This is a genomic window from Bergeyella cardium (assembly GCF_009914665.1).
Taxonomy (GTDB): domain Bacteria; phylum Bacteroidota; class Bacteroidia; order Flavobacteriales; family Weeksellaceae; genus Bergeyella_A; species Bergeyella_A cardium.
Genome location: NZ_CP029149.1, coordinates 1 through 57671, shown reverse-complemented (window position 1 = coordinate 57671; position 57671 = coordinate 1). Strand labels below are relative to the sequence as shown.

Sequence of the window (57671 nt, the reverse complement as noted above, 5' to 3'; positions counted from 1 at the left end):
TGGAAAGCATTCCTTGGTACCCAAAGTTAAGGAGATAGGCAGCCTCTTTTTGGACAAATTCTGCCAATTCTCTTTCCAATTGAAGGTGGGCATCGGTCTCGCCAGACATTGCGCGCGCACCCATTGGGTAAAACATACCGTACTCAGCCGCTGCTTTGGCATCTGCTTCCTTTACTTCTGGGTGGTTGCAGAGACCTAAATAGTCGTTAGCCGACCAGAATACTACTTCTTTCCCTTGGAATTTCATTCTCGGACCGATAGGTCCTTCTAATCTTGGGAAAATAAAATACCCCTCACCATAGTCTGCAAACTGACCTAATGGACCAGGGTTTTCTTTAATTCTATCAAAAATATCTACCATTTTATGATACTGATTTTATTATTTAATGGTTGCAAATGTAATTAAAATAATAGAACCTCCTGCATAAAACAGGAGGCTATCTCAATATATCTTTATTCTTTATGAGATGGGAGGAAGCCTTGCTCTTGCATCCACTGGTCGCTATAGACTTTGGAGATGTACCGAGAGCCGTGGTCTGGGAAGATGAGCACCGCTAAGTCATCCTTGCTGAGAGGGTTCTTTTCTACATATTGTAAAAAGCCTTGCATTACTGCACCTGTGGTATATCCGCCGAAAATAGCTTCGCTCAGAGCTATATCCCTCACCCTTAGGGCTGCATCTTTGTCATTCACTCGCTCGTATTCATCTATCAGGTCAAAGAGCAAAGCGGAGGGGATTAAATTCTTACCCATCCCCTCAATCTGATAAGGGTGGATGTCTTCTTTATTGATTTTTCCTGTATCAAAATAGCCTTTGAGAATGGAGCCATCGGCATCTACACCTATAACTTTGATGTTTGGATTTTTCTCTTTGAGGAACTTCGCTGTGCCAGAAATCGTACCTCCAGTTCCTGTACAGGCAAACAGATGGGTAATCTTTCCTTCGGTTTGTTCCCAGATTTCCCTGCCTGTGCTTTGGTAATGAGCATCGATGTTCAGTTCATTAAAATACTGATTGATGTATATGGCATTAGGGGTTTCTTGGGCTATTCGTTTTGCGGTTTCGTAGTAGGACCTTGGGTCGTCTGGCTCTACATTGGCAGGGCATATATGCACTTCTGCACCGAGAGCTTTTAGGTAAGACATTTTCTCTGGCTTGGTTTTATCGCTAACGGCAAGTATGCACTTATAGCCCTTAATAATGGCAACCATTGCAAGCGCAAAACCCGTATTCCCAGAGGTGGTTTCTACGATAACGGAATCTGGGTTCAGGAGCCCTTTCTTCTCTGCATTCTCTACAATGTGCAGCGCGATTCTGTCTTTTGCGGAATGACCAGGGTTAAAGCATTCTAACTTGGCATATACCTTTGCAGGAGTGTTTCCTACCGTTTTATTGAGCTTTACAAGGGGAGTATTCCCTATAAGTTCAAGAATATTATCGTGAACATTCTTCATTTCTATATCGTTTTATGGTTTGCAAATATATTATATTATCTAAGGAGCGTTTTAGTTCAGCTGGCTCCCCAAGTATTCCCATTCTTGAAGGGCTAAATCCAGTTCCTCTTTTTTGGCGTTATAGGTTTCTAATGCCTCTTCTGAGGGGTTAGACTTGGAGAAATCCACTTCAAAAGCTTCTATTTCGAGTTCGAGCTGGGAGATTTTCTCTTCCACTTTTTTTATCTTGTTCTGCAAAGCCTTTTGCTTTTTGCTTACGAAGGTGTTTTTTGTAGTTGTAACCTCTGTTTTAGCTGAAGTCTCAGAGCTTTTATCTCTATTTTGATGAGTGTGTTCCTGCTTTGGGGAGGTTCTGGAGCTTTCCAGTTTTGCTTTCTCCATAGAGACTTCACGGAGGCTTTCTTTTTGTCTGTATTCGAGGTATTCATCTATATTGCCGAGGAATTCTTTCATCTTTCCGTTTCGGAATTCAAAGATTTTATCAGCAAGCCCTTGGAGGAATTCCCTGTCGTGCGAGATAACGATGAGCGTACCCTCAAACTTATTTAATGCGAGCTTGATAATCTCCTTAGACTGTATGTCTAAGTGGTTGGTAGGCTCGTCCATAATCAGCGTATTGAATGGTCGCAGGAGGAGTTTGCAGAGGGCTAATCGGTTTCTCTCGCCTCCCGAGAGTACTTTGGTCTTTTTATCTACATCTTCACCAGAGAAGAGGAAGCTCCCGAGCAGGTCTCTTACTCTTGGTCTGGTTTCTTCGGTGGCAGCATCTTCGGCTTCTTGGAGTACGGTTTTATTCGGGTCTAATACCTCTTCTTGGTTCTGTGCAAAGTAGCCGATATTTACATTATGACCGAGCGACCAGCTTCCTGTATAATCGGTGATTACACCTGACAGAATCTTTGCAAGGGTAGTTTTCCCCTGACCGTTTTGCCCGAGAAGAGCTATCCTGTCGCCTCTTTCCACGAAGAAATTTACACCATCAAAGACTTTTTTATCTCCGTAGGATTTACCGAGGTTCTCGGCTTCAAAAATAACTTTACCTGGTATGATGGATTGCTCAAATCGGATATTAAACTTGGAGACATCTTCATTATCTATCTCTATCCGCTCAATCTTTTCCAACTTCTTGATGAGCGACTGTGCAAAGCTCGCCTTAGTAGCAGATGCACGGAATTTATTGATGTTATCTTCCATTTGCTTTATCTCTGCATCCTGATTTTTCTTTGCCTGCATCAGTTTTTCTCGTCTTTCTTTCCTTAGCTCAAGGTATTTTGAGTAGTTGGCTTTGTAGTCATCAATCTTTTTATTATTCACATCAAAGGTTCTGTTGCACACGGAGGTCATAAACTGCTTGTCGTGGCTTACGAGGACAATTGCCCCTGTGTAGTCCTTTAAAAAGTTTTCTAACCAGATGATGGACTCCATATCCAAGTGGTTGGTAGGCTCGTCCAGCAGCAGAAGGTCATTATTTTGGAGGAGGAGTTTTGCGAGTTCTATCCTCATCCGCCAGCCTCCAGAGAAGGTATCGGTGATTTTATTAAAGTCATCTGCCTTGAATCCGAGCCCGAGAAGGACTTTTTCCACATCGCCTTCCAGATTATAGGCATCGTGGTGCTGGAGTATATCATTGAGGTCGGTCATTCTTTGGATGAGGTTGGCATAGTCGTCAGACTCGTAATCTGTACGCGTAGTGAGCTGCTCATTAACCGCTTCCAGCTCGGTTTTCCATTGATTAATCTGCTCAAAAGCCTGTAGAGTTTCCTCCCAGACTGTTCGCCCTTTTACAAAATCAAGGTCTTGTTTTAGAATTCCGATGGTGATATTCCCTTCTGGAACTACATTTCCCTCATAGAAATTAATTTCATTAGAGAGGATTTTCAGCAGTGTAGATTTCCCTGCTCCATTTTTACCGACTAAACCGATTTTATCTGCTCTTTTTATGGTGAAATTTACATCTCGGAATAAATAATTCCCCGAATGGTGCAGACCTAAACCCTGAACTGATAGCATTTCCTTAATAAAAGATTAAAATTAAGCCCACAAAGATAATGTTTTTAGCGGTTAGCACTATAGTTGGTGAGTACAGTATAGCTTGTGAGGCTCTTATCCACAGCACTGCAGGTATTTATCACTAAAAGCCATTAGCCAGCTGCCAAAAGCTAAAAGCTAATAGCCCTATATTTGCACCTATGAATTCCGAGCTTGAATTACAACTTAAGACTTTGCCCACAGAGCCTGGGGTGTATAGATATTACGATAAAAACAATCAGCTACTGTATGTAGGAAAAGCAAAAAACCTGAAAAAAAGGGTGATGTCCTATTTCAATAAAAAACTCTCAGGGTACAAGACCAAGATTATGGTAGGCAAGATTCATCATTTGGAAACCACCATTGTACCCAGTGAATACGATGCACTCATCCTTGAAAATAACCTGATAAAAGAATACCAGCCCTTCTACAATGTAATGATGAAGGACGATAAATCTTACCCCTGGCTGTGTATTAAAAATGAGCATTTCCCAAGAATCTTCCTCACCCGAAAGAGAATAAAGGACGGCTCCGAATACTATGGACCTTATGCCAAGATAAAACCCGCGAGAGTACTCTTAGAGACCATTAAACAGATTTATAAAATCCGCTCCTGTGGTCTTAATTTATCCCCAGAAAGGATTGCCGAAGGCAAGTACAGAGTATGTTTGGAATATCATATAAAGAATTGCGAAGGACCTTGTGAAGGCTTGGAACTTGAAGAGGAGTATAATAAAAAAATAGATGCCATCAGGGGAATCGTAAAAGGGGATTTCAGGCTGGCAAAAAAGTACCTGACCGAGCAAATGCTCCACTACGCAGGGAGATTAGAATTTGAAAAAGCACAAGCCGAAAAAGAAAAACTCACCCTCCTCGAAGATTACCAAGCAAAGCACACCGTAACCAATCCGAATATAGACGATGTAGATGTCTTTGGAATGACAAGCGATGAGGCAGCAGTCTATATCAACTTCTTTAAAATTCGAAATGGAAACATCATACAGAGCTACACCACTGAGATAAAACGAATTTTAGAGGAAACCGATGAGGAAATATTAGAGGAGGCATTGATAGAAATCCGCCAGAAGTTCAGATCGGATTCTAAGGAAATCCTCCTCCCTTTCCACCTTAGTGTAGAAATCCCCAACACTAAGATCTTTGTGCCCAGAGCTGGAGATAAGAAACGAATCGTAGAGCTCTCCGAAAAGAATGCAAAAGAATACCGCATAGAAAAGCTGAAACAAACCCAGATTTTAGACCCTGAAAGGCATACCAACCGCATAATGGCAGAGATGAAAACCCTCCTCAGAATGCCCGTAGAGCCCCGCCATATAGAGGGATTCGATAATTCTAACATACAAGGGACAAACCCCGTATCTGCCTGTGTAGTCTTTAAAAATGGCAAGCCCAGCAAGGAGGATTACCGCATCTTCCATCCCAAAACAGTGCAGGGGGCAAATGATTTTGCCACAATGGAAGAAGTCATCTACCGCCGTTATAAGCGGATTTTAGATGAAGACCGAGAACTCCCACAATTGATATTAATAGATGGTGGAAAGGGCCAACTCTCATCGGCGGTAAAAAGCCTGAAACTTCTCGGTTTGTATGGTAAAATCACCATCATCGGGATTGCCAAAAGATTGGAAGAACTCTACTTCCCCGAAGATTCTATCCCGCTTTATTTAGACAAAAAATCTGAGACGCTGAAAATCCTCCAACAGGTGAGGGACGAGTCTCACCGCTTTGGAGTGAGGCACCACAGAATCCGCAGGAAAAATACCACTATCAAGTCCGAGCTTCAAGAAATACCGGGCATTGGTGAGAAAAGCATCACCCTCCTTCTCTCCAAACTCAAATCGGTAAAACGAATAAAAGATTCCTCTCTCGAAACCCTCGAAGAAATCCTCGGCAAAGCCAAAGCAAAACTCATCTGGGAGTATTTTCACCGTACTCAATAAACCAGCCATTTAGTCAAAAGGTCTAAAGTTGACCCCTACAGGATCTGAAATTGACCCCATTGGGTATTAAAACAGACCCTACAGGGTATTAAGAGAGCCAGAATTCATCATTGTAGGGGATTTCCTCATCGTTGTGGATGGAGTCTAATTGAGCTCCGACTTCCAAAAGCTGTTCGGGGGTGAGGGCTTGCTCCAAATAAGGGAAAAGGATGCGCTCCTCGAAGCGGATATGTGCCGTTACTTTATCAGCAAAGAGGGTAAGGAGTTGCTCTTCCTCTACTTGGTTAATCGCTTGAATGATTTCTCTAATCTCCTCGTGCTCACGGATGGCCTGCTGGGTATGCTCATTATCGGAATAAGGGAAGAGGATGCGCTCTTCTTCGTCAAAATGCTGCTTTTGGTGAGTCTCCCAATGGAAATTCACAAATCGGCGAATCCTGTCGTAGGAGATTCCTTTTTTCAATCCTTGGCGAATCTTCCAGCCTGCGAGCAGACCGAAGTGGTGGTCTCTGGAGAGGGGCACTATATTTTTATCTCTTTTCATAATTCGTGGACTTTTTTTGCAGACGAAGTTAAGGCTTTTTCATCATTCCGCCTTATTGGTAAGCCTTGTGAGGAAAGAATATTCTTCTTGTGCTATTTTCTCAACCTTGAAACCATTGTTCTCAGCTGCTTTTCTCAGGGTTTCATAGTCCAGATAGAGCCATTTGAGGGGTTGCTCGGTATCCTGCTTATAGTGGATGAAGTAATCTACCTCGCCGTAGTACCGCCCTGCGGGGATATAGATACCACCATCTACATCCCGGTCATACATATAGATAATATCGGTACTGTCGATAAGGATTTGTCCGCCACTTGCCAGCAGGGTTCTCAGCTTTTGGAGATAGATATCTAGGGTATTTAAGCTCTGAAAAATCCCCGTACCATTCATCAGGAGGAGGAGGGTATCAAATTTCTCTGTGGGGAGGTTGAGGATATCTGCGCAGATGGTATTCTTAATGCCTCTTAGCTTGCAGACCTCTATGGAAAGAGGGGAAAAATCCAATGCACAAACGCTGAGCCCGCGATTATTTTGGAGGAAAAGGCTATGAGAGCCCGCTCCTGCCCCTATATCTAATACCTTTCCGAAGGACAGCTGGAGGGCTTTCTGCTCTAAGGTATTCATCTCATCAAAATCTCGGAAGAGATAGGCTACAGGGAGCTCATCTATATCTGAAATAGAGGTTTCTGTGAGGATATCCGCAGGTTTTTGGGTGTGGTAATAGTCCCAAATTGCCATTCCCATTAAGTCTTTCATAAGAGTTTTGGTTTAAATTAAAAAGTACAATGCAAAAATACATTGTACTTTTATCTATTATGGTTAATAAACAATTATTTATTCAGAAGTTTGAATACTTCGCCCAACTGATGTATTAAATCTGATGGGAGGAAGGATTCTTTTGAATGTGCTTCTGCTGCGAAATCTCCTGCTTTACCGTGCATCCACACACCGAGGAGTGCTGCTTGCAGGCTGGTGTAGCCCTGCGCAAGGAGGGAAGTGATAATCCCTGTAAGGACATCACCACTGCCGCCTTTTGCCATTCCTGAGTTGCCCGTAATATTATAATATACCTTGCCTTCTGGGGTTATAATCTGGGTTCTGTGATCTTTCAGTACAATATAAATCTTGAGCTCTTCGGCGAGTTTTTTAGCTTCATCCAATCGCTCAAAAGAGTTTTTAAACTGTCCGAACAATCTCTCAAACTCACCAATATGCGGTGTGATGATACTCCCTTCTGGGATATGTTTTAGCAGCTTATGATTCTGAGCAATGATATTCAGCGCATCGGCATCCATCACCAAGGGCTTGTTGTAGGATTTCAGGAAGTTTGCAAAAGCCTCCTGCGTCTGAGGCTCGGTACCCAAACCAGGACCAATGCCTATGGTATATTCATCATCAGTAATGGTAATGGTATCGATGAAGTCATTACCTCCTTTTCTGAACATCGCCTCGGGGTTGTTGGTCTGCATAATGTGGTAGCCGGAATCCACAGACACCGAATAGACCAGGCCGCTACCCGTCCTAAGCGCAGCAGCAACGGAGAGCACCGCAGCCCCCATTTTACCATAGCTCCCGGCAATGAGTGCCGACTTCCCGAAGCGCCCCTTATGAGTAAATGCCTCTCTTCTTCGGAAGAAGCTGTTGATTTTTGCATCATCACTGATGAAATGCTCCACCTCTACCTCATCGATATAATTCTTATTAAGCCCGATATCCAAAATATGGACTTGACCGCAATACATACCGCTCTCTGGGTGCAGGAAAGCCTTCTTCCAGAACTGATAGCTGAGGGTATGGTCTGCCTTGAAAATAGCTGTGCCCTCTGGATACATATCATTAATATAGAGCCCGGACGGGATGTCTAACGATACTTTGTGGACATTCTCCAAACCATTGAGAAAATCGATGATTTTAATGAAGTCTGGGTCGTCTATCTTGCCTTTAAGCCCCATACCGAAGAGGGCGTCTATTACGCAGGAGTTTTCCTCAAACTTGAGTTCATAGGCTTTCTCAAAGCTAAGGAGCTCGATATCTCCCAGCTCACGAAGTCTCTTATGATTTTTCGCAGCCTCTGGTGGCAGCTCTTTCGGATTAAAGCTGAAAACTTTTACATAAAAGCCCTTTGCTTTCAAGATTCTTGCAATGGCATATCCATCACCAGCATTATTGCCCTTTCCACAGAAGATATTAAACCTTTTTACCTGGTAGAGATTTTTGGTAATCCACTCCGCACAGGCATTGGCAGCTCTCTCCATCAGGTTTACAGAAGGCATATCTTCCTCCTTAATGGTGAGTTCTTCACATTTTCTAATTTGTTCTAATGCTAATATTTTCATAACGATTTCCTAAAAATATCCCGCAAATATAATCAATTTGTAAATATTTTTACGGTATGAAGAATATTTAGTTCTAATATGAAAAGTACTTATTTAAAATTTTTCTTTTATTTTAAATCCTATTAAGACGCCTAAGAAGTTTAGGAGGATATCATCTACATCAAAAATTCCGAGACGAGTGAAATATTGGCAGGCTTCTATTATGAATATTGCAGTGAGAAAGTCCAGTACTAATCTATGCAGTTGATTATATCGTGAGGACCACCAACCGAGAAATCCGAAAGGTATAAACATTACTATATTGCCAATGAGATTAATTGCTATACTGAGATAATTATGGTTGAGAAACTACTCTTTTACAAATAAGCCAGTGGAAACAATGGGTATAACTCGCACGATATGGAAATCCATTGGCTTTCTGCTAAATCCGAGAAACATTAAGTAGAGTATCAGGAGGGTATAGGGTAGAAGAAGAGTTTTGTAAAGTTTTTTTTATTAGCATTGTGCAAAGGTATCATAATAAAGAGAGGGACTAATAAAAAAAACGCAAAGTTTGGGAGCAATTATTTTTAAGCGCCTCACTGGCTACGGTGTGGCTAAGTCCGTCAGCTGGTGGCTGTGCCCGCCACGCTGTGGCTGCTTCACCGGCTACGGTGTGTTTGGGCGGTTATTATTACATTTGCAGGCATCTTGTGGTATAATTGTCGCAGGTGGGTTTATATGAAGTATATTTTTTTGTCCTTAATATCGGCATTATTGTTATCGGTTTCGTGGCCAGTGTATGGAGTGCCGTTTTTTATTTTTATAGCGCTTGTTCCGCTTTTGGTATTGGAGCACGATATCATAAAATTTAGTAAGATAAAGCACAAAGGCTGGGCAGTATTTGGGCTTTCATACTTGTGTTTTGTGGTGTGGAATATCATTAGTACAGGTTGGCTCTATGGTTCTAAGAACCCTGATGGCTCACAGTCTTTGCAGGCGGTGGCTTTTCCAGTTTTGGTTAATTCCCTGCTTTATGCCATCGTATTTCAGCTGTATTCTGTTTATAAAAAGGTGCAGGGGACTTATTGGGGATTGGCTTTCTTTGTAGCGATATGGCTGAGTTTTGAGAAATTCCACCTCAGTTGGGAGCTTAGCTGGCCTTGGCTGAATTTGGGAAATGTATTCTCGGAATATCCAAAACTCATACAGTGGTACGATACCGTTGGTGCTACGGGGGGGAGTTTATGGATACTGAAGGTAAATGTCCTTGTATTCTATGCCCTCAGGATTTGGGAAGCAGGGCGAAGCAGGAAGGCACTCGTAAAGCATCTTGCAATCTTGGGGGTACTGATAAGTGTGCCTGTGGTAGTGTCTTTATTCAAGTATTATTCATTTGATGAAAAGCCCGTTGGTGAGGTAAAGGTAGTGATGATACAGCCCGCCCTTGACCCTTATACTGAGAAATACACGAAGGATAGCCTTAGTATTCTAAAAGATATAATGGAACTCGCCCATACGGCGGATGCTGCTAAGGTGGATTATTACCTTGCACCAGAGACGGCAGTGCCAGGTTATGGCTCGCTTTCGGAGAAGGGGTTTCATCAATCAAGGCTCATAGGTGAGATTAAAGGCTTCTTGGAGACTCACTCACATTCGGCTTTTGTGAGCGGAGCATCTACTCATCAATTCTTCTTTTCTAATGAAAATTTGCCACCCTCTGCTTATCAAATACAGGCTCAGCCCGAAGTTTGGGTGGAGAATTATAATACTGCACTTCAAATTATCCCAAAGGAAGAGGTGCAGACTTATCACAAAGCTAAACTGGTGCCTGGTGTTGAGATTTTTCCTTATATGAAAACCCTTAAACCCCTGCTGGGCGATGCTATGCTGAATCTCGGAGGAACTGTAGCCTCTCTGGGAACAGATGAAAAGCGAAAGGTCTTCCGAAACCCATATAATAAAGGTGCAATAGCCCCTGTTATCTGCTATGAGAGCATTTATGGAGAGTTTGTAACGGATTATGTGAAAAACGGAGCTAACTTCCTCGGAATACTGACCAATGACTCTTGGTGGGGCGAAACACAAGGGTATAAGCAACTCCTTTCCTATGCAAGGCTGAGAGCTATAGAAACCCGTAGAGAGATTGCAAGAGCGGCTAATTCTGGTGTATCTGCGCATATCAATGCCCTTGGTGAAATTGAGGAAAGTACTTTCTATGGGGATAAAACGGCTTTGTATTCTGCTATTAAATTGTATCAGGGAGAGACTTTCTATACTCGTGCTGGAGATTTTATTTCCAGAATAGCGATATTCAGTATTGGCTTTCTTGTGTTCTATACGCTATTAGATAAGTATCAGAACAGGAAAAAGAAGAAGTAATGAATAAGTGATAATAATATTAGGAATAAGAAAAGAGGGCAGTTAAGCTCTCTTTCTGGCTTTGGCGAGCATTGGTATAGAGATGATGCCCATTACGAGCATTATAACCAATTGTACAGAATGAGAAAGAAAGGCATAAGACAGCCCAATTCTTGCACCTTCATCTGCATCTCTACCCATAGAGAGGAAAAGAGCCGATATACCGAGTTTCAATGCGAAGTGATAAGCACCTATCCCCCCCGAAGCAGGAATCATCATCCCCAGAGTACCCACTACTACGATAAAGAATCCATCGGTAATGCTAAAATCAGCAGTCTCTGGCAAAGCAAAACACGCCATATAAGTAGCCATATAATAGCATAACCATATCCCAAGACTCTCAATGATGAATAGCACCTTTTTTTTGAGCCTGAATATGGAGAGAAGTCCATCAAATATTCCCTCTATAAAGCCGATGATTTTACCGATAAACCTAAGTTTTTTAAGCCTTTCTTTCAAGATGAAAAATAGAATACTCCCGATAAGACCCATTAAAACTATTCCTATAATAAGTGCAGGGTTGATACTGATGCCCGACTGAGCGTAGAAACTGTAAATAGCACCAGCTTTAAAGACCAGACTAAGCCCCAGAAACAGGAGCATACATACTAAATCTACAACCCGTTCTAATACAATCGTACCAAAAGATTTATCTACGGGTACTTTTTCTACACTGTAAAGTGCTGTGGAGCGGGCAATCTCCCCACTGCGGGGAATGGTAAGGTTCATTAAATATCCAAATGACAGAGACCATAAAGAATTTGCAGATGAAATGCTGTATCCCAAAGGCTCGAGCAATAGATTCCAGCGGATGGCTCTTATCCAGTATGCCATTAGCCCAAATACTACAGAAATGAATATCCACCAGTAATTCGCCTGCGAGAGACTCTCTCTAATGGCTTTAAACTCCAGCCCACGCAAAGCCAGCCACATAAATACAGCAGCAAAGCAAAGTGAAATAATGATGATAAGTGTATTTTTAAGAATAGAAGATTGAGTATTCTGGCTCATAGATTAGCGTGCTGACTGCTTAGAGCAGGTTGGTCTTTTCATTTGGGAAAACTATTTTCGGTTGGAAGCCCTCTGCTTCCTCAGGAGTCATCTGTGCATACGCAATAATAATAATGATATCTCCTTTCTGAACCTTTCTTGCTGCGGGACCATTTAGGCAGACTTCTCCAGATTTTCTTTTGCCTTTTATTACATAGGTATCAAAGCGCTCACCGTTATTTACATTTACAATATAGACTCTTTCACCTACAATTAAGCCAGCAGCATCCATCAGATCTTCATCAATTGTGATACTTCCTATATAATTAAGGTCGGATTCTGTAACACTTACCCGATGGATTTTAGATTTAAATACTTCAATAAACATGGCGGCAAATGTAAGTATTAATTTTAATGTGATAAATTTTCGTATAATTTCAGATGCTTTGAAAGAAGTATAGTGTGTTGCTAATCAATGATAACTACTACATCTCTCTCTATTATTAAGCATTAAAATGCCAAAAAAAATTCATTAATCTTATAAAATGGTATTACAATTGCTAATATCCTTATTAGGTACAGATTATATGATTTTTGACAGGTTTACTTGCGTGTGTAGAAAAACTTTATATATTTGTTACCCAATAAATCAAAGCGTAAGAATCTTAACTTTTTAAATAAATTAAATTATGAACAAAACAGAGTTAATTGAAGCTATGGCTAAGGATGCAGGGATTTCCAAAGTAGCAGCAAAAGCAGCTTTGGAATCTTTTCTTTCTAATGTAACCACTACACTTACAAAGAAAGATGGCAGAGTGTCTCTTATCGGATTTGGGACATTTTTTGTGGCAGAGAGATCTGCAAGATCAGGTATAAACCCTGCCACTAAGAAACCAATTAAAATTGCTGCTAAGAAAGTAGCGAGATTTAAACCAGGAGCAACACTTGTGAATGCTGTAGCTGGTGTTAAGAAAAAATAATTGTTTTTATTTTCTCATCCATTTAAAGAAGCTAAACCTCGTGTATAGCTTCTTTTTATTTGCGATTATTTTTATACTTTCGCGCTGTTTTTGTTTCCATAGCTATGCAGCATATAGAGAATATCAGTAAACTTTTCAGTAGAGATTTTGTAGAAAATCCAATGATAGAGTCTTTTGAGGCAGGAGTAATCAGTTTGGTGAGTGGTAGGCTGGTAGCTTGCGACCCTTTAATTACTAATGATATGAAACCTTTCAAAGTCTCTTTCCCAAAGGGAGATTTTACTGTTATCGTTCATAAGGAGAGAGAAACGGGTTGTATTGCTTATGTGGAGATTATTTTCGGTAAAGAGACCGTCACTCACTGGGAAATGGCTACTACCGATGGACAAAATATAGCCGATTTAAACGATAATGAAATCTTCGGCTATCCCGTTCAGAGCGGTATGGGCTGTTTTATGGATGTTGATACTCAGGATAAATTAAATCTTTTAGAACGGGAGATTTATAATAAGAAAGGCGACTTATTTATGGGGATTTATGAAGAGTTTTTTCATCAATATTTCTCTGGAGGCGAGCAATATGCCTTTTTAAATCCCGATGAATCTAATACAGGGAATATTTTTGCTTTTGAAGCTGGCTTTGGAGAAGGTTTTTATGCGAGTTATATCGGGTTTAATGCCGAGTCTAAGCCAGTGAAAATCATTACAGAATTTATAGAGGTAGCAGGATAAGGCGTTTAGATGATGGAAATCATACAAAATACCATTCAGTTTGTAAAGGAAATGCTTAAAGATGCCGAAGCGGGGCACGATTGGTTCCATACCGAGAGGGTCTGGAAGCTCGCACAGAAAATCGCCCTTAAAGAGGGGGGAGATTCACTGATTATTCAGCTCGGAGCACTCCTCCACGATATAGCAGACCCCAAATTCCATAATGGTGATGAAACCCTTGCCCTCCGTATAGCAAATGATTTCCTCCAAACTCAGAATTTAGATTCTCAGCAGATTGAGCAGGTGCTTTTCATCATTAAAAATATCTCTTTCAAGAACCGAAATGAAGCTCCAACTCATAAAAATATTGAACTTCAAATAGTGCAAGATGCCGACAGGTTAGATGCTATCGGTGCTTTGGGAATTGCGCGAACATTCAATTTCGGAGGTTTTAAAAACAATCTGATGTATCACCCTGAAATCCCTCCCAGAATCAATCTCAGCAAGGAGGACTACAAAAAATCCAATGGCACTACCATTAACCATTTCTACGAAAAACTTTTGCTCTTGAGGGACTTGATGAATACTCCCACCGCCTACCAAATGGCAGAGGAGAGGCATAATTTTATGCTTATCTTTTTGGAGCAGTTTTATAAAGAGTGGAATCTAACCGAATAAATCCCCACAATGAGATATTTCATAGAGTTTTCATACAATGGTAAGAACTATTTCGGTTACCAAGTGCAGCCTAATCAGATCTCGGTTCAGGAGGCTTTGGAGACCGCTCTTTCCACGATTCTAAGGGAGAAAATAAAGACCACAGGAGCTGGGCGTACCGATACGGGCGTACACGCCAAAAAGATTTTTGCTCATTTTGATACCGAGAAAAACCTTCCTCCTCAGCTTAGCGAGAGGCTCAATGCCTTCCTCCCTCCTGATATCAGCATCCACCGCATTTTTTCTGTTCCCGATGAGCTCCACGCCCGTTTCAGTGCCATTTATCGCACTTATGAGTACTATATTTATCAAGGGAAAAGCCCTTTTCATACCGATTTTTCGTGGCAACTGAGAAAAAAAAAATTAGATGTAGATAAGATGAACGAAGCCTGCAAAATCCTTCTTGAGTATGAGGACTTCAGTAGCTTTGCTAAGGTCGGGGGTGATAATAAAACCAATCTCTGCAACCTCTATAAAGCAGAGTGGGAGGTAGTGGGCGACCAGCTTAAGTTCACTATTTCTGCCAACCGATTCCTCCGAAATATGGTGCGTGCTATTGTGGGTACTATGGTGGATGTAGGTCTTGGCAAGCTACACCCTACCGACCTCCGAGCCATCATAGAAAACAAAAACCGAAACTCCGCAGGCTCCTCCGCTCCTCCGCAAGGGCTCTTCCTCGTAGATGTAGGCTATCCCCACTTTTAGGCTAATGTCTGTTAGCTAAAACTCCTCAACCTTCTAGGCTTCGCACAAGGCATCATTGATGAAGGCGAATTTCCATCCTTTGGGGGTAAGAACGAAATACAGCCCTACGGGATTGTTAAAATTATCAGGCACATAAACGGCGCGTATTTTGGCTTTAGGATAGGGGAGGACAACGGGCTTCGTCTTGATGTTTTCCACATCGGCATTTACTACGGCTTCGGGCAGTTTTTTGAGTGTTTCGTAAAATACTTCACTGTTGTTTTTAAACTCGAGCTCGCATACGCTCATTTTAGCCGAAAGTTTTGTTAGGATAATTTCGCCAGAAGGCTCTGGGAGGAAGCTAAAATCATCATAGTCCTGGAAGCCATAATGCTCATCGGCCCCTGCCAAATAAGCAAACGCCCCTGGTGCATAGTAGCGCCTCACGCCCATTTTCGGGTCTATATAAGGTTTCAGGCGGGGGTCATTATCACGAATCAGTCGGTTCAGATTATTCTCATAGAAGCATACATCTAAGAAATCAAATACGAAGTCTGTAAAGTCATCTGCTTTTTGCTCATCTTCCCGCTCTAAGTGCGGATGATGAAGGCTCGCCTCTTCATTACTTCCCATTTGTTTTTTATGGTCTATACAAGCGCAAGAAATCATTACGAGACCTATAACTAATAGGGGTGTTTTTATATTCATCTTTTTATATTTATTAGGGTTTATTTTTCTTTTTTCATTCATCAAGCACAAAGATAATGTTTTTCACCGTAGCCGGTGAGGCAACCACGAGCGTGGCGAGCACTTAGACCGTAGTCTATAAGATACTTAGATATATATCCCCGACAGATGTAGGGGCTTCCCCGATAAGTGTCGGAGCCACAGCGTGGCAGGCACTTATATCCTTACAATATGTCGGAACTCTTCCTCCATCGGGAGGAACTCTTCCTTCTGGTGTAGGAAACCCTCCTACGGGTGTAGGAGCCACAGCGTGGCAGGCATTTATCTTCCTACAGGTGTAGGAACTTCTCCTTCAACTTTTTTTTCATTCTCTACTTATTGATTTTAATAGGTTTCTGCCCAAAAATTATTTCAAACCGATAACTGATGAAACCCTACCTGCTACGGAACAAAAAAGAGAGGCTTTTTATCATAAAAACCATCTTTCGGGTTTCTTATTTTTAATTGAAGCGCTCGTCAGGCTCGTGGCTACCTCACCGGCTACGGTGTGTGGAGGAAACTTATTTCTAAGTGCCTCACCGGCTACGGTGAAAAATATTATCTTTGCCGTCTAAATTTAAATCAATGTCATTATCAGAACAGGAAATTATTCGTCGCGAGAAGTTGCAGAGGCTTACGGATATGGGGATTAATGCCTTCCCAGCAGATGAGTACCCACTTACGCATACTACACAATCGATAAAGGAAAACTTCAAGGAGGGGCAGCCAGTTAACATCGCGGGCAGGCTAATGTCGCGAAGGATTCAGGGCAAGGCGAGCTTTGCCGAACTTCAAGACAGCACGGGGAAGATTCAAGTTTATTTTAATAGAGACGAAATCTGTGTGGGGGAGGACAAAACCCTCTACAACGAGGTTTATAAACACCTTTTGGACATCGGGGATATCATCGGAATCGAGGGGGAATTGTTTAAAACCCAAGTGGGGGAAATGACGGTTATGGTGAAGAACTTTACCCTCCTCACAAAGGCGCTTCGCCCGCTCCCACTACCGAAAGTAGATGCTGAGGGCAAGGTCTATGATGGCTTTACCGACCCTGAGCTCAGGTACCGACAGCGCTATGCCGACCTCATCGTAAATCCGCAAGTGAAAGAGACTTTTGTGAAGCGAACAAAACTCTTTAACGCAATGCGCCAGTTCTTCAACGATGCTGGTTACCTCGAGGTGGAGACCCCAATCCTCCAATCCATTCCTGGTGGTGCTGCGGCGCGCCCATTCATCACGCATCATAATGCTTTGGACATCCCTCTTTATCTCAGAATTGCCAATGAGCTTTATCTCAAAAGGCTTATCGTAGGGGGCTTTGATGGCGTTTATGAATTTGCAAAAAACTTCCGTAATGAAGGGATGGACAGAACCCATAACCCTGAGTTTTCGGCAATGGAAATCTATGTGGCGTATAAGGATTATAACTGGATGATGGACTTCACCGAGCGACTCCTCGAACACTGCGCCATCGCTGTAAATGGTAGTACTAAAGCGAAGTTTGGCGAGTATGAAGTAGATTGGAAAGCACCCTATGAAAGGATTTCAATGACCGATGCTATCCTTAAATTCACTGGCTACGATATCACGGGCAAGACTGAAGAAGAATTAAGAGCCTTTGCACAGTCCATCGGCATTGCCGTAGATGAAACAATGGGTAAAGGAAAGCTCATTGACGAGATTTTTGGAGAAAAATGCGAGGGCAATTTTATTCAGCCGACCTTCATTACCGATTACCCCGTTGAGATGTCTCCACTCACCAAGAAGCACAGAAGTAAGGAAGGGCTCACCGAAAGGTTTGAGCTGATGGTTTGCGGTAAAGAGATTGCCAATGCCTATTCCGAGCTCAATGACCCGATAGATCAGCGCGAGAGATTTGAGGAGCAGATGAAGCTTTCCGAAAAGGGCGATGATGAAGCGATGTTCATAGACCAAGATTTCCTCCGCGCATTGGAGTACGGTATGCCGCCAACTTCGGGCTTAGGTATCGGGATGGACAGGCTTATGATGTTCCTTACCGATAATCAATCCATCCAAGAAGTGCTCTTCTTCCCTCAAATGAGACCAGAGAAAAAAGCCCCATCTATAGAACTCGGAGATGACGAGAAGGCAATCCTCTCCCTCCTCTCCGATGAGGCAAAACCTCTGCAAGAAGTGAAAGATAAATCTCAGCTTTCAGGTAAGAAATGGGATAAGGCAACCAAAAACCTTAGCAAACACAACTTGATTAAGGTTGAGAAAATAGATGACCATCTTATCATAAGATTAGCATAAACCAAGTGGGGCACATCAGCTGCCTCACTTTTATTTTTCAATTAGTATCCCAGGCAAGAAATTAAAGATAAAATAACTTAGTTTTGTGCGCATAATTTATTCAATAAGATGAATACTCCTACGAAATATCTCAAACTCTCGGGTCTCGAGCCGCTTGTCATTACTCCAGAATCCAATTTCGTAAATGTTGGTGAGCGAACCAATGTCGCAGGTTCTAAAAAGTTCCTGAGACTTATCAATGAAGGTAAATTTGCAGAAGCCTTAGATATTGCCAGAAATCAAGTAGAGGGCGGTGCACAAATCCTCGATGTAAATATGGACGATGGGCTTTTGGACGGTAGAGAATCAATGATAAAGTTCCTCAACCTTATCGCCTCCGAGCCAGACATCGCCAGAGTACCGATAATGATAGACTCCTCGCGCTGGGAAATCTTAGAAGCAGGTTTGCAGGTTGTGCAGGGGAAGTCCGTCGTTAATTCCATTAGTTTAAAGAATGGGGAAGCGGAGTTCATCGAGCAGGCAAAAATCATTAAGAGATATGGTGCTGCTGTTATCGTAATGGCTTTTGATGAGGTAAGTCAGGCGGATAATTACCAGAGGAGGATAGAGATTGCTGAGCGTTCGTACAGGATTTTGGTGGATAAAGTTGATTTCCCACCAGAAGACATCATTTTTGATTTGAATATCTTCCCCGTGGCTACGGGTATGGAGGAGCACAGGCGAAATGCCATTGATTTTATAGAGGCTACTCGCTGGGTTAGAGAAAACCTCCCTTTCGTTTCGGTGAGTGGTGGGGTTTCCAATGTCTCCTTTTCATTTCGGGGGAATGATACCGTGCGAGAGGCGATGCACTCCGTATTTCTCTACCACGCAATAAAGGCAGGAATGAATATGGGCATCGTAAATCCTACAATGCTCGAAGTCTATGATGAAATCCCCTCTGAACTTTTAGAACTCGTAGAAGATGTTATCCTCGACCGAAGAGATGATGCTACCGAGCGCCTTTTGGACTATTCCGAAAAGGTGAAATCTGTAAAAAAAGAAAAAACAGAAGATCTCTCTTGGCGTGAGCAGCCCCTCCAGGAGCGAATTACTCATTCCCTCGTAAAGGGGATTGATAGGTTTATAGAAGAGGATATGGCTGCGGCATTGCAAGAAGCTACTCGCCCTTTGGATGTGATAGAAATCAACCTGATGACAGGTATGAGTGTAGTGGGAGACCTCTTCGGGAGTGGCAAAATGTTCCTCCCTCAAGTTGTGAAATCCGCAAGGGTAATGAAACGAGCTGTTGCCTACTTAGAACCTTTTATCGAAGCTGAAAAAGATGCTACCAAACCGAGCAATGGTAAAATTTTACTGGCGACCGTGAAAGGAGATGTGCACGATATAGGAAAAAACATTGTGGGCGTAGTCCTTGCCTGCAACAATTACGAGATAATAGACCTTGGCGTAATGGTTCCCTGTGAGAAAATCATACAAACCGCAATAGAAGAGAAAGTGGATATTATAGGGCTTAGCGGGCTCATCACTCCAAGCCTTGATGAGATGGAATATGTAGCTTCCGAGCTGGACAGGCAGAATTTGGATTTCCCACTCCTCATCGGAGGGGCTACCACTTCAAAGGCGCATACCGCAGTAAAAATCGCTCCGAAGTACAAAAACACCGTAGTACACGGTGGAGATGCTTCCCGAACGGTGAATATCGTCAATTCTCTCCTTAGCCCTGATAAATCTTCTGATTATAAAAAGGAGCTCAAAGCCGAGTATGCCGAGTTTAGAGAGAAATTCCTCGCAAGACAAACCGATAAAGAGTATATCTCAATAGAAGAAGCTCGCCAGAAAAGGTTTAAAATCGATTGGAAAAACGAGCGTATCATTCCACCGAAAAAGCTCGGCATTACGGTGATAGAAGATCAGGATTTTAGGGAATTACTTCCGTTTGTGGACTGGTCTCCTTTCTTCCGAAGCTGGGATTTACACGGCAGATTTCCCAATATATTAAATGATGAAAAAGTCGGAGAGCAGGCACGAGAACTCTGGGCAGATGCACAGATCATCCTCAACCGAATTTTAGATGAAAAACTCCTCAAAGCAAAGGCGGTATTTGGGCTCTTCCCTGCAAATTCCAACGATAGAGATGATATTATCGTGGATAAAGATGGCGAAAAGTTTGTGTTTAGAACCCTTCGCCAGCAACTTAAAAAATCTGAGGGTAAGGAATATTTTGCCTTGTCGGACTTCATTGCTCCAGAACAATCAGGGGTGCAGGACTATATCGGGGCTTTTGCTGTTACCGCAGGCATTGGCACAGATGAGCTCGTGAATTATTATAAGCAGAAAAATGATGATTATTCCACCATTATGGCAAAAGCTTTAGCCGACCGATTTGCAGAGGCTTTTGCAGAATATCTCCACTGGAGAGTGAGGAAGGAATACTGGGGCTATGCCTCTGATGAAAATTTGACCAATGATGAGCTGATAGACGAAGAATACAAGGGTATACGGCCAGCTCCAGGCTATCCCGCTTGTCCAGACCATTTGGAACGGGCAACCATCTGGGAACTCCTCAAAGTAAAAGAAAATACAGGCATAGAGCTGATGGATGCAGGTCTTGCGATGTATCCTACGGCTGCCGTATCTGGCTATTATATAGGTAACCCCAATGCGAAATACTTCGGTGTAGGTAAGATTGGGAATGACCAGCTTCGTGATTATGCCGAGAGAAAAGGAGTGGATTTAGATTTTGCTACAAAATGGCTTAGACCTAATTTAATAGGGAGGTAAATTTAACCTCCCTTTCTTGTTTCTAAATATTTTTGCCATTGCCAAGTGGTGCGTAGGGCTTCTTCTAAGGTAGTTTCTGCTTTCCAGCCGAGTTCTTTTTCTGCTTTTTCGGCGTTAGCAAAGGCTATCGTAATATCTCCTGCTCTTCGCTCGCAAATCTGATAAGGTACTGCTACGCTATTCGCCCTCTCGAATGCTTTTACTACTTCCAGCACCGAAGACCCTTTGCCTGTTCCGAGATTATAGATGTCTATCAGACTTTCCTTTTCTTCGGAGAGGAGTTTTTTTAATGCTTGTAAATGCGCTTTGGCAAGATCTGAAACATAAATATAATCCCTTATTGCTGTACCGTCTGGGGTAGGGTAGTCATCACCCCAAATACTAAGCTTCTCCCTTATGCCTGCTGCAGTTTGAGTTACATAAGGCACCAGGTTGTTTGGTATGCCAATCGGTAATTCGCCCAATTTCCCTGATGAATGCGCCCCAATTGGGTTAAAATACCTTAGCAGAGAAATCTTTTTCTTATGTGCTGTAGCAAAATCTCTTAAAATCTCTTCACCCATTTGCTTGGTTCTTCCATAGGCACTTTCCGCAGCTTTTAGTGGAGTAGTTTCGGTTATTGGCATTTCATCTGCCTGCCCATAAACGGTGCAAGATGATGAAAAGATAAAGTTAGAAATACCCCTCTCCTTAAATTCTTGAAGGAGGTTGATAAGCGTAAAAAGGTTGTTTTCGTAATAATCTACGGGCTTTTCTTGGCTTTCACCCACAGCTTTGAAAGCAGCGAAATGGATACACCCATTGATTTGATGAGCATCAAATACCTGAGTGAGTAACTCTCTTCGTTTTAGGTCAAATGGGTAGAAATAAGGTTTTTTACCTGTGATTTCCTCTATATTGTTGAGAATGAATTTTTCGGAATTTGACATATCATCTACGATGACTACCTCAAAACCACCATTTAGGAGTTCTACTACCGTATGAGAGCCTATATACCCGAGCCCACCTGTTACCAGAATTGTTTTCATCAGTTATTTTTTATTTGTCATTAATAATACCCATCATAGCACAGAAAGCAATTGGATTAAGATGCCCTTGCTTCATAGATGTGAAAAAGTTAATAATTGTTAGCTTTTGTTTACAAATTCCAGAACGGATTCTGTAATGTATTTTAGTTGTTCCTCATCCAGCTCGGTGTGCATTGGCAGAGAAATTACTTCGTTCAAGAGCTTATCGGTATTGATGAAGTCTGCATCATTGCTTTCTTGGTAATATGCCTTCTGCTTCCTTAGTGCTACGGGATAGTAAATCATTGCAGGGATTTCCTTCTCTGCAAGGTAGCTTTGGAGTTCATTTCTTTTGCCATTGAGCAGCCTGAGGGTATATTGATGATAGGCATGGGTGGTATATTCGGCTTGTTTTGGGGTGAGGATGAGAGGATGGTTACTAAATGCCTCATTATAATAGTTTGCCGCTTTTGAACGGGCTTCGTTATACGCATTGAGGTGGGGGAGTTTCTTTCTGAGAACGGCAGCTTGTATGCTGTCTAACCTCGAATTTACTCCCACTTCATCGTGGTAATATCGCTCATACATTCCGTGATTTACAATACCTCTCAACCTGTGGGCAAGGTCATCATCATCGGTGAAAATAGCTCCGCCATCACCATAGCAACCTAAGTTTTTAGATGGGAAAAATGAAGTAGTACCCATAGTACCCATAGTGCCAGATTTTTTCACTCTGCCATCGTTAAAAGTGTATTCTGCACCGATTGCCTGTGCATTGTCTTCTATTACAAAGAGGTTGTGTTCTTTGGCAATCTTTAAAATCTCCTCCATATTGGCGCACTGCCCAAAGAGGTGAACGGGGATAATTGCCTTTGTCTTTGGGGTAATCGCTTGCCGAATTCGATCTGGACTGATGGTAAAAGTATCATAATCTACATCTACGAGCACAGCTTTGAGTTTTAATAAATGGATAACCTCCACTGTTGCTGCAAAGGTAAAATCAGCAGTGATGACTTCATCGCCTTCTTCCAAGTCCAATGCCATTAGTGCAATTTGCAGGGCATCTGTACCGTTGGCACAAGGGATTACATTTTTCACTCCGAGGTATTCTTCCAACTCTTTTTGGAAGAATTTTACCTCTTGACCATTAATGAATTGTGCCGACTCCATTACATTGAGTACGGCATTATCTACTTCATTTTTTATTTTGAAATATTGACTTTGCAAGTCAACCATCTGAATCTTTTTCATATAAAAAATTTGCGTAAAATTAAGACTTTCTACCGAATTGGAAGGATTTTTAAGTGAGATTTTAGCAGAAACTAACCTCTCTCTCTTGTGAAGCAGTTGGCTATATGGTCATTTACCATCCCTACAGCCTGCATAAAGGCATAAATAGTCGTAGAGCCTAAAAACTTAAAGCCCCTTTTCTTCAAATCTTTAGAAATTTTATCAGAAATAGCCGTAGTTGCTGGGATATCTTTTAACTCTTTCGGATGATTATCTATCGGCTGCCCACCTGTAAATGCCCAGATATAGTTTGAGAAACTCCCGAAGTCTTTTTGCACCTCTATAAATTTTTGAGCATTATTTATTGTAGCGAAGATTTTGAGTCTGTTTTTTACAATCCGAGAATCATTGAGGAGTTCTTCTACTTTTTGCTCGCTGTATTTCGCGATTTTATGATAATTGAAGTTATCAAAAGCCTCTCGAAAGCCTTCTCTTTTCACGAGGATTGTGTACCAGCTAAGCCCCGCTTGGAAGCTCTCAAGGGTGAGAAACTCGAAGAGGGTTTCATCATTATAAACGGGTTTGCCCCATTCGTTGTCGTGATAGTTTCGGTAGAGATGGTCTTTCTCGCACCATTGGCAGCGTATTTTCTTTTCCAAAGTTTGATTTATTTCGTTAGTATATCTGCTGAAAGTTTTATGGCATCAAGTGCAGTAGAGTGCTGGCTACTCACAAGGTCAAAAACAGCGTCTTCGCTAAGCACTCCACAGGGGAAATCCTGAGGGAAAAGCCCTTCTTCATAAGCCTCATAGTCCGCTTGCCACTGTTCACCTTCGTAATAGTTGAGCAATTTTTCAAAATCAGGTTGGGTGTCTTTCCACTCTTGGTGCAGGGTTTCTAATCGGCTCATCAAGTCATTCATTTTATTGAGAATATTTTCCATTTCTGTAATATTCTCCATCCTTTCGTTAAGGTTTTGCATTTTTTTATTCCTTTAATTATAGACTGTTAGTATATTATTTTCAAAAGTATATCGGTAAGTCTTGGGAGGGACTTGTGTGTTTTTTAATGGTTCGCCAGTCTCTAAAAGCCATTCTGAATTATCTTTTTTGCAATGAATTTTATTAAAACCTGATGAATCTCGAATCACTTCTAATGTGGTATTTTCATCTGGGCAGAGGTGAGGAGCATTGCGGTCATAGATTTTAAACTCTGTACCTTTATTGTAGATAATAACACCTTTTGTACCACTACCATCTATATCTATATAAAGCCAATTCCCCGCGTGCTGAAGGGAATTATAGCTGGGGAAGTTTAAATCCAGATTGAAATTAATATACTGTTTTGGGAAGCAACTCACGGTACCATCTCTGTCTTTGCACGAATGAAGGCTGAAAGCACAAAATATAAGACTTATAAAAAAGAGAATTAGAGAGGAAGGTCTTTTCATATTCAAAAAATATTATATATTTGCATAACGAAAATCATATACAAACATTGTCCGGCAAATGTCGGATTATTTTTTTATATTCATTGTTAAAATTAACTTTATTATGGCAACATATGTAACTAAAGAAGGCTTAGAGAAAATGAAAGCCGAATTGGAACATTTGGAAAGTGTTGAGAGACCTAAAATAACTCAACAGATTGCAGAAGCAAGAGACAAGGGAGACCTCTCTGAAAATGCGGAGTACGATGCTGCAAAGGAGGCACAAGGTATGCTGGAAATGAAAATCTCCAAGCTGAAAGATGCCATTGCAACTTCAAAAGTGATAGATCAGTCTCAGCTGGATACCTCCAAAGTATCTATACTGATGACCGTAAGATTGAAGAATAATGCTACAAAACAGGAGCAGAAATTCACCCTTGTTCCCGATAATGAAAGCGATCTGAAAGCGGGCAAAATATCTGTGAATACTCCTATCGCAAAAGGCTTGCTCGGTAAGGAAGTAGGGGAGACGGCAGAAATTCTCCTCCCTAATGGCAATAAACTCTCCTTTGAGGTATTAGAAATTACACTTTAGTCTGTTTTTTTTGAAAACTTATTGCTAAAAGAATAAGGTTTTCAAGTATTAAAACAAGGTTTTTAAATATTAAAAAGAATCGTTATGAGTTCAATATTCACTAAAATCGTAAGAGGAGAAATACCGTCTTACAAGGTAGCCGAAGATGGCGAATTTCTCTCCTTTTTGGATGCAATGCCTTTGGTAGAGGGGCATACGCTCGTTATTCCGAAGGAGGAAATAGACTTTATCTTTGATTTGGATACCGAAAAGCATCAGAGGCTTTGGGCGTTTGCTCAGCAGGTAGCAAAGAAATTAGAGAAAACCTATCCAGGGAAGCGCATTGCTGTAGCTGTAGTGGGCATAGAAGTGCCACACGCGCATATTCATTTGGTTCCGATAAGCGAGATGGACGACCTTAATTTTAGCAATAAAAGGTTGAATTTCACACCAGAGGAATATACAGCAATTGCCGAAAAGATTAAAAATAATTAGTCAGTAAGTTTATGAATCCAAACCAATGTTCGTTCTGCGGGAGGCATAGAGAGCAGGTGAAAATGCTCATCTCTGGGCAGAATGGTTATATCTGTGAGAATTGTATAGAGCAGGCGCATTCTATCGTGAAGGAAAATGCGGTTCAAAATTCTGCAGAATCAGCGCAAATCCTTGAAAATCTTAAAAAACCTAAGGAAATAAAGGCGTTTTTAGACCAATATGTCATCGGGCAAGACCAAGCAAAGAAGCAGCTCTCAATAGCTGTGTATAATCATTATAAGAGGCTTTTGCACGCTCAGAATGAGGACCGAGAAGTGGAAATTGAAAAGTCTAACATCATAATGATTGGCGAAACGGGAACAGGGAAAACCCTCCTTGCGAAGACGATTGCTCGTGAGCTCAATGTGCCATTCTGTATAGTAGATGCCACTATACTCACAGAGGCAGGGTATGTAGGGGAGGATGTGGAGAGCATACTCTCTCGCCTACTGATGGTTGCGGATTATGATGTGGAAAAAGCAGAAAGGGGAATTGTTTTCATCGATGAGATAGATAAAATAGCCAGAAAGTCTGATAATCCGAGCCTTACCCGAGATGTGTCGGGGGAGGGGGTACAGCAAGGGCTCCTAAAACTATTGGAAGGCAGCATTGTAAATGTGCCACCTCAGGGGGGCAGGAAGCATCCCGACCAGAAGTACATACAGGTAAACACCCAGAACATACTTTTTATAGCTGGAGGCGCGTTTGATGGGATACGAGAAATCATTGAACGAAGGCTTAATAAGCAGGCAATAGGTTTTAGTTCTGAGAAGCTAAATGCAGCAGAGGAGGAAGAGGATATCCTCAGCAAAATCAACGCAATAGATCTGAGGAGCTTTGGGCTTATTCCTGAGCTTTTGGGACGGTTCCCTATTATCACGCACCTCGATAAGCTAACGAGAGAAACGATGGTTAGAATTATGAAAGAACCAAAGAACTCTATTGTAAACCAGTTCGTAGAGCTTTTCAGAATGGATGGTATCAACCTAGTGTTTAGCGATGAAGCGGTAGAATCCATTGTAGATGAAACGATGGAAAAAGGTCTTGGGGCGAGGGGTCTTAGAGGAACGACGGAAAAAGTTTTAGAGGATTATATGTTTAGCATAGGCGAGCAGAAAGAAATTATACTTACGGGCAATAAAGAAAGCAATTAGAAATACTTTAGTTATAAAGTCTGTTTCATTAGTGAACCTCTTCTTGTACAAGAAGAGGTTTTTTATTGCTCTATTTTTCAGGGATTTTAGTAGAATTATTACAATATGATTTCTTTGTGTTACAATATGATTTTTTAGCGTTACAATTCCATTTCTTCGCATTACAATGTCATTTTTTCGCGTTACAATCCCATTTCTTCGCGTTACAATACTGTTTTTTATCGTTACAATCTCGTTTCTTTGCGTTACAATATGATTTTTTCGCGGTACAATAGAGCTAACATTCGCTGTGGAAAGAGTTTTGGGTTTAGAGGTAAAAAATATTACTACTAATGAGGATGCCCGATGGAGAGAAAATAGAAAAAGAAATCCCTCTTATGGTGGGGAGGGATTAGCTTTGGGTGAGCCAGTTTTTAAAGTCATTAATTCTATCGCGGCTTATGGAGAGATGTGGATCGAGGGAGTAGAGCATTTGAACGCTATAAGTAGGCGATGTACAGATGTTTTTAATAAAATGGATATGGATGATAGTCTGCCGATTGATTCTGAAAAAGGATGGTGAGGGGAGGTTGTTTTCAAGCTCATCAAGGGAGAAATCTGTAGGGTAGGAGCGCTCTTTCGTTTGCGCATAGACGATTTTGTTTTCAGAATAGAAAAAAGAGATATCGCTGGTGGGGATTATTTTTAAGTTGGTTCCCGTTTTGGATAAAATCCGTGAGATTTTTGGCGCCTCTGTTGTAATCATTGATGAGAAATTAAGGTTCTCATAGTGCTGTGCTTTAGGCGAAAAGCGATGATATTTTTCTATGGCAGTATGGAGCTCTTCTTTGGTTATCGGTTTGAGGAGATAGTCGACCGAATTGAGTTTGAAGGCTCTTAGGGTGTAATTATCAAACGCCGTAGTGTAGATGATGAAGCTTCGGAGCTCAGTTTTCTCGAAAATATCAAAGGATAGCCCATCTCCAAGCACGATATCGGCAAAGATAAGGTCTGGTTGGCTTTGATTTTTAAGGAAATTGAGACCTTCTTTTACGGAATGTACAATCCCGATGAGTTCTATATCTCCCCGCTCGGAAAGCATTCGCGACAGATGGCGAGCAGCGGGCTTTTCGTCTTCTATAATGAGCGTTTTTGTCTTTTCTTTCATTGTTTTTACCTTTATAAATGTTTTTTGCTCTCCAAAAATAAGGATAAAATGAAATACCGAGCCTTTATGAGCTCAGTATTTCGTTTAATAGGGGAGGAATTAGTGTTTTGGGTGGAGTTTTTCGTCTTCTTTTAGGAATTTTTGCACTTGTTTTTCCTCCCAATTGCTGGTAATATAGAGGGTTTTTACCGCGTGAATGGCTAAACCGAGCCCCCAGCCGATGGCTGGCCATACCGCCCACCAATATTTAGGCAATGTAAGCCAATTGATGAGGAACAATGTGGGGATAATGAGGGCATAGCTGATGAGATTTCCGTAGAAATCAGTGAGAGCGGCGGCTTTTCTCTCTGCTTTTCGTCGCGCTTGGTCTTTGGTTTCAAAATTTTTGTCCATAATCTTATTTTTTAGGGTTAGTATCGGGATTTTTACTTTAAAATGCTGTGTATTTCTTTCGATTTGTACGGGTTTATCGGTGAGGATTGCGTAGCGTTGGATGATGTTTTGTAATCCTATGCCTGTTTTTGATGCATTGGTTTTTCTGGGCTGGAAATTATTCTCTACGACTAAAAAATTATCGGATTCTGAGTAGATTTTTATGTGTAATGGTGATTGCACAGAGGCATAATTGTGTTTGATGGCGTTTTCTAATAGCAGCTGGAGCGATAGTGGGGCGATGAGGTGGTTTTTTAGGCCTTCCTCGAGCTCGAAAGACAGGCTGATGCTCTCTTCAAACCGCATTTTGAGGAGCTGGCAGTAGGTTTCTGCAAAGCTGAGCTCGTCCCCTACGGAGATAAGGTCTTTATCCTTCTGTTCTAAGATGTATCGGTAGGTTTTTGAAAGCAAATGGATGAAGTTTTGCGCTTGGCTTGGGTTTTCTTCTACGAGCGAGCTGAGGACATTGAGGGAATTAAACAGGAAATGGGGGTCTAGCTGGTTTTTAAGGCTTTGATACCTTGCATCGGCGGAGTGTGCAATGATTTTTTGCTGGCTTAGCTTTCGCTCTACCCGATGTTTTAGGCTTTTGAGGTAATCAAATCCGTGATAGAAAAGGGCGATGATGGTGATTCCCCAGATGCAAAGCAGATTGAAGCGGTTAAGGTTGAATATATCCTCCGCGCTACCCCCTTTATAAAGAACGAGATACGAAAAATGAAGGGCATAGGTGATAAAAGTATTGACGAGGATAATGCCGATGAGGCTAAGGAGGAATCTGAATAGAGTACGAGCGCCCCAAGGGTGTTTTTTATCTAAAAAATTGTAGAGGAGGGCGTTTGCAAAGGTATATCCCACAGAATATATCGCGGTAAGATAGAAAGATTCCGAGTGTGGTATGCCTAAAAAGAGGTTCGGGAGCATATAATAGAGGAAAATACTGCTAATGCTAAGGAAAAACAGGGAAAATGAGAGTGTTTTGTTGGGATAAGAGCGGTTCATACGGTTGGTTTTACTAATTTTATGGTTCAAAGATAGAAACTCCCTGTCGCTATTGGAAAAATTATTTACCGAAAGGTAGGTTTTCCTTACCGAAAGGTGGTTTTTGTTGATTGATTAGTGATTTCAAGTGATTTTTAGCTGAATATTTTTATTTTTGCCTATATAAATACGCGATGAAAGACGAAGACTACCTCCGAAGATGTATAGAACTTGCGCAGATTGCCCAAGGAAATACTTACCCAAACCCTTTGGTAGGGAGCGTGATTGTGCATAATGGGAAAATTATCGGTGAGGGTTTCCACGAAAGGGCGGGAGAGCCCCACGCGGAGATTAACGCTATTCGTTCGGTAAGGGATAAGGGGCTGCTTCCAGAATCTACTTTGTATGTGTCCTTAGAACCGTGCTCGCATTTTGGTAGAACGCCGCCTTGTGCTGAGGCAATTAAAGAGATAGGCTTTAAAAGGGTGGTTATTGGTGCGATGGATATTAACGAGCGGGTAAATGGTCGAGGGAAAGCCCTCCTCAAAGCCGCTGGGATAGAGGTTTGTTCCCCCCTTCTCGAGGCGGAGTGTTGGGAGCTCAATAAAAGGTTCTTTACTTACCATTCCAAGAGGCGACCGTTCATTACTTTAAAGTGGGCAAGCAGTGCAGATGGTTTTTTGGATAAGGATTATCAGCCGTTTAGTATTAGCAATGGGCTTTCAAAGCAGTGGGTACATCGGATGAGGAGTGCGGAGCAAGCGATATTGGTGGGAACTCAGACGGCGCTTGGTGATAATCCGAGCCTTACGACTCGCGAGGTTGTTGGGCGTAGTCCGATTCGCCTGCTGATTGACCTTGACCTAAAAGTACCCCGAGACTTTAATATTTTCAACGATGAAGCCGAAACGATGGTCTTTAACTCCCAAAAAGAAGGTAGGGAAGATAATGTTCTCTATGTGCGTATTCAAAATAAAGAGAGGCTCTTAGAGGAGATGATAGAGGCGCTTTATCAGTTGCAAATACAATCTGTACTGGTAGAAGGGGGCGGTTTTACTTTGGGCGAGTTGATCTCCCGAAACCTCTGGGATGAGGCTGTGGTGATTGGTAATCCTTCATTATACCTTGATAATGGGACAAAAGCGCCTGAGTTTAACTTCGTACCGTATAAAGAAGAGCGGTTGAGAGATAATCTCGTACGATTTTATAGAAATCATCATCCGTAGATTGATTTAATTTGTAGATTTGATGCCTTAATTTATGCCTATGTCAGTGATTCAAAATAAAAAAGTTCAGTTTAAAGACTTGGGAATAATGGATTATGCGGAGGCATTCTCCTACCAAGAAAACCTAATGCAGGGGATTATAGACCTGAAAATAAAAAATAGAGATAGAGAAGAGCGCGCTCGTATTCAAACACCGAACTACCTCCTCTTTGTGGAGCACCCCCATATCTATACCCTCGGGAAATCAGGAGATGAGCAGAATATGCTCGCTAATGAGGAGAAACTGAAGGAGATTAACGCTTCCTATGTGAAGACGAACAGAGGCGGAGATATTACTTACCACGGTTATGGGCAGATTGTGGGCTATCCTATCTTGGATTTGGATAATTTTAAGTCAGATATCCATCTTTATATGAGAAATCTGGAGGAAGTTATCATTAAAACCATTGCCGAATACGGTTTGAAAGGGGAGAGGAGCAATGGAGAAACGGGCGTATGGCTAGATGTGGGGAAGCCGTACGCTCGTAAGATTTGCGCAATGGGAGTGAAGGCGTCAAGATGGGTTACAATGCACGGCTTTGCCCTTAATGTGAATACCGATTTGAAGTATTTTGAGTATATTGTCCCGTGTGGGATAAAAGATAAGGCGGTGGCATCGCTCCATCGTGAGCTGGGTGGAATTCTTTCCTCAGAAGAGGTTGCGGGCGTGAAAAATCACATCAAAAGGCATTTTGAAGAGGTCTTTGATGCCGAAATTATCTAAAACTTTTTCTTAAATATGAGCCATTTCGTTTGGTAGTAGTTCGCCGTTTGGTGTTTCCCCCTCCGCTTGATTGTATTTATAGCCTCTACATAGAAAGCAAAGTGCGCCCTTATGACCGCCCAAGTGTGAGAAAAGCCGATTTTAATCCCGAGATAAAGACCCGCAATGCCATCTAAGCAAAGTCTGAGGAAAATGATCCAAAGGAGTTTTGGAAAAGGAAGATTTTTGAGTAAGGTGCTAAGATTATTCCTGAAATTGAGATAAGTTTTGTGCGGATTCTCTTTGGCAAGGGTAGCGCCTCCTATGTGATAGACCACAGATTTATAGGTGTAGAATATCTTTTTCCCAGAGTTGATAATTCTCCAGCAGAGGTCTATTTCTTCTTGGTGAGCGAAGTATCTTTCATCAAAGCCTTGTTGTTGCTCCCAGAATACATCAGCACGGATGAAAAAAGCACAGCCCGATGCCCAAAATATCTCGGAAATATCATCATACTGACCGTTATCTTTCTCTGTTTTGTCAAATATTCGCCCTCGGCAGTAGGGATAGCCAAGGTTATCCATTAAACCACCTGCTCCGCCAGCAAATTCAAAACTGTCTCGCTCGTAATAAGACAGTATTTTAGGCTGTACAACAGCGATATTCTCATCAGATTGAAAAACTTCCAGCACCGAATCTATCCACCCTTCTGTAACCTCCACATCAGAGTTGAGCAGACAGTATATCTCAGCATAAATCTGCTTTAATCCTTCGTTATATCCCTTTGCAAAGCCGTAATTGGCAGCATTGATAATGATTTTCACCTCTGGGAAATGCTTTTTTACGAAATCTACAGAGTTATCATTAGATTGATTGTCTATAACATAGACCTCATACCCGTGCGAGTACTTTATCACAGTGGGTAGGAAGGTTTCCAGCCAGTTTTTTCCATTATAGTTGAGTATTGCTACGGCAGTTTTCATTTTCGGAGGGAGGTTTTAGGGTTAAATAATCCTTTTAATGGCGTGCGCATACTTCCAGCGCTTGTGAGACCAGAGATAATTGTCGGGGTTTTTCTTTATTGTCTCTTCCAATAGGATGTGGAATTTCTTCACGACTTCCAGCTCGGTGAATTTCTCCTCATCAGGGTAGATTCTATAATAATTCACTTGGTAAAAACCTCTCTTTACCTTCTTCATATCGCAGTAGATAAAGGCGAGATTCATTTTTGTGGAGAGCCTGTCGTACCCAATAAATACAGGAGTTTTCTGATGAAGGAAAATCGTTCCTACATCTACATTTGCCACAAAAGGAGATTGGTCGGCAACGAACATATAGGCGGTATTTCCATCATTTGGGGTGCGCAGAATATTTCTCAGCACATCATTCGTTTCTAAGGATTGGTTTCCGAACTTGTTCCTAATCTTCACCATCTGCTCTTCCCAGAAACTATTATTGATTTTCTTATAAACAGGATGGCAATTCTTCTGCGGAATCACCGATGCAAGAGCAATAATCCATTCCCAATTAAAAATATGCCCTGTAAGGAGGATGATGTTTCTCTTCTCATCAAGAGCCTCATAAAATACTTCCTGATTAATGTGCTGTACCCTTACCCTAAGCTCCGTTTCGCTAATGGTCATCGCTTTTAAGGTCTCCACGATATAGTCTGAGAAGTTGCGGAAGAACTGTTTTCGTATCGCTTTTATTTCGGCTTCGGTCTTTTCGGGAAACGAGTTCCTCAGATTGTCCAGCACCACCTTTTTTCTATAACCGATGATATAATAATTCAGAAAAAAGATGATATCCGAAAATACATAAAGCACTCGAAGAGGGAGTCTTGATATCAGTCGTAGAAGTATTAGGATAAGTTTCATTTCGGTGCAAAAGTAAAAATAATATCATCGGCTAAAAACTTTCTTTAGGGTGATTTCTTTATATTTGGCGCAAATTTTAATGAGATGAGTATAAATATTCTTAAAACCTCAGTTACTGCTTTCCTCCTTTTTGCAGGGGCTTCTTTCTCTTTTGCACAGATTAAAGACGGGGCTAAAGACCCATCCACTTCTCAGAAACAGCAGAAGCTCGATAAGCCTTACAATCCTAATGAAAATGCTAAGCAGAAAATCGCAACGCTGGTAAAGAAAGCCAAAACCGAAAACAAGAATATCCTGATGCAGGGTGGTGGCAATTGGTGTATCTGGTGCCTGAGGTTTCATCAATACATACAAAACAATCCCGAGCTGAAAAATATAGTAGATGAAAACTACCTTTACTATCATTTGAACTATTCTCGCGAGAATAAAAATGCTGATATCTTTACTTCCTACGGCAATCCTCAGGATAAATACGGCTTCCCTGTTTTCATTATTTTAGATAAAAACGGCAAGCTAATCCACATTCAAGACAGCTCCGTACTTGAGGATGGTGCCAATAGCTACGATTTCGAGAAGGTAAAAGACTTTCTTTTGCAGTATGCTATAGGCAGTACGCGGTAGGCAATACTACCGCTTTTTCTCCATATAATTGAGCATAAGCTCTCCCCTTAGGTGGTTTTACTAAACTGAGAACACATTGTAGCCGGTGAGGTACCTACTCGCATGGGGAGTACTTACACCGTAGCTGGCGAGGTATTTTTTTCTACAAAAGTCAGATAAGCTGTGCAGAGTTTCGGAGCGGTACAATTGCTTGTCCGAGACCAAAAACACTTCAGTGGAGAATTTTAAACCTTATTTTGAGTACTAAGAGCCTCATCAGCTATGATGCTTATTATTTTTCTGTAATTTTGCAGGGTTTTTATTCCAAATAGAAGGAATAAAGATTTTTTATGAGTCAGGAAAGAGAGATAGATATCAGGAAAGAGATTTTTGTGAAGAATGCACATCTTAACAACTTAAAGAATATAGATGTGAGGATTCCGAAGAATAAATTGGTCGTTATTACGGGCGTTTCGGGGAGTGGCAAGTCTTCATTGGCATTTGATACGGTTTATGCTGAGGGGCAGAGGCGCTATGTGGAGAGCCTTAGCTCCTACGCTCGGCAGTTTCTCGGGAAGCTGGAAAAGCCGAAGGTAGATGATATTAAGGGATTGGCTCCGTCTATCGCCATTCAGCAGAAGGTAATTTCCTCCAATCCGCGTTCTACGGTGGGTACTTCTACTGAGGTGTATGATTACCTCAAGCTCCTCTTTGCGAGGATTGGCAGAACCTACTCGCCAATTTCTGGGGAGGAAGTGAAGAAGGACAGCGTAAGCGATGTGATAGACTTCATAAAAGCCTCTCCTAAAAACACCTCTTTTCTTCTCCGCAGCCCTTTGGAGTACAGTGTTGATGGCTTTAAAGAGATGTTCAACACGCTGAAAATATCGGGATTCACCCGCTTGGAGGTTAGCGGTAATATTGCTGGGATAGAAGATTTGGAGAGCTTTGGATTTATCCCAGAGGAGGGGATGGATATTCAGCTCGTCATCGATAGATTTACTTATGAGGAGGATGAGAGCTTCCTGCAAAGGCTTGCCGATTCGGTGCAGATGGCATTTTACGAAGGTAGGGGCTCCTGTTCATTAAAAAATACCGAGAGTGGAAGCATAAAAGAGTTTTCAAACAAGTTTGAGGCAGATGGTATCAGTTTCTTAGAGCCTAATGTGCATTTTTTCAGCTTTAATAATCCTTACGGCGCTTGCCCTACCTGCGAGGGATACGGGAAAATCATCGGTATAGACGAAGATTTGGTGGTTCCCAACAAGATGCTTTCGGTCTTTGAAGATGCCGTAGCCCCTTGGAAAGGCGAGACAATGAGCGAGTGGAAGCGCGAGTTCATTAAGCAAGTAGCGGATTTCCCTATTCATAAGCCGTATTACCAACTAACGAAGGAGCAAAAGCACCTCCTCTGGAGAGGCAATGGCGAGAGGCGATTCCCCTGCATAGACAACCTCTTCCGAATGCTCGAAGAGAATCTTTACAAGATACAGTACCGAGTAATGCTCGCAAGATATAGAGGGAAAACCCTCTGCCAAGACTGTGGGGGGCTTAGACTGAGAAAAGAAACCGAATGGGTAAAAATTGACGGGCGAAATATACAATCGCTCATAGACCTCCCCCTTGATGAGCTCCTCCCGCTTATTAAGAACCTTAAACTTACCCCATACGAGGAGAGCGTAGCCAAGAGATTGATATACGAAATCACCTCTCGCCTTGAGTTTCTCAATAGAGTAGGGCTCGGATACCTTAGCCTCAACCGAAATTCCAATACCCTTTCGGGCGGAGAGAGCCAGAGGATAAATCTCGCAACGAGTTTGGGGAGCTCGCTCGTGGGTTCCATCTACATTCTCGATGAGCCGTCCATCGGACTGCACTCTCGCGATACCGAAAACCTCATCGGCGTCCTCAAGCAGCTCAGAGATTTGGGAAACACAGTCATCGTCGTAGAGCACGATGAAGATGTAATGAAAGCTGCCGACTACATTATAGACATCGGTCCAGAGGCAGGATACTTGGGGGGAGAATTGGTCTTCGCAGGTGCGTTTGAGGAATTGAAAACGGCAGATACCCTCACCGCGAATTACCTCACAGGAAAGCTACAAATAAAAACTCCAGAGCTAAGGCGCGCTCCAAAAAACTTTATACAAATACGAGGCGCAAGGCAGAACAACCTTAAAAACATCAGTGTAGATATACCGCTCGAGTGCTTGGTGGTAGTCTCTGGGGTGTCGGGCTCTGGGAAATCTACCCTGATGAAAGAAGTCCTAGTAAATGATATACAGATACAGCTCGGGATGGGAGGAAAAAAAGGCGATTACGATAGTGTGGACTTCCCGAAATCCTTAGTTCAGCACATCGAGCTTATAGACCAGAATCCCATCGGGAAGTCCTCCCGCTCCAATCCTGTAACCTACTTAAAGGCATACGATGAGATAAGGGAGCTCTTCTCTCGGCAGAAACTGGCAAAACATCTCAAGCTGCAGCCCAAGCACTTCTCCTTTAATGTAGATGGCGGAAGGTGTAATGAATGCAAAGGCGAAGGCATAACCACCGTATCTATGCAGTTTATGGCAGATATAGAGCTGGTATGCGAAACTTGCCATGGAAGTAGATTCAAAAGCGAGATACTGGAAGTGAAATTTGATGAGAAAAATATTGCCGACATCCTCCATATGACGATAGATGAAGCGATAGATTTCTTTGAGAAAAACAGAGAGGCTAAAATCGTATCTAAGCTCAGACCTTTGCAAGATGTAGGTCTCGGATACTTACAGCTCGGGCAAAGCTCCTCTACGCTCTCTGGTGGTGAGGCACAGCGGATGAAGCTCGCTTCTTTTCTTGTAAAAGGAAGTGCAACTGAAAAGACCCTCTTCGTCTTTGATGAACCTTCCACAGGGCTACACTTCCATGATATTAATAAGTTGATGAAATCCCTACAATCCCTTATAGAGCTCGGGCATTCGGTACTCGTCATCGAGCACCAGCCCGATATTATTAAGTCCGCCGATTGGGTGATAGACATCGGGCCTGAGGCAGGAAAAAATGGCGGAGAAATCATCTTCTGTGGCACTCCTGAGGACTTGGCGACTTGCAGCCTCTCCCACACCGCGAAATATATAGCCGATAAATTATTAGTTTTAAGTAGTAAACTATAAATCTGTAGCAGGTATAAAGTATAGGATTTGCTTTATTAGTTTTACAGGAACTTTAAATTTTTCTCCAGAGAGGTAGATACCGCTGTCGTCTACGGCTATTCCTTCTATTTGACCTACGGTAAGCACTCCTCCAAGGGTATATTTTTCATTTTTCCCTTGGAAGAAGAGTCCATCAGAGTTTTCTTCAAAGATGTAAAGAAAGGCTCGCAGACTTTTGGTATAGCCTACGATATAGAGTCTTCCATTGTAGTAAGCAGCATCGGTTGCTACAAAACCGATAGGAAAGCTCTCCAATTTTTCTGCAGCTTGCTTTTCAGTATTGTTGGGATCTATGGTATAGTGGGTGGTGTTTTTGGATTTCCATTCTTTAGTAAAGATGTGCAGTTTCCCTTTATGGTAGATGATGGATTCGGCATCAAAGTCGGTATTCCTGTTATTGCGGGAAAAGTCTTCTTGCTCGGGGTAGTAAAAAGGGAGTTTTACTATAGGGGACTGCAGGGAATCGCCTTCCATCTTTATTTTGTAGATAGTGAGGTCCTGTCTTGTCCCTAAATTATTCCCAAAATCCGCCATATAGATGTGTTGTCCATCATTGGTTATTGCTTCGCAGTCTTTATTTACAATGTCTGGATGGTAGACTTTGAGTATTTTTCCTGTTTTTGGGGAGATTTTAAACAGCTCTGAGCTATTCCCACTGTCATTAAAGCTAAACAGCTCTCCATTGAAGAAATCAAGCCCTGATGTTTCTTCTAATGAATCGGGCAAGTGGGTTACAAAGTAGTTTTTTAGAGGGAGTTTTTTCTCGGACTGTGCAGAAAGTAGAGCCGAAATTACAAACAGAATAATAGATATGATATTTTTCATCGGTTTTAGGATTAAGTCTGCAAAGATAGGCGCATTTGGGTGGAAATCCTTATCTTGCCTGCCGTAAAAAATTAAAATAATCGTTAATGAAAAAACTAATCTTGGTCGCTTCGGCTTTATGTTTTGGAGGATTGCAGGCGCAGAAGTCTCCGCACTATTATCAGCAGCACGCAAAGTATAAGATGGATATAGAGGTAGATGCAGAGAACTATACCTACACGGGGAAGCAGACGATTCAGTACACAAATAACTCCCCAGATGAGCTCTCTGTGGTTTATTTCCATCTGTATTGGAATGCTTTTAAGCCAGGCTCGATGATGGACGAAAGGGTGAAAAGCCAAGGAAAGAACGCCGATAAGAGATTGCAGGCAAATGGAGTGTCTAGGCTTTCCCTTATCCCAAAGGAGCAGGAAGGGAGGCAGAATATTCATTGGATAAAGCAGAACGGCACACCGCTTCGCTTTGAAGTGCAGGAGACGGTGATGAAAGTCTATCTCGATAAACCGATAAAGCCCAACACTACCACCTCGCTGAGTATGGAGTGGGAGGCTAATATCCCAATGCAAATCCGCCGCAGTGGGAGGAATAATTCCGAAGGTATCGATATGACGATGACGCAGTGGTATCCTAAAATTGCTGAATACGATTATGACGGCTGGGCAGCGTTTGACTATATCGGTAGGGAGTTTCATTCGCCGTTTGCGGATTTTGATGTGAGCATCAGAATAAATAAAGACTATGTGATAGGCGCAGGTGGAGTACTCATTAATCCTAATGAAGTAAAGGGCTATTCTCCTACGGCTGAAATCAAGACTGATACATCGGGCAAGGCGGTATGGCGGTGGTCGGCAAAGAATATCCTCGATTTTGCTTGGTCAGCAGATAGAGACTACACCGTAGAGCAGTTCGATGTGTTGGACGGACCTAAAATCTACTATGTCTATCAGAAATCAGACAAAACGAAATATTGGGAGGAATCCAAACCTTATATCCAACGCTATTTCCAGATTATGAACAACACCTTCGGCAGGTATGCTTACCCAAGCTATGCCTTTATACAAGGGGGAGATGGCGGTATGGAGTACGGTATGTGTACAATGATGCTCGGTGAAGCGCGTAGCTTGGAGGGGCTCGTAGGGCTAATGGCACACGAGGGCGCACATTCTTGGTATCAGCAGATGGTGGCAACCAATGAGGCGATGCGCCCGTGGCTAGACGAAGGCTTTACCAGCTACGCAGAGACCTATACAATGTATAACCTCTTCCCACCGAAAGAGCCTCAGCCCAATCCTTTCTCATCTACCCTAAATTCTTATATCCAATTTACCAAAACGGGGCAGGAAGCGCCAGCATCTTGGCTCGGCGATCATCACGACAGTGGCTCGGCATACAGCTACGCATCGTATGTGAAGGGCGAGCTCTACCTCGTGCAGCTCGGCTATATTATGGGTGAGAAAAACCTGTCTGCCGTGCTGAAAAATTATTTTAATGAATGGAGCCTGAAGCACCCAACCGATAGAGATTTCTTGCACATAGCCCAGAAAACCTCTTCTATGGACTTAAAATGGTTCCACCACTACTGGATTAATACCACCAAAACGATAGATTATGCCATTAAGAATGTAAGTTATTCAAATGAGGGCACCACCATAACCCTCGAGAATAAAGGCGGGATTCCTATGCCGATAGATTTTAGTGTATTGACTAAGGATAAAAAGATACTCAACTACCACATCCCCACCAACCTTACCCGCACTTGGAAAACCAGCGATATCTATGGCAACCATACGAGCTTGGACTATTGGGCTTGGACGAATAAGGAGTACACTTTTACTCTCCCGCTAAAAAAGTCTGAAATCTCCGTGCTCGGTATTGATTTCTCCCAAAGAATGGCCGATGTAAACCCAGAAAACAACTTCTTAGAACTGAAATAGCTCTATTGAGTTTGCTTTTTATACTTACGCCTCCTTTTGGGAGGTGTTTTTTTGTGGAGGGGTAGATGTTTATGGATTATAGTAGCAAAGCTAATAATAGATTTCCGATGAAAAATTTCGCTTATAATATACAAATTTTTATTAAAATATCAAGAATATTAGCAGATGACATTTATCTTGTCATAAAACTTGTTTTGTTACTATAAATAGGCTTATCTTAGTGGCACGAAAAAGATTATTAATTATTAACTATTTAAAATTTTAAAGACTATGAAAAAGTTTTATTCAATTTTGTCAGTGTTTGCTATTGGTGCAATGATGAGTGCTCAACAAATGCCAGCATTTGCAGGAGCAGATTTCGAAGACTGGTCTGCTTTTATAGGAGGGCTTAACAAGTATGGTGTAAAACATGCTGAGCAAGGAGTAGGTAGAGGTGTAGATGGTTCTGCTTCCCTACATATTAATAACTCTGATGGTAAGAAAAATGATTATGTATTTACTGCGAATGCACCGAAAGGGCTTCCTACTAAGGGAGAAGCGATTAGTTTTCAAATAAAAGGTACTTCAAATAAGTCTTTGTCCATAATGGTACATCATGGTGGTGGTAATTCTATCTTCAATCTTGAAAGTTTAATAGATGGTTCTAAAGATGAAGTGGAAATTGAAGCATCTTCAAAAAATGGATATACAGGTACGATTGATACCCAAGGAAAATGGGTGAAAGTTAAACTTAATCTCTCTGGTATTACTGATTTGAATACGGCAGAAGGGACTCAGTTCTTTATTGTTAAATTAGGTAAGGCAGGTACTTTTGATTTAGACTTAGACAACTTCGTCCTCCATAGTACTGAGCTTAGTACAGCAGAGCATAGCTATGCAAAAGTTGATTTTATTAAGAACACAATCGTAAGAGATAACCTATTCTTCTCTACAGATTCAGAGGTGAAAATCTTTAATACTGCTGGTCAATTGGTAAAAACAGCAAAAGTAGCTAAGGACGGTGCGCTTAATCTATCTTCTCTACCAAAAGGTGTTTATATTGTAGCAGGAGTAGTAAATGGTAAATCTGTTTCTCAGAAAATCGTTAAGGAGTAAGTTTGATATTTCATATTTTTAGATTGTTTTGAAACTCGCTATCGGCTTCCTATTAGGAAGCCGATAGCTTTTTTTAGTACTTATCTTTCCATTTTTTGGTGAGTTCATCTTTTATTTTCTTCTCGGTAGAGTTATTCCCTGGCTCGTAGAACCGAGTTCCAGAAATCTCTTCGGGGAGGAACTCCTGCTCGGTAAAGTTACCGTCATAGCTATGTGCATATTTATAATCCTTGCCATAGTTTAGGTCTTTCATCAGTTTGGTTGGTGCGTTTCTCAGGTGTAGGGGTACGGGGAGGTCTCCTGTTTTCTTCACAAAGGCAAGGGCTTCGTTGATCGCCTTATAGGTAGAGTTGCTCTTAGGTGAAACTGCCAAATACACCGCTGTTTCACTCAAAATAATCCGCGCTTCGGGGTTGCCAATAACATTTATCGCCTGGAAACAGTTGTTTGCTATTATCAGCGCATTAGGATTTGCCAGCCCTATATCCTCAGATGCGAGAATCAGCATTCGCCTTGCGATAAACTTAATGTCTTCTCCACCGTTCAGCATTCTCGCGAGCCAATACACCGCTGCATTTGGGTCGCTCCCTCGTATAGACTTTATAAAAGCAGAGATAATATCATAGTGCTGCTCACCATTTTTATCATAAACCGCCATTGTTTCTTGGAGTACGCTCAAAATATCCTCAGTTTTAATCTCCCGTTTGTGGCTGTTTTTGTACTGATTTAAAACCAATTCAATAGAATTGATAAGCTTGCGCGCATCTCCCCCAGAATACTGAATAAACGGCTGTTTATCTACGAGATTAAAGTCCGTTTGGTTGATTTCATTGAATTTTGATAAAGCAATACCTGCCACTTCTTCAAGTTTCTCATAGCTCAGGGCTTTTAGGATATAAACCTGAGAGCGGGAGAGCAGTGCAGAGACCACTTCAAAGCTCGGGTTTTCAGTGGTGGCACCAATGAGAATGAGCCACCCCTTTTCCACAGCGTGGAGCAGGGAATCTTGCTGAGATTTATTAAATCTGTGTATCTCGTCTATGAATAAAATAGGCGATTTCCCAGAAAAGAGGTTCTGTTTTTTTGCTTGCTCTATGACTTCCCTTACTTCCTTCACACCACTGGATACCGCCGAGAGGTTAAAAAACTTCCGCCCAGATTTTTCAGCGATAATTTCAGACAGCGTAGTCTTCCCCGTACCGGGAGGTCCCCAAAAGATAAGCGAGTTCAGTGTATTGTTCTCAATCATCTTTCGGATGGGTGCGTTTTCTCCTGTCAGATGCTCTTGTCCGAGTACATCATCGAGGTTTTTGGGGCGTAAAATCTCAGCTAATGGGGTATTCATTTCGTCGGTTTAATGACTGCAAAAGTAAAGCATTTGCACCAATATGTCATTAAATTAATTACCTTTGCGCGGCTATGAAAAAGGTTTTAAATCATATCATTCTCTTTCCTTTTCTCTTGCTGATTAAGGTATATCAGTGGGGGATTTCTCCTCTTCTGGGGCGTAACTGCCGTTATCAGCCCACCTGCTCGCACTATATGGCGGAGGCGCTTCGTACGCACGGGCTCTTCCGTGGGCTTTCTCTCGGGATTAATAGAATCCTGAGGTGCCACCCTTGGGGAGGCAGTGGCTATGACCCCGTTCCAAAGAAAAAATCAGGCTGCAAGCCGTAAGCAATAGACTATACGCAAGAATCACCTCAAATTCTGGTTTAAAGCGATTTTTTTTGATGAAGCTCTGAATGAATCTCCTTAAATTTAATATTCATTAGTCAAATTCTGACTATAATTTCATTAAAACACCCCTCCATTTATCAAATCATCAAAATTGGATTCTAAAATTACCGTACCGATGAGCTCTTCTGGACTGCCTGACTGGAGAGATTGGTCGGTGATGTACCAAATTTTATCGGTGAAGAACTTCGCGATCCGCCAGTCGTGAGACGAAAAGAGGATGAGCTTGTGATATTCCTTTGCGAGCCTCCTTAGGAGCTTGAGGAGGGCGATTTTATTCTGCTCGTCAAGGTGAGTGGTGGGCTCGTCTAAGAGGATGACGGGGGAGTTTTGCACGATTGCCCTGCCGATAAACGCTTTTTGTAGATTGCCATCCGAGAGGTTTTGCAGCGGGCAGTACTTATACTCATCCAAACCGAGCAGGTGGATGGTTTTTGAGACCTCCGCCCTGTCCTCCTCGCTCAGCCTGATGTAGTAGGGATAATGGATGAACTTGCCGAGCGCAATAAGGTCGGTAGTGGTGTAAAATGCAGGGATTTCGTACTTGGAAAAGACCACTGCGATGTATTCCGCTACTTCCTGTGCTGAAAGCTCGGAGGCATCTCTGCTATCAATTGAGATTTTTCCGCTAAGGAGGGGGAGCTGGCTTAGAATCGTCTTGATGAGGGTGGTTTTCCCCGTGCCGTTATTCCCCATCATCAGGCAGACCTCGCCAAGCTCTAAGTCGGCATTGATGTTCCTAATGAGTGGCTGCCCATAGCCTACTTCTGCATTTTCCAAACTGAGAAATCCCATAGCTTAAACCTGTTCTTTATAGTTTTTTTCTACCACCCTGCGCTGCTCCTTCACTACATCGTAGATGAGGCTGAGGAGGTTCTGCACATTCTCTACTTCGGCGAGGTGTATTTCTTGTGCCTCTGCCTCATCGGGAGCTATTTCCCTCGCTCTCTGCTCTGCGAGGAGGGGGGTGAGCTTATCCTTAGGCTTTATTTTCCCTTGCTCGGGGTATTCTGCCTCTCCGAAGAAGGATAAAACCTTCTGAAACTCGAGTTCTATTTTGAGTTTCCAGTTGGTGATGTCTATTTCTTCGGTAACATCTTTATTCATCTTTGCATATTGAGACAAGGAGGCGATGTATGCGGTACTCAGGTGCGAGGTAGTTACAAATTGGTGGAGGGCTTCCATCTTGCTCTGTTGGTTTTTCGGGTCCGAGAGCATTCGCTGGAAGTTGGCAGAGAGATTGGCAAGGGCTATCATCGCGTCTTTCCTCTCCAGCCTGAATCTTTCATCATCAAATACGAGGGTTTCCAGCGCGCTCATCACTACATCAAAGTAGTTTTTATTGTAGCGCACGGATTTCTTCATCAGGTCTGCATTCTGGGTATGCTCCCAAACGGGCAGCACGAGGTAGGAGACGAGAAATGAGATAACGCCCCCTATAAAGGTATCAAACAGCCTGTCCTTAAAGATGACATCTACATTGCCGGGGTTCACGAAATTAAAGGTGAGGAAGATATAGACAGTCATAAAGAAAACCGCCGTAAAATACTTGCTCCTAAGGAAGGTAAAGCAGATAATCATACTGGAAAGCAGCCACGCTAAAAGCACATTATGGTCATCTACAAAGTACAATAAGCCGTAGGAGAACACGCCACCCGCAATAGTCCCGTATAACCTCAGGAGGTTCCTGCTTTTGGTGATAGAGAATGAAGGTTTCAGAATCGCCAGAATGGTGATGAGTATCCAGTACGAATGCCCAAGGCTAAGCACATCTACAAACGAGAAAGCATAGCCTATCAGCAGGGCTAAGGTAAGCCTGATTGCGTGGCGAAAGTGTTGCGAATCTATTGATATATTATTTTTGAGCACTCTGTAGCTGAGCTTTTCTTCCTTTGGGATAAATTTCCCATAATCTAAGCCGGAAGAAAGGCTCTTCGCGAGCTTCTCGTCTTGGTAGAAGAAGTTATAAATCCCTTTTATATCCTTGGTTATATCATTTACTCTGATGAGAATATGCCTCAGTACGATGAAGTTTTTGTGGCTCCCGGCTTTTAGTTCGCGCTCTCGCATTGCGAAGTATTCTTTATAGAGCTCGGCGTGTTTTTCATCCAAGTTGTGGAGGAGGCTCACCTTATTCCCCCCTTGGAGCGCGATGCCGATATTGGTCATCTCTTGGCAGAGGAGGAGGAGGAAGTCGTGTATCTTTGGGAGAAAGCCCGTCTCCCCAAAATCCTTCTGCATCGTTTCATAATCGCTCTCGGAAGTCATTAGCTTCTCGTGAAGCTCGAAAGAATTGAGGAGCATCAACATCAAGAGGCGGCTCGTGGTGGTAGATTCATTCACCAGCGTTCGGGTTTTAAAAACCGTCTCGCGAGTGCCTTCCTGCAGCTCCTTAATCTGTATCTGCTTATTGATGAGCAGCCCATTAATCTTGGAAAAATTAGGATTTGGGAGGTATAATCTCGCTCGGATGCTAAGGAAATTCGCAAGCTCTATATAATTCTCACCAATCATCTGAGAGGCGAGCTTGTAGGGCTGAATTTTAGACACCACCAAAAAGATGAAAACAAACCAAAGCGAGCCTGCAAGGAAGATGAGAAGGTTCTTCCACAATGGTCCTTGTGCCAAGTGCGGGTCTATAAATATCGCCATTACGATGAGGGCGATGGAGCCTACCGACATCAGCCGCTGACCATACACGCCAATCAAGGTGAAGAACATCCCCAATACAAAAATAAGCAGGAAGACCAGCGGCACTATCTCCTTTACCAAACCCGAGAGTAAGGCGACAAAGAAAAAACTTACCACTGCGAAGAGCTGCGAATTTCTCCTCCTAATGAAAGGTCCGGGCAAGTCCGTAAGCCCCACAAAGCTCGTTGCCAATGGGAAGAGGAAATACTCTTTCAGTACACCGAAGTAGGCAAGGACGATCGCTGGGACTACACACGCAAGCGTAATCCTCACCCCAGCATACACATACTGCCCCGTAGCAAATTTCTGTAACTCTGTCTTGTAATACATCTCATAGAAAATTTCTGCGCCCCAATCTCTCCCCGCCTACTTAAAAGCCTGCCACCTCGGCACCGTTACCAAGAGCACTAACGAAAAGTAGAGGAAGAGGATAAAGACATCAAAATATAAAAACGAGGATAAAAAATAGCTGTTGAGCAAAAAATGCACAGCCACCGCTAATGGAAAAAGAAAAACGCCCAGCTTTCGGTACAGATAAATAAGCACCAGCGAGACTACCCAAAGAATATCCACTGCAAAAATAAGGTAGAAATACCCGCTCGGGATATTGACCTCCCTACGCTGGACAAACTCTACCCCATCGAGGTTAAAAACCACAGTAGAGACCACAAAAGTGAAGACCAATGCCAGTATAAAGCCAGTAGATTTCTTCGTTTCCATTTGGTGAAGCATTTAAAAATCGAACAAAAATACCAACTTCCATAAGATTGACAAAGAATAGGGGCTGTTTCCAATCATATTTTACCTATCTTTGGGTAGATTAAATATTTTTATCCAATTATTAATTAAGAATTTCAAGAAATAGCAATTTAAGGATATGGTTCGTATTATTCAAGGAGATATTACTAAAATAGAGGTAGATGCTATTGTAAATGCTGCCAATATCTCTCTAATTGGGGGAGGGGGAGTAGATGGAGCTATCCACAAAGCAGGAGGGCAGGAAATCCTTGAGGAATGTAAAAAAAATCCGCAATAGGCAAGGAGGCTGTAAAGTAGGAGAAGCAGTGATAACAATCTCTGGAAAGCTTCCTGCAAAATTTGTGATTCATACCGTAGGATCTGTTTGGAATAATGGAAAGGATAATGAGGCACAATTGCTGTATTCTGCGTATTTAAATTGTCTGAATCTCGCTATAGAGAATGATGTTAGAACAATTGCTTTCCCAAATATCAGTACAGGAGTTTATAAATTCCCAAAAGAGCAGGCAGCAAGGATAGCCATTAAAGCAGTAAATGATTTTTAGAGCCCAATAATAGTCTGAAAGAAATTTTCTTCGTCTGCTATGATTCTGAGAACTATTCTATTTACTCTCATCTTTTAAATACAGAATAGGAAACTAAGGTAGGGCTTATTCCTCTTTTGAGGGGAAAAGAGATTGATTATCCTCGACGGTAGTGGTAGATTAGGGTAATCAGACCCAGCAGTAGTATAGGGAGGAGGAGGTTGAGCCATTGCCAGTAGGTTTTTTCATCGTAGATGCGCTGTCTGTCGAGCAGTCGGGCTTCGATATTCCTGTTCCGAAGGGCGATGAGGTTGCTATCGTCAAGGAGGTAGTCAAGGGCATTTCTCAGGAACTGTTCGTTGCCGTAGTACTGGTCATTCATTATATCGTAGCCGAGTGGCATTGGTTGGTCTTTTATCACTTTATTTCGCCCTACATCTCCGTCGGAGATTAGAATCATTTTATTTTCTGAGCTTGTAGAGGCTTTGAAGTTGGGGAAAGATTTTCGCTCGCTTCGGGTAGCGTAGGCGGAGGGGAATTTCCCTTTTAATGAAACGGCGAAGATTTTCGGTGGGGTGGGGCGCTCCATCTGTCCGAGGGAGTCGGTGCGGATGATTTCATTGAGCGAGATAAGGTTGGGAACGGTTTTGAGGAGGGTTCTGTCGCTGGATTCAAAGAGGATTTCTTTTTTTATTCCTGCTCTTTGGAGGGTGTCTATGGCTGTGGGGAGCTCGAATTTCACGGGGTTGATGTTTCGGGTAATGGCGCTGCTCCCTTCCGCTATTCCGAGAGGGAAATACGGCCAGAGGAAGGAGGAGTATTGTGGGTTGCCAGCGATCTGCCCCGTTTGTAGCCTTAGCAGTGCGGATTTTTTTAAGTCTTTTACCAAAGCGGAGTTGATGCGCACCCCGTAGTTAAAGAAAAAGTCGGTCATATTAAGGTCTATCGGGTATGCCATTATCTCTTTGGATTGGAAGAGGGTGTCCATCTCGGCATTCACAGCGTCTATCATCCAGAGGGTTTTCCCGCCGTTCATAATGTATTGGTCGAGGATAACTTTCTCGCCATCGGTAAAGGGTTTTCGAGGTTTTGCAATGACTAATGCCTCTACTTTTTTGAGCGTAGGGAGGTCGTCTAAGGTGAGTTCTTTTTGATTCTTGGGGATGATGGGGCCAGCGTTATAATTCTCGAGCGCCATATCCATAAATCCTTGAAATTCCTTTGGGCTTAGCTCGTCTTGATTAACGAGTATACCGATATTTTTCCTTTTCTCTTGGCTAATGTTCTTCATTGTGGAGATGAGGTTGTACTCGAGGTTCTCAATGGAGCGGTTGAGCTGGTCATCAGCGGAAATCCCCGTCTGCTGTACGATGAGGGGGATGGTAGCGCCTGCGCTTTTGTACTTCGCTACGGCATAGGGGAAGATAACGATTTCGGAGACTTTACCGTCCTTAGAGCTCGGCAAGATGGAGGGCTGCATACCCATTGCCATCAGAGTTTCCTGAGACATTTTCTTCTCTAATGGGTCTATAAACTCAAAATCTATATTCGGATTTATTCTTCGGAATTCTTCCAGCATAAAGCGGGTTTCGCTCTGCAGCTGTTTAAAGGAAGCGGGAAAGTTTCCCTCTAAATATACATCCACTTTCAATGGTTTTTTAATGCTTTTTAAAACCTTTACGGTGGAGGGAGAAAGGGTGTATCTTTTCTCTTGGGTAAGGTCTATCCTAAACTGAAAAATACCGATAGCCCCAAGAAAAATCAGGATGAGAAATATAAAGAATACGATGTTTTTTCTAAGCATTTGAATAAGTATTAATGATTAAAACTTGAGGCATTATTTCTTTTTTTCTACTAATAATACGGATGCACCTATCATCAGTGAGATAATGAAGAGGAAGTAGAAGATATCTCTGCTGTCTATAAGCCCACGAGTAAAGGCGATGTAATGCTTGTAGAACCCTAAACTTTGCAGGAAGTAATCCACATTTCCGAGTAGGCGGTAGCTCGCCAGCTGCTCTACTCCGAAGAAGATGAAGAAGCACATAAATACCCCGAGCAGGTAAGCCATTATCTGGTTCCTCGCGATAGATGAAGCCAAAAGCCCTACGGCGGAGAAAGCCCCTATCAGCATAATGAGCCCGAGATAGCTCCCTAAGGTAGCCCCAGCATCTAAGTTGCCCTCAGGCACGCCGAGTACATATATGGTGTAGAGATAGACGAGAGAGGGGAGCAGGCACATTATCCCAACAGTCCAAACTGAGAGGAATTTCCCGAGCACAATGTCCCTAACCGATACAGGCTGTGCAAAGAGCCAGATTAAGGTGCCTTGCTGCTGCTCTTCGGCTATGGTTTTCATAGACAGAGCGGGGATGGTGAATAGCAATAGCCACGGCGCAAGCACAAAATAAGCCTGCAAGGAAGCCGTACCTATATCAAAAATATTAGAATCATTCTCAAAGAAAAAGAGAAATAGCGCTCCTAATATCCCAAAAACTCCAATGATAATAAAAGCAGTAAAGTTCCCAAAGCTCTCAAACAGCTCTTTCTTATAAATACTCAGCATATTTTTAATTCTTTTTCTTACGATTAACCTGTTTTACAATCATCATTATCACAAAAACTAAAGCGAAAAACCCGAGCAACAACTGCCATCCATAGTCAATTACCTGTTGCTTTAATATCACAGTGAAGACAATTAGAAAGAGTATAAAGGTGGCGATTTCATTGTATTGCCTCAGCTTGATATTCGGTGTTTGCAGGCTTTCCCCCTGAAGGTTTTTCAGTTCTAAAACCTTTCTCCACGCCCAGTAGTGATAGCCAGCGAGGGCAATCAGTCCCGTTAGTTTCAGGTGGAACCAGGGCATTTTCATCAGTGTAGGGTTTAGCATTATCAGTATTAGTCCAAAGACGAGCATCAGTACGCCAGCAGGGGCGAGGATGATGTTCCACAAACGGCGAAGCATATAGATATATTGCTCGCGGAGGATGGTTTTCTTCTCCTGCGGAAAGCCGTCAGTATCTTTATAATAAACGAAAAGCCGAACGAGATAGAAAATCCCTGCGAAATAGCTCACCATAAAGATAATGTGCAATGCCTTGAAAATACTATATGCCATTAATGAAAATTAAGGTTGCAAAGATACCTAAAAAGGTACAAAGCCTCTGAATTTGTATCTTCGCCGAGTAAAAATTTAAAAGCGATGAAGAAAATTAGTTGGTTTGCTTTTGTAATGATATGGGGGAGTTTTACTGCCCAAACACTTGAAAATACAGCGAATCTGCAACCATTTTGGGATAAGCTCAATGCAAGAAAATCGGTGAGCAGAGTGCTCTTTTTGGGTGATTCTCATATACAGTCAGGCTATATCTCTCAGGTTTTGAGGCGAAAGTTTCAGCAGGCGTATGGCAATGCAGGTAGGGGAGTGGTTTTTCCTTATCAGCTGGCAAATTCTAATGGTTCATTGGATTTTGTAGCGAGTTCAAACCAAGCGTGGCAGACTTTCCGTACGGTTTATGAGCAAGATGTATTCCCTCAAGTAGGTGCTCTGGGCTTTGTGATGGGAAATAATGCAGATTCGTTGATAGAAATGGATTTTAAAGACCCAGAAGACGCCTTTGATGAGGTGAGAATCTATAATGATGCGTCTCTAAACGGAGAGGCATTTAGTGTTTATGAAACCGAAAAGAGGCTGAGAAATTTTGTTAAAATTGAGAAAATTTTGCTCAATTATACGGTTCAAGAAGGGGAGACCTATCCCGAACTCGCAGCGAAATTTAATGTGGTAACCACTCGACTGGCTCAGCTCAATGGTGATAAAGTGAAAAACCCAAAGGCAGGAATGCTCATCAAAGCCGAGAGAGCAACGCCTGTGTATAATACAAATTTTGAAGAGGGGCTTAGGAAGATTGCCAGTCATCATTTTACAGGAATTGAAACGAGTTTTCGCTATCCAAAACCTACCCAGCACCTGCTTCTAAGGCTCAATGGCAGTAAAGGAAATATCCTGTATGGTTTTCAGCTCCTCAAAAGCACGGCAAAATCTGGAGTAGTCTTTAATACAGTAGGGGTAAATGGCGCTACTTATGCCGATTTTTTGAAATATCCGCTTCAATTGAAGCAGCTCAAATCTACAATGCCAGATTTGGTAATGATTTCCTTAGGGACGAATGAAGGAATTAGCAGTATTACAAAGGAAGATTTTATAAAGAATGTGGGGAATCTCATTTCAGCACTTAGAGAGGAAAATAAAAACCTCTCAATCTTGCTCATTAGCCCTACCGATAATAATTTAAATCCCAAGAAAACCGCTGAAGTGGTAGATTGGATTAGCGAAGCCAGTATAAAATATAATACAGCATTCCTCAATATGTATAAGGCAACAGGGGGCAGAGGTTACTTTACTAAAGCATTAAGCCAAAAGAAAGCAAGTGCAGATAAAGTTCATTTTTTGCAGGCGGGCTATGAAGAACAGGCAATGAAAATATGGAGAGCACTTGAGGAGTATGATGATAGATACAAGGTGATATGTGTGGATACCAACTAAAAGTTTTTTTTGCTTTTAAACTAAAATTGTATTTTTGCACCTCAAAATAAAAAGAGACAATGCCGAATATTAGCCTTCCAGATGGAAGTATCCGAGAATTTAAAGAAACTGTAACACCTTTAGAAGTAGCGCAATCTATAAGCGAGGGGCTTGCAAGAAATACCATCTCTGCTCTCGTAGATGGCAAGCAAGTGGAGGTAACTACCCCTATTACTGAAGATGCTACCGTACAGCTTCTTACTTGGAATGATGACCTCGGTAAAAAGGCATTTTGGCACTCTTCTGCACACCTTTTGGCACAGGCAATCTTAGCGTTTTATCCCAAAGCTAAACTTACCATAGGACCAGCTATTGACAGTGGTTTCTATTATGATGTAGATTTCGGTGATGAGACCCTCTCTGAGAAAGACTTTGAGAAGATTGAAAAAAAGATGATTGAAAATGCTAAAAAGAATTCTACTTTCAATCTCTATTCGGTTTCAAAGGCAGATGCACTTAAAGAATATGCGGATAATCCTTATAAAACAGAGCTTATACAGAATCTGAATGATGGGGAGATTACTTTCTGCACCCACGATAATTTTACGGATCTTTGTCGCGGTGGGCATATCCCATCTACGGGAATTGTAAAAGCAGTTAAAATACTTAATGCAGCAGGTGCTTACTGGCGAGGAAATGAAAATAATCCGCAACTGACAAGGGTCTATGGTATTTCTTTTCCTAAACAAAAGGAACTTACAGAATATCTTGAGAGATTAGAAGAAGCAAAACGAAGAGACCACAGAAAACTCGGTAAGGAACTCGGGATTTTTGCTTTCTCAGAAAGAGTAGGAGCTGGGCTCCCTCTTTGGCTTCCAAAAGGTACAGCATTGAGAAAGAAACTTGAAAACTTCCTTTCTGCAGCACAGAAAAAAGCAGGTTATGAGTTTGTAATAACTCCACATATTGGGAATATAGAACTCTATAAAACCTCTGGGCATTATGAAAAATATGGAGCAGATAGCTTCCAGTCTATTAAAACTCCACACGAGGGAGAAGAGTTCCTTCTAAAACCGATGAACTGCCCTCACCATTGTGAGATATATAAGACAAGCCAGTGGTCGTACAAAGATTTGCCTAAGCGCTATGCAGAGTTTGGAACCGTGTATCGCTATGAGCAAAGTGGGGAGCTCCACGGGCTTACAAGAGTAAGAGGATTTACCCAAGATGATGCTCACCTTTTCTGTACTCCTGACCAGCTATTAGAAGAGTTTGAAGGAGTGATAGACTTGGTACTTTATGTATTTAGCTCATTAGGTTTTGCAGATTTTACTGCTCAAATCTCACTTAGGGATAAAGAGAACCGAGACAAATATATCGGTTCTGAGGAGAATTGGGAAAAAGCTGAAAGTGCAATTATTACCGCAGCAGCTAATAAAGGCCTGAAAACTGTGGTAGAATATGGCGAAGCTGCTTTCTATGGTCCTAAACTCGACTTTATGGTAAAAGATGCCTTAGGCAGAAGCTGGCAGCTTGGGACTATTCAAGTGGATTATAATCTCCCAGAGCGTTTTGACCTTACTTATGTAGGTAGTGATAATGAAAAGCATAGACCGATTATGATACACCGAGCGCCGTTTGGCTCTATGGAAAGGTTTATTGCAATTCTTATAGAGAATACAGCGGGAGATTTCCCTCTTTGGCTAAGCCCAGAGCAGTATATTGTGCTTCCAATTAGTGAAAAATATGCAGATTATGCTAAAAAAGTTTCTCAATTATTAGAAATTAACGATATTAGCGGCCTCGTAGACGAAAGAAACGAAAAAACAGGCAAGAAAATCCGAGATGCAGAGTTGAGAAAAATTCCTTTTATGCTTGTTGTAGGTGAGAAGGAGGAGCAGGAAGGAAGCGTTTCTGTAAGAAGAAGAGGAGAAGGAGATTTAGGCTCAATGAAGCTCGATGACTTTGTTCAGTACTTTAAAAAAGAAGTAGATACAGGAATAGAGTTCGGGGAAAAAGATTTGAATTAACTTTAAAATTATAATACAATAGCACAGAAATTTAGTGGCAGGGGTAGAGGGCCGATGCGCCGTCCCGTGCAAGAAGATTTACACCAGATAAACGAAAAGATTAAAGCGAAAGAAGTTCGTTTGGTCGGTGATAATGTAGAGCCAGGAGTTTATCCAATTGAGAAAGCAAGGCAGATAGCCCAAGAGCAGGAATTGGATTTGGTTGTAATTTCAGATAAAGCAGAGCCTTTCGTAGCTCGTGTTTTGGATTACAAGAAGTTCCTTTATGAACAAAAGAAAAAACAAAAGGAGCTGAAAGCTAAGCAAGTTAAGGTTGTTGTAAAAGAAATTCGTTTCGGGCCTCAGACGGATGACCACGATTATGAGTTTAAGAAAAAACACGCAGAAAAGTTCCTTGAAGAGGGTTCTAAGCTCAAAACCTATGTGTTTTTTAAAGGGCGTTCTATTATTTTCAAAGACCAAGGGGAGATTCTCTTACTTCGTTTAGCTCAAGATTTAGAGAATGTAGGGAAAGTAGACCAAATGCCTAAACTCGAAGGTAAGAGGATGATAATGATGATGAGCCCAAAGAAAACAAAGTAAAATAAAAAGGATAATCATTTCATTCCTTATTATTTTTTTAAGTATATCGCTATAACAGACATAAAAAGAATATTGATAACAAATATTAAAAGCAAACAAAAATGCCAAAGTTAAAAACTAAATCAGGTGCTAAGAAGCGTTTTGCTCTTACCGGAACAGGAAAGATCAAAAGAAAAAATGCTTTCAAAAGCCACATTTTGACTAAAAAAGAAACCAAGCAAAAGAGAAATCTTACGCAAACTTCTTATGTCGCTTCTGTGGATACAAAGAGCGTTTTAAGACAATTAGCAATTAAGTAGTTTTTATAAATCGGTTCGGTTTATAAGAATTTTTTAAAGTGTAAAATTCAACAAAAGAAAGTTTAACCCTGAAAAGGCGCCCCTAAGAGAATGAAAAAACACAGTTCCGCCCTTTTCAAAAAAACAATTAAATTATGCCAAGATCAGTAAATGCTGTAGCGTCCAGAGCACGCAGAAAAAAAGTTTTGAAGCAAGCCAAAGGTTTCTTCGGTAGAAGAAAAAATGTTTGGACTGTAGCTAAAAACGCCGTAGAAAAAGCAATGCAATATGCTTACCGCGGTAGAAAAGAGAAAAAAAGAAATTTCAGAGCCTTGTGGATTGCAAGAATCAATGCAGGTACAAGAGCACACGGAATCTCCTACTCTCAGTTTATGGGAGCTCTTAAAAAGAACAACATCGAGCTCAATAGAAAGGTTCTTGCAGACCTCGCAATGAATCATCCTGAGGCTTTTAAAGCTGTTGTAGATCAAGTTAAATAATGTAAAACTGTTTTGTTATCAATAGAAAAGCTCAGTTCTCTGGGCTTTTTTTATGCCTTTTTTTCAGTAGATTTGCAACCCTAAAATAAGAAAATGAACCAAGAGCTTACCGAGACCACTACCACTCAGCAGAATCATAAAACCTCCACTTGGGCTATCATCAGGCAGCTGTTTGGGATAGGAATGAAGCTCAGAGCTTGGTTTATTTTAGCCCTCACCCTATCTGTTGCGCTCTCGCTCGTATCCACTTACCGCCCTTATCTCAGTATGAGAATTGTAGATGAAGACATCATCAAGCTACAAGATAAGGAGCTTATGCTTACCCACATCTATCTCTTCGTAGGTTTGGTCTTTTTGGAGACGGTGCTCAACTTTTTCCTCGTCTATTTCTCCAACTTTATCTCCCAAAATGTCATCCGAGATATCAGGGAAAGGCTCTTCAAGAAGCTCATCTATTTCCGTACAGCTTTCTTTGATAAAACCCCAATCGGCCAGCTCGTAACCCGTGCCGTAGGCGATGTAGAGACCATATCCACAGTATATACCGACGGATTTCTAATGGTTTTTGGTGATATCCTCCGCATCATTTTCGTGCTTGTGATGATGTTCGCCGTAAATGCTCATCTCAGCTATATCTCGCTCGCTATCTTGCCTCTAATGGTATTCATCACCCGATTATTCCAGAAAAAATTAAAAAAAGCCTTTGGCGATGAAAGGGGGTGGACGGCCACTCAGAACTCCTTCGTGCAGGAAAGGCTCGCAGGGATGCCCATCATCCAGGTTTTTGGCAGGCAGGAAGCTGAGTTTAAGAAGTTTGATTCCATCAATCAGAGCCTCAAAGCTGCCCTCCTCCGCACCGTCTTCATCTTCTCGTTATTTTTCCCAACGGTCGAGCTCATCTCGTCCCTGTTCATCGGTTTTGTGCTGGTGTATGGCGGTTATATCACGATAACGGCAGGGGAGGTCATCGCCTTCATCCAGTTTATCAATATGCTCATCCGCCCTTTAAGGCAGATAGCCGACAGGTTTAATAACATCCAGCGCGGCATCGTAGGGGCAGAGCGAGTGCTCGGAATAATGGAAGAAAACGAGGTGATAGAGAACCTCGGCACAGTGGTTAAGGACAATTTTGATGGGAAGATAGAGTTTAAGTCCGTGCATTTCTCCTACGATGACAAGCAGGAAGTGCTCAAAGGCATTGATTTTACCGTGAGCCCAGGCGAGACCGTTGCGATTATCGGTGAGACGGGTGCCGGCAAATCTACCATCATCAGCCTGATTCCCAGACTTTATGAAATACAAAAAGGTCAGATTCTCATCGATGATATTGAGGTGAGAAGCTACGAACTCCAGCATTTGAGGCAGAATATCGGGGCGGTTCTCCAAGATGTTTTCCTGTTTCACGGCAGTATTCTCGAGAATATTTGTTTTGGGAATGAGGATATTAGCCTTGAAAAAATAAAAGAAGCGGCAAGAGAAATCGGGATAGACAGTTTTATAGAGCAGCTCCCTGGCGGGTATGATTATGTGGTGAGCGAGCGCGGCTCGTCCCTCTCGCTTGGGCAGCGCCAGCTCATTTCCTTTATGAGGGCATACCTTTCTGACCCGAAAATCCTGATTCTGGACGAGGCAACCTCCTCCATAGACACCGAAAGTGAGCGGCTGATACAGCGGGCAACCGAGAAAATCACGCAGAACCGTACGGCAATCATCATTGCACACCGCCTCTCTACGATAGAGAATGCGGACAAAATTATCGTGATGGAGCAGGGGAGAATCGTGGAAATTCGCTATCCTCGCTCGTGAGCGGCGCTGCTTTTTCAAGGCTGAAATTTAGCCTTTAATACTGCTACTCTTTTGTAGGCTTATGGTAATGAGCTGTGAGAAAGAATCTAAAATTTATTTGTATTTTTTCATTCCTCCTAATGAGTTGGGAAATTTGTGTGTATAATTTTATACGCTCTTAATCGGGAAGAAGGCGAGAAAAAATAAGCACCTTATTAGGTGCTTTTATATTTTAAATTCTGATTATTTTCCAATTTTGGCAGAGAGTTCTTTTACATACTTTTTTACTTGCTTGTCCATCTCTTCAAGGTCTTTTATAGTCTCGCAGGCGTGCATCACGGTGGCATGGTCTCTACCACCTGTCTCGTCGCCAATCCTTTTAAATGTAGCATTGGTTAACTTCTTTGCGAAGTACATAGACAGCTGACGGGGTAGGGCAATTTCTCTTTTTCTCGATTTTGAGATGAGTTTTTCCCTATCGAGCCCGAAGTATTCGCAGACTACATTCTGAATATAAGGGATATTGACGATTTTCTTCTGATTGGTCGTTATTTTATTGATGGTCTCTTTTAGCAGGTCGAGGCTCAGGTCAGATTTATAGACGGTGGAGTGTGCTATGACTGAATTAATCACTCCGATGAGCTCTCTCACATTAGAATTGACTTCACCAGCCAGAAAATCCACCATATCATCAGTGAGGACAATGCCGTCTCTGTTCAGCTTCTCGGTAATGATTTTCCTCCTTGTATCAAAGTCTGGAGATTTAATTTCAGCAGAAAGCCCCCATTTAAAACGGGAAACGATGCGCTCCTGTATGTCCTGTATATCTGCCGGTGCTTTATCTGAGGTGAGGATGATCTGCTTATCATTCTGATGCAGATAGTCAAAAATATGGAAGAAACTCTCCTGTGTAGCCTCTTTCCCAGAGAGGAACTGTATATCATCTATGATGAGTACGTCAATCATCTGGAAGAAGTTGTGGAAAGCTGCCTTATTCTGCTCCTTTGCTGCTTTTACGAACTGCTGGGTAAATTTCTCACAAGACAGATAATGCACCACTTTATCTGGATGAAGGCTCTTTACCTCCAAGCCAATAGCGTGGGCGAGGTGAGTTTTTCCTACCCCTACTCCTCCATAGATGAACATTGGGTTAAAAGCCGTAGAGCCAGGTCTGTGGGAGATGGATTTCGCTACATTGGTTGCGAGTTTATTACTCTCGCCCTCTACATAATTACTGAAAGAAAGGCTCGGGATAAGGTTAGATTCTATATTTACCTTTTTTATTCCTGGTGCTATAAAAGCATTTACGGGATTTTTTACCTTGGGAGAAGCCTGTTGTACCTTGGGCGATTGTACAGAATTTCCTTTCATATTCTGTACTACTGGTTTTTTATTTCCCGAAGGTTTATTCTCCATTACCGAATACCAAAGTTTCACCCCTTTCCCGATGTGCTTTCGGAGTGCCGCCGAGAGTAGTGAGAGGTAATTATCCTCTATATATTCTTTATAGAAGTCACTTGGCACGAGTAGGGTGAGGTTATGGTTTATCAAAGATATAGGTTCTACTTTTTCAAAAAGTAGATTAAAGTTTTTAGCTAATTTTTCAGGATCTTTCCCTTCCATTGCATTCAGATTGTCCTTCATAAATTGGAGACACTTTTCCCATATCAATGACAACTCTTGATTCAT

The 57671-nt window shown here is 42.0% G+C and carries 54 protein-coding genes (1 of these 54 running past the window's edge); 26 read left to right on the top strand and 28 right to left on the bottom strand.

Translation table 11 applies throughout. The features are described from left to right. The 3 genes from DBX24_RS00265 to DBX24_RS00255 all read right to left on the bottom strand — a co-directional run. A protein-coding gene (locus DBX24_RS00265; protein WP_160223601.1) for an aminotransferase class I/II-fold pyridoxal phosphate-dependent enzyme crosses the window boundary here: on the bottom strand, positions 1–361 show its start. It extends 914 nt beyond the left edge of the window; 361 of the gene's 1275 nt are visible here — the first part of the coding sequence; it begins with the start codon at positions 359–361; the stop codon falls past the left edge of the window. Between the two features lie 92 nt (positions 362–453). Continuing rightward, positions 454–1455 carry a PLP-dependent cysteine synthase family protein gene (locus DBX24_RS00260; RefSeq protein WP_160223600.1) on the bottom strand — a complete coding sequence of 334 codons (1002 nt, stop codon included), beginning with the start codon at positions 1453–1455 and terminating at the stop codon, positions 454–456. 51 nt (positions 1456–1506) lie between these two features. Beyond that, positions 1507–3465 carry an ABC-F family ATP-binding cassette domain-containing protein gene (locus DBX24_RS00255; protein WP_160223599.1) on the bottom strand — a complete coding sequence of 653 codons (1959 nt, stop codon included), beginning with the start codon at positions 3463–3465 and terminating at the stop codon, positions 1507–1509. A gap of 179 nt (positions 3466–3644) precedes the next feature. On the opposite strand from DBX24_RS00255, the gene uvrC reads away from it, so the two are divergent. Continuing rightward, positions 3645–5441, top strand: a complete 1797-nt coding sequence (gene uvrC, locus DBX24_RS00250; protein WP_160223598.1) for an excinuclease ABC subunit UvrC — start codon at positions 3645–3647, stop codon at positions 5439–5441. Between the two features lie 88 nt (positions 5442–5529). Here the strand turns inward: uvrC and DBX24_RS00245 are convergent, their stop codons facing one another. The 4 genes from DBX24_RS00245 to DBX24_RS09500 form a co-directional block, all read right to left on the bottom strand. Continuing rightward, complete coding sequence (locus DBX24_RS00245) at positions 5530–5985, bottom strand: hemerythrin domain-containing protein (RefSeq protein ID WP_120488874.1); 456 nt, start codon at positions 5983–5985, stop codon at positions 5530–5532. A 42-nt stretch (positions 5986–6027) separates the two neighbouring features. Next, positions 6028–6738, bottom strand: coding sequence for a class I SAM-dependent methyltransferase (locus tag DBX24_RS00240; protein ID WP_120488875.1), 711 nt, complete (start codon positions 6736–6738; stop codon positions 6028–6030). Positions 6739–6812: 74 nt separating this feature from the next. Further along, positions 6813–8318 carry an NAD(P)H-hydrate dehydratase gene (locus DBX24_RS00235; RefSeq protein ID WP_120488876.1) on the bottom strand — a complete coding sequence of 502 codons (1506 nt, stop codon included), beginning with the start codon at positions 8316–8318 and terminating at the stop codon, positions 6813–6815. A 93-nt stretch (positions 8319–8411) separates the two neighbouring features. Further along, the gene (locus DBX24_RS09500) at positions 8412–8612 is read right to left on the bottom strand and encodes a VanZ family protein (protein ID WP_374210812.1); all 201 of its coding nucleotides are present in this window, start codon (positions 8610–8612) and stop codon (positions 8412–8414) included. A gap of 426 nt (positions 8613–9038) precedes the next feature. On the opposite strand from DBX24_RS09500, the gene lnt reads away from it, so the two are divergent. Next, entirely contained in the window at positions 9039–10679 is a 1641-nt protein-coding gene (lnt, locus tag DBX24_RS00225; RefSeq protein WP_120488877.1) for an apolipoprotein N-acyltransferase, read from the top strand. A gap of 42 nt (positions 10680–10721) precedes the next feature. On the opposite strand, the gene DBX24_RS00220 is transcribed toward lnt, so the two are convergent. Both DBX24_RS00220 and panD read right to left on the bottom strand, forming a co-directional pair. Beyond that, positions 10722–11729 carry a lysylphosphatidylglycerol synthase transmembrane domain-containing protein gene (locus DBX24_RS00220; RefSeq protein ID WP_160223597.1) on the bottom strand — a complete coding sequence of 336 codons (1008 nt, stop codon included), beginning with the start codon at positions 11727–11729 and terminating at the stop codon, positions 10722–10724. 19 nt (positions 11730–11748) lie between these two features. Beyond that, the gene (gene panD / locus DBX24_RS00215; protein ID WP_120488879.1) at positions 11749–12096 is read right to left on the bottom strand and encodes an aspartate 1-decarboxylase; all 348 of its coding nucleotides are present in this window, start codon (positions 12094–12096) and stop codon (positions 11749–11751) included. A 301-nt stretch (positions 12097–12397) separates the two neighbouring features. Between panD and DBX24_RS00210 the strand changes: the two genes are divergently transcribed. The 4 genes from DBX24_RS00210 (at position 12398) to truA (ending at position 14820) form a co-directional block, all read left to right on the top strand. Next, on the top strand, positions 12398–12688 hold the full coding sequence (locus DBX24_RS00210; RefSeq protein ID WP_120488880.1) for an HU family DNA-binding protein: 291 nt from the start codon (positions 12398–12400) through the stop codon (positions 12686–12688). A gap of 104 nt (positions 12689–12792) precedes the next feature. Further along, the gene (locus tag DBX24_RS00205; RefSeq protein WP_120488881.1) at positions 12793–13419 is read left to right on the top strand and encodes a DUF4241 domain-containing protein; all 627 of its coding nucleotides are present in this window, start codon (positions 12793–12795) and stop codon (positions 13417–13419) included. 9 nt (positions 13420–13428) lie between these two features. Further along, positions 13429–14076: an HD domain-containing protein gene (locus DBX24_RS00200; protein ID WP_120488882.1), complete on the top strand. Its 648-nt coding sequence runs from the start codon at positions 13429–13431 to the stop codon at positions 14074–14076. A gap of 9 nt (positions 14077–14085) precedes the next feature. Beyond that, the gene (gene truA, locus DBX24_RS00195; protein WP_120488883.1) at positions 14086–14820 is read left to right on the top strand and encodes a tRNA pseudouridine(38-40) synthase TruA; all 735 of its coding nucleotides are present in this window, start codon (positions 14086–14088) and stop codon (positions 14818–14820) included. 33 nt (positions 14821–14853) lie between these two features. On the opposite strand, the gene DBX24_RS00190 is transcribed toward truA, so the two are convergent. Next, entirely contained in the window at positions 14854–15507 is a 654-nt protein-coding gene (locus DBX24_RS00190; RefSeq protein ID WP_160223596.1) for a hypothetical protein, read from the bottom strand. 603 nt (positions 15508–16110) lie between these two features. Here DBX24_RS00190 and lysS point away from each other — a divergent pair. Both lysS and metH read left to right on the top strand, forming a co-directional pair. After that, positions 16111–17802, top strand: a complete 1692-nt coding sequence (gene lysS / locus DBX24_RS00185; RefSeq protein WP_160223595.1) for a lysine--tRNA ligase — start codon at positions 16111–16113, stop codon at positions 17800–17802. Positions 17803–17910: 108 nt separating this feature from the next. Next, on the top strand, positions 17911–20586 hold the full coding sequence (gene metH, locus DBX24_RS00180) for a methionine synthase (protein ID WP_160223594.1): 2676 nt from the start codon (positions 17911–17913) through the stop codon (positions 20584–20586). Between the two features lie 2 nt (positions 20587–20588). On the opposite strand, the gene galE is transcribed toward metH, so the two are convergent. The 5 genes from galE to DBX24_RS00155 all read right to left on the bottom strand — a co-directional run bounded on the left by galE (position 20589) and on the right by DBX24_RS00155 (position 24273). Further along, a complete protein-coding gene (gene galE, locus DBX24_RS00175; RefSeq protein ID WP_120488887.1) occupies positions 20589–21614 on the bottom strand; it encodes a UDP-glucose 4-epimerase GalE in 1026 nt (341 codons plus the stop codon). 99 nt (positions 21615–21713) lie between these two features. Further along, positions 21714–22844, bottom strand: coding sequence for a DegT/DnrJ/EryC1/StrS family aminotransferase (locus DBX24_RS00170; RefSeq protein ID WP_160223593.1), 1131 nt, complete (start codon positions 22842–22844; stop codon positions 21714–21716). 71 nt (positions 22845–22915) lie between these two features. Continuing rightward, positions 22916–23482, bottom strand: coding sequence for a DNA-3-methyladenine glycosylase I (locus DBX24_RS00165; protein ID WP_160223592.1), 567 nt, complete (start codon positions 23480–23482; stop codon positions 22916–22918). Positions 23483–23490: 8 nt separating this feature from the next. Beyond that, entirely contained in the window at positions 23491–23805 is a 315-nt protein-coding gene (locus DBX24_RS00160; protein WP_160223591.1) for a DUF4298 domain-containing protein, read from the bottom strand. Between the two features lie 12 nt (positions 23806–23817). Continuing rightward, a complete protein-coding gene (locus DBX24_RS00155; RefSeq protein WP_260392817.1) occupies positions 23818–24273 on the bottom strand; it encodes a hypothetical protein in 456 nt (151 codons plus the stop codon). 103 nt (positions 24274–24376) lie between these two features. On the opposite strand from DBX24_RS00155, the gene greA reads away from it, so the two are divergent. The 3 genes from greA (at position 24377) to clpX (ending at position 26514) form a co-directional block, all read left to right on the top strand. Then, positions 24377–24847 carry a transcription elongation factor GreA gene (gene greA, locus DBX24_RS00150; RefSeq protein ID WP_160223590.1) on the top strand — a complete coding sequence of 157 codons (471 nt, stop codon included), beginning with the start codon at positions 24377–24379 and terminating at the stop codon, positions 24845–24847. 84 nt (positions 24848–24931) lie between these two features. Beyond that, complete coding sequence (locus tag DBX24_RS00145; protein WP_160223589.1) at positions 24932–25321, top strand: HIT family protein; 390 nt, start codon at positions 24932–24934, stop codon at positions 25319–25321. A gap of 11 nt (positions 25322–25332) precedes the next feature. Next, entirely contained in the window at positions 25333–26514 is a 1182-nt protein-coding gene (gene clpX, locus DBX24_RS00140) for an ATP-dependent Clp protease ATP-binding subunit ClpX (protein WP_120488892.1), read from the top strand. A 391-nt stretch (positions 26515–26905) separates the two neighbouring features. On the opposite strand, the gene DBX24_RS00135 is transcribed toward clpX, so the two are convergent. Next, positions 26906–27661: a LytR/AlgR family response regulator transcription factor gene (locus tag DBX24_RS00135; RefSeq protein WP_160223588.1), complete on the bottom strand. Its 756-nt coding sequence runs from the start codon at positions 27659–27661 to the stop codon at positions 26906–26908. Between the two features lie 99 nt (positions 27662–27760). Then, positions 27761–29095, bottom strand: coding sequence for a histidine kinase (locus DBX24_RS00130; protein ID WP_160223587.1), 1335 nt, complete (start codon positions 29093–29095; stop codon positions 27761–27763). Between the two features lie 173 nt (positions 29096–29268). Between DBX24_RS00130 and ribD the strand changes: the two genes are divergently transcribed. Beyond that, positions 29269–30300, top strand: coding sequence for a bifunctional diaminohydroxyphosphoribosylaminopyrimidine deaminase/5-amino-6-(5-phosphoribosylamino)uracil reductase RibD (gene ribD, locus DBX24_RS00125; protein ID WP_160223586.1), 1032 nt, complete (start codon positions 29269–29271; stop codon positions 30298–30300). Positions 30301–30340: 40 nt separating this feature from the next. Then, the gene (gene lipB / locus DBX24_RS00120) at positions 30341–31063 is read left to right on the top strand and encodes a lipoyl(octanoyl) transferase LipB (RefSeq protein WP_160223585.1); all 723 of its coding nucleotides are present in this window, start codon (positions 30341–30343) and stop codon (positions 31061–31063) included. Here the strand turns inward: lipB and DBX24_RS00115 are convergent. After that, positions 31060–32025, bottom strand: coding sequence for a glycosyltransferase family 2 protein (locus DBX24_RS00115; protein WP_160223584.1), 966 nt, complete (start codon positions 32023–32025; stop codon positions 31060–31062). The two genes, lipB and DBX24_RS00115, sit on opposite strands and share 4 nt — an antisense overlap. A 21-nt stretch (positions 32026–32046) precedes the next feature. Next, positions 32047–32919, bottom strand: coding sequence for a lysophospholipid acyltransferase family protein (locus DBX24_RS00110; protein ID WP_120488898.1), 873 nt, complete (start codon positions 32917–32919; stop codon positions 32047–32049). A gap of 84 nt (positions 32920–33003) precedes the next feature. On the opposite strand from DBX24_RS00110, the gene DBX24_RS00105 reads away from it, so the two are divergent. Beyond that, positions 33004–33540 (top strand): thioredoxin fold domain-containing protein, encoded by a 537-nt coding sequence (locus DBX24_RS00105; protein WP_160223583.1) that lies wholly within the window; start codon positions 33004–33006, stop codon positions 33538–33540. A gap of 329 nt (positions 33541–33869) precedes the next feature. Further along, entirely contained in the window at positions 33870–36677 is a 2808-nt protein-coding gene (uvrA, locus tag DBX24_RS00100) for an excinuclease ABC subunit UvrA (RefSeq protein WP_160223582.1), read from the top strand. On the opposite strand, the gene DBX24_RS00095 is transcribed toward uvrA, so the two are convergent. Beyond that, positions 36672–37541: a YjiK family protein gene (locus tag DBX24_RS00095; protein ID WP_160223581.1), complete on the bottom strand. Its 870-nt coding sequence runs from the start codon at positions 37539–37541 to the stop codon at positions 36672–36674. The genes uvrA and DBX24_RS00095 overlap by 6 nt on opposite strands. Before the next feature lie 86 nt (positions 37542–37627). Here DBX24_RS00095 and DBX24_RS00090 point away from each other — a divergent pair, with 86 nt between their 5' ends. Both DBX24_RS00090 and DBX24_RS00085 read left to right on the top strand, forming a co-directional pair. Continuing rightward, positions 37628–39475: a M1 family metallopeptidase gene (locus tag DBX24_RS00090; RefSeq protein ID WP_160223580.1), complete on the top strand. Its 1848-nt coding sequence runs from the start codon at positions 37628–37630 to the stop codon at positions 39473–39475. A gap of 270 nt (positions 39476–39745) precedes the next feature. Then, entirely contained in the window at positions 39746–40570 is an 825-nt protein-coding gene (locus tag DBX24_RS00085; RefSeq protein WP_160223579.1) for a T9SS type A sorting domain-containing protein, read from the top strand. Between the two features lie 73 nt (positions 40571–40643). On the opposite strand, the gene DBX24_RS00080 is transcribed toward DBX24_RS00085, so the two are convergent. Further along, positions 40644–41915 carry a replication-associated recombination protein A gene (locus DBX24_RS00080; RefSeq protein WP_160223578.1) on the bottom strand — a complete coding sequence of 424 codons (1272 nt, stop codon included), beginning with the start codon at positions 41913–41915 and terminating at the stop codon, positions 40644–40646. A gap of 74 nt (positions 41916–41989) precedes the next feature. Here DBX24_RS00080 and yidD point away from each other — a divergent pair, with 74 nt between their 5' ends. Continuing rightward, a complete protein-coding gene (gene yidD, locus DBX24_RS00075) occupies positions 41990–42247 on the top strand; it encodes a membrane protein insertion efficiency factor YidD (protein ID WP_160223577.1) in 258 nt (85 codons plus the stop codon). Between the two features lie 120 nt (positions 42248–42367). Here yidD and DBX24_RS00070 read toward each other — a convergent pair whose 3' ends face one another. Genes DBX24_RS00070 through DBX24_RS00060 form a run of 3 tightly spaced genes read right to left on the bottom strand, consistent with a single transcriptional unit; the run spans position 42368 to position 45718 of the window. Continuing rightward, the gene (locus DBX24_RS00070; RefSeq protein ID WP_160223576.1) at positions 42368–43102 is read right to left on the bottom strand and encodes an ABC transporter ATP-binding protein; all 735 of its coding nucleotides are present in this window, start codon (positions 43100–43102) and stop codon (positions 42368–42370) included. 3 nt (positions 43103–43105) lie between these two features. Further along, complete coding sequence (locus tag DBX24_RS00065; RefSeq protein WP_160223575.1) at positions 43106–45328, bottom strand: FUSC family protein; 2223 nt, start codon at positions 45326–45328, stop codon at positions 43106–43108. A 36-nt stretch (positions 45329–45364) separates the two neighbouring features. After that, positions 45365–45718, bottom strand: coding sequence for a hypothetical protein (locus tag DBX24_RS00060; protein ID WP_120488907.1), 354 nt, complete (start codon positions 45716–45718; stop codon positions 45365–45367). A 157-nt stretch (positions 45719–45875) separates the two neighbouring features. Between DBX24_RS00060 and DBX24_RS09495 the strand changes: the two genes are divergently transcribed. Both DBX24_RS09495 and DBX24_RS09490 read left to right on the top strand, forming a co-directional pair. Next, entirely contained in the window at positions 45876–46034 is a 159-nt protein-coding gene (locus DBX24_RS09495; protein WP_309568992.1) for a macro domain-containing protein, read from the top strand. 28 nt (positions 46035–46062) lie between these two features. Continuing rightward, entirely contained in the window at positions 46063–46302 is a 240-nt protein-coding gene (locus DBX24_RS09490) for a macro domain-containing protein (RefSeq protein WP_374210811.1), read from the top strand. 136 nt (positions 46303–46438) lie between these two features. On the opposite strand, the gene gldG is transcribed toward DBX24_RS09490, so the two are convergent. The 3 genes from gldG to DBX24_RS00040 are packed head-to-tail and all read right to left on the bottom strand — an operon-like array spanning position 46439 to position 49400. Beyond that, on the bottom strand, positions 46439–48085 hold the full coding sequence (gldG, locus tag DBX24_RS00050; protein WP_160223574.1) for a gliding motility-associated ABC transporter substrate-binding protein GldG: 1647 nt from the start codon (positions 48083–48085) through the stop codon (positions 46439–46441). A 33-nt stretch (positions 48086–48118) separates the two neighbouring features. Further along, complete coding sequence (locus DBX24_RS00045) at positions 48119–48847, bottom strand: ABC transporter permease subunit (RefSeq protein ID WP_120488909.1); 729 nt, start codon at positions 48845–48847, stop codon at positions 48119–48121. A gap of 4 nt (positions 48848–48851) precedes the next feature. Beyond that, positions 48852–49400, bottom strand: a complete 549-nt coding sequence (locus DBX24_RS00040; protein ID WP_160223573.1) for a CopD family protein — start codon at positions 49398–49400, stop codon at positions 48852–48854. An 84-nt stretch (positions 49401–49484) separates the two neighbouring features. Between DBX24_RS00040 and DBX24_RS00035 the strand changes: the two genes are divergently transcribed. From DBX24_RS00035 to DBX24_RS00010, 6 genes are all read left to right on the top strand, one after another. Beyond that, positions 49485–50828: a GDSL-type esterase/lipase family protein gene (locus DBX24_RS00035; protein ID WP_160223572.1), complete on the top strand. Its 1344-nt coding sequence runs from the start codon at positions 49485–49487 to the stop codon at positions 50826–50828. A 59-nt stretch (positions 50829–50887) separates the two neighbouring features. Next, the gene (thrS, locus tag DBX24_RS00030) at positions 50888–52837 is read left to right on the top strand and encodes a threonine--tRNA ligase (RefSeq protein WP_160223571.1); all 1950 of its coding nucleotides are present in this window, start codon (positions 50888–50890) and stop codon (positions 52835–52837) included. 54 nt (positions 52838–52891) lie between these two features. Continuing rightward, positions 52892–53419, top strand: coding sequence for a translation initiation factor IF-3 (gene infC, locus DBX24_RS00025; RefSeq protein WP_160223570.1), 528 nt, complete (start codon positions 52892–52894; stop codon positions 53417–53419). A gap of 101 nt (positions 53420–53520) precedes the next feature. After that, a complete protein-coding gene (gene rpmI / locus DBX24_RS00020; RefSeq protein WP_120488914.1) occupies positions 53521–53718 on the top strand; it encodes a 50S ribosomal protein L35 in 198 nt (65 codons plus the stop codon). A gap of 134 nt (positions 53719–53852) precedes the next feature. Then, positions 53853–54197, top strand: coding sequence for a 50S ribosomal protein L20 (rplT, locus tag DBX24_RS00015; RefSeq protein WP_120488915.1), 345 nt, complete (start codon positions 53853–53855; stop codon positions 54195–54197). Positions 54198–54380: 183 nt separating this feature from the next. After that, positions 54381–56003, top strand: a complete 1623-nt coding sequence (locus DBX24_RS00010; protein WP_374210831.1) for an ABC transporter ATP-binding protein — start codon at positions 54381–54383, stop codon at positions 56001–56003. A gap of 222 nt (positions 56004–56225) precedes the next feature. Here the strand turns inward: DBX24_RS00010 and dnaA are convergent, their stop codons facing one another. Beyond that, a complete protein-coding gene (gene dnaA, locus DBX24_RS00005; RefSeq protein ID WP_120488917.1) occupies positions 56226–57671 on the bottom strand; it encodes a chromosomal replication initiator protein DnaA in 1446 nt (481 codons plus the stop codon).

Bases quoted from the DNA above. Each gene is read 5' to 3' on its own strand.
- uvrC (WP_160223598.1), top strand. From the start codon at position 3,645: ATGAATTCCGAGCTTGAATTACAACTTAAGACTTTGCCCACAGAGCCT.
- DBX24_RS00085 (WP_160223579.1), top strand. From the start codon at position 39,746: ATGAAAAAGTTTTATTCAATTTTGTCAGTGTTTGCTATTGGTGCAATG.
- DBX24_RS00200 (WP_120488882.1), top strand. From the start codon at position 13,429: ATGATGGAAATCATACAAAATACCATTCAGTTTGTAAAGGAAATGCTT.
- DBX24_RS00220 (WP_160223597.1), bottom strand. From the start codon at position 11,729: ATGAGCCAGAATACTCAATCTTCTATTCTTAAAAATACACTTATCATC.
- DBX24_RS09500 (WP_374210812.1), bottom strand. From the start codon at position 8,612: ATGTTTATACCTTTCGGATTTCTCGGTTGGTGGTCCTCACGATATAAT.
- DBX24_RS09495 (WP_309568992.1), top strand. From the start codon at position 45,876: ATGGTTCGTATTATTCAAGGAGATATTACTAAAATAGAGGTAGATGCT.
- DBX24_RS00095 (WP_160223581.1), bottom strand. From the start codon at position 37,541: ATGAAAAATATCATATCTATTATTCTGTTTGTAATTTCGGCTCTACTT.
- infC (WP_160223570.1), top strand. From the start codon at position 52,892: ATGCGCCGTCCCGTGCAAGAAGATTTACACCAGATAAACGAAAAGATT.
- DBX24_RS00040 (WP_160223573.1), bottom strand. From the start codon at position 49,400: ATGGCATATAGTATTTTCAAGGCATTGCACATTATCTTTATGGTGAGC.
- truA (WP_120488883.1), top strand. From the start codon at position 14,086: ATGAGATATTTCATAGAGTTTTCATACAATGGTAAGAACTATTTCGGT.
- panD (WP_120488879.1), bottom strand. From the start codon at position 12,096: ATGTTTATTGAAGTATTTAAATCTAAAATCCATCGGGTAAGTGTTACA.
- DBX24_RS00105 (WP_160223583.1), top strand. From the start codon at position 33,004: ATGAGTATAAATATTCTTAAAACCTCAGTTACTGCTTTCCTCCTTTTT.
- uvrA (WP_160223582.1), top strand. From the start codon at position 33,870: ATGAGTCAGGAAAGAGAGATAGATATCAGGAAAGAGATTTTTGTGAAG.
- DBX24_RS00070 (WP_160223576.1), bottom strand. From the start codon at position 43,102: ATGGGATTTCTCAGTTTGGAAAATGCAGAAGTAGGCTATGGGCAGCCA.
- DBX24_RS00155 (WP_260392817.1), bottom strand. From the start codon at position 24,273: ATGAAAAGACCTTCCTCTCTAATTCTCTTTTTTATAAGTCTTATATTT.
- DBX24_RS00090 (WP_160223580.1), top strand. From the start codon at position 37,628: ATGAAAAAACTAATCTTGGTCGCTTCGGCTTTATGTTTTGGAGGATTG.
- DBX24_RS00260 (WP_160223600.1), bottom strand. From the start codon at position 1,455: ATGAAGAATGTTCACGATAATATTCTTGAACTTATAGGGAATACTCCC.
- DBX24_RS00255 (WP_160223599.1), bottom strand. From the start codon at position 3,465: ATGCTATCAGTTCAGGGTTTAGGTCTGCACCATTCGGGGAATTATTTA.
- lnt (WP_120488877.1), top strand. From the start codon at position 9,039: ATGAAGTATATTTTTTTGTCCTTAATATCGGCATTATTGTTATCGGTT.
- lysS (WP_160223595.1), top strand. From the start codon at position 16,111: ATGTCATTATCAGAACAGGAAATTATTCGTCGCGAGAAGTTGCAGAGG.
- metH (WP_160223594.1), top strand. From the start codon at position 17,911: ATGAATACTCCTACGAAATATCTCAAACTCTCGGGTCTCGAGCCGCTT.
- DBX24_RS00080 (WP_160223578.1), bottom strand. From the start codon at position 41,915: ATGAATACCCCATTAGCTGAGATTTTACGCCCCAAAAACCTCGATGAT.
- yidD (WP_160223577.1), top strand. From the start codon at position 41,990: ATGAAAAAGGTTTTAAATCATATCATTCTCTTTCCTTTTCTCTTGCTG.
- ribD (WP_160223586.1), top strand. From the start codon at position 29,269: ATGAAAGACGAAGACTACCTCCGAAGATGTATAGAACTTGCGCAGATT.
- DBX24_RS00160 (WP_160223591.1), bottom strand. From the start codon at position 23,805: ATGCAAAACCTTAACGAAAGGATGGAGAATATTACAGAAATGGAAAAT.
- DBX24_RS00115 (WP_160223584.1), bottom strand. From the start codon at position 32,025: ATGAAAACTGCCGTAGCAATACTCAACTATAATGGAAAAAACTGGCTG.
- rpmI (WP_120488914.1), top strand. From the start codon at position 53,521: ATGCCAAAGTTAAAAACTAAATCAGGTGCTAAGAAGCGTTTTGCTCTT.
- rplT (WP_120488915.1), top strand. From the start codon at position 53,853: ATGCCAAGATCAGTAAATGCTGTAGCGTCCAGAGCACGCAGAAAAAAA.
- gldG (WP_160223574.1), bottom strand. From the start codon at position 48,085: ATGCTTAGAAAAAACATCGTATTCTTTATATTTCTCATCCTGATTTTT.
- DBX24_RS00235 (WP_120488876.1), bottom strand. From the start codon at position 8,318: ATGAAAATATTAGCATTAGAACAAATTAGAAAATGTGAAGAACTCACC.
- DBX24_RS00010 (WP_374210831.1), top strand. From the start codon at position 54,381: ATGAAGCTCAGAGCTTGGTTTATTTTAGCCCTCACCCTATCTGTTGCG.
- dnaA (WP_120488917.1), bottom strand. From the start codon at position 57,671: ATGAATCAAGAGTTGTCATTGATATGGGAAAAGTGTCTCCAATTTATG.
- clpX (WP_120488892.1), top strand. From the start codon at position 25,333: ATGAATCCAAACCAATGTTCGTTCTGCGGGAGGCATAGAGAGCAGGTG.
- DBX24_RS00065 (WP_160223575.1), bottom strand. From the start codon at position 45,328: ATGTATTACAAGACAGAGTTACAGAAATTTGCTACGGGGCAGTATGTG.
- DBX24_RS00035 (WP_160223572.1), top strand. From the start codon at position 49,485: ATGAAGAAAATTAGTTGGTTTGCTTTTGTAATGATATGGGGGAGTTTT.
- DBX24_RS00205 (WP_120488881.1), top strand. From the start codon at position 12,793: ATGCAGCATATAGAGAATATCAGTAAACTTTTCAGTAGAGATTTTGTA.
- DBX24_RS00210 (WP_120488880.1), top strand. From the start codon at position 12,398: ATGAACAAAACAGAGTTAATTGAAGCTATGGCTAAGGATGCAGGGATT.
- DBX24_RS00245 (WP_120488874.1), bottom strand. From the start codon at position 5,985: ATGAAAAGAGATAAAAATATAGTGCCCCTCTCCAGAGACCACCACTTC.
- greA (WP_160223590.1), top strand. From the start codon at position 24,377: ATGGCAACATATGTAACTAAAGAAGGCTTAGAGAAAATGAAAGCCGAA.
- DBX24_RS00145 (WP_160223589.1), top strand. From the start codon at position 24,932: ATGAGTTCAATATTCACTAAAATCGTAAGAGGAGAAATACCGTCTTAC.
- DBX24_RS00130 (WP_160223587.1), bottom strand. From the start codon at position 29,095: ATGAACCGCTCTTATCCCAACAAAACACTCTCATTTTCCCTGTTTTTC.
- DBX24_RS00135 (WP_160223588.1), bottom strand. From the start codon at position 27,661: ATGAAAGAAAAGACAAAAACGCTCATTATAGAAGACGAAAAGCCCGCT.
- DBX24_RS00045 (WP_120488909.1), bottom strand. From the start codon at position 48,847: ATGCTGAGTATTTATAAGAAAGAGCTGTTTGAGAGCTTTGGGAACTTT.
- DBX24_RS00170 (WP_160223593.1), bottom strand. From the start codon at position 22,844: ATGAAAAAGATTCAGATGGTTGACTTGCAAAGTCAATATTTCAAAATA.
- DBX24_RS00110 (WP_120488898.1), bottom strand. From the start codon at position 32,919: ATGAAACTTATCCTAATACTTCTACGACTGATATCAAGACTCCCTCTT.
- DBX24_RS00190 (WP_160223596.1), bottom strand. From the start codon at position 15,507: ATGAATATAAAAACACCCCTATTAGTTATAGGTCTCGTAATGATTTCT.
- thrS (WP_160223571.1), top strand. From the start codon at position 50,888: ATGCCGAATATTAGCCTTCCAGATGGAAGTATCCGAGAATTTAAAGAA.
- lipB (WP_160223585.1), top strand. From the start codon at position 30,341: ATGTCAGTGATTCAAAATAAAAAAGTTCAGTTTAAAGACTTGGGAATA.
- galE (WP_120488887.1), bottom strand. From the start codon at position 21,614: ATGAAAACAATTCTGGTAACAGGTGGGCTCGGGTATATAGGCTCTCAT.
- DBX24_RS00060 (WP_120488907.1), bottom strand. From the start codon at position 45,718: ATGGAAACGAAGAAATCTACTGGCTTTATACTGGCATTGGTCTTCACT.
- DBX24_RS00240 (WP_120488875.1), bottom strand. From the start codon at position 6,738: ATGAAAGACTTAATGGGAATGGCAATTTGGGACTATTACCACACCCAA.